The following is a 56,709-nucleotide window of genomic DNA, read 5'->3' as shown; positions in this document are numbered from 1 at the left end:
TCCAGAAGATCGCCAGCAGAAGCAGCACCAACAACACCAATCCCGATACGACAAGGCTATTCATACGCGCACATCCCGCTCACCAGAGCCAGCTAGTTTCACAATACAAAACAGGGGCATCACTCTACCACGCAGCTGCGGGCGCAGGCAGTGCAGAAATGGCGTCAGCCCCCTCTTCGCCGCGCTTTTTCGCCATTTTTGCTGCCGGCGGGGCTTCATATGGCCTGTGACAGCAGGCACAATGCTGGAGAAACCCAATTCCAAGGAGAGCAGGATGCAAAAGCAATTGGTCGTGACCGTGATCGGCGCAGACAAGCCCGGTATCGTCGAGAGTCTGGCGGACGTCATCAGCCACCAGCAGGGCAACTGGCTGGCCAGCTCCATGAGCGAGCTGGCGGGACAGTTTGCCGGCATCCTGCACGTGAGCGTGCCTGACGAGCACTACCGCAGCCTGTGCGAGGCGCTGGCGATGCTGCCCGGCCTCACCGTCAGCTTCGCCGAAGGCCAGCTCAGCCAGGAGCCGGAGCGGCAGGTGATGGTCAGCGTCACCGGCAACGACCGGGCCGGCATCGTCCACGAGGTGGCCAGCATCTTGCGCCAGCTCAACGTCAACGTGGCCGACCTCACCACCGGCTGCGAGCCCGCCCCCCATTCCGGCGCCCCGCTCTTCTACGCCCACGCCCTGGTGGCGCTGCCGCCCCGGCTCGAACTGGGGGATCTCATCAGTGCGCTGGAGTCCCTCTCCGACGATCTGGTGGTCGACATCGACCAGGCCTTCATCGACTGAGCGGATGGTCATCAATCTGTCATATTTCCACGCCATAACTGCCGCGCAGACGCGACCTGACCACAGAGGCATCACATGAGCACCGACAAGCAGTATGAAGAGAAGGAGCTGAGTTGGCTCTCATTCAATGAACGGGTGTTGCAAGAGGCGATGGACAAGACGGTCCCGCTCATCGAGCGGGTCCGTTTTCTGGGGATCTTCTCCTCCAACCAGGACGAGTTCTTCAAGGTACGGGTGTCGGACGTCAAGCGCCGCATCCTGATCAACGAGGTGCACGGCGGCGACGACGAGGCCAAGGTGTTGCTGCGGGCCATCCAGCAGAAGGTGATGGCGCTCGGCGAGGCGTTCGACAACACCTACAAGGAGCTGCTGATCGCGCTGGCCCGCCACAACATCTTTCTGGTCAACGAGAACCAGCTCTCCGAATCCATCCAGCAGTGGCTGCGGGTCTTCTTCAAGGAGAAGGTGCTGCGCCACATCATCCCGATCCTGCTCAACAAGGAGGTCAACCCGGTCAAATTCCTGAAAGACGAGTACACCTACCTGGCCATCGAGATGAAGAAGAACGGCCAGGTGATCCAGTACGCCCTGGTGGAGGTGCCGACCGACGATCTGCCCCGCTTCTTCCAGCTGCCGCCGGAGGGCACCCGCCGCAAGAAGCAGATCATCATCCTGGACAACGTCATCCGCTTCTGTCTGGACGAGATCTTCAAGGGCTTCTTCGATTACGACGAGATTGCCGCCTACGCGGTCAAGCTGACCCGGGATGCCGAGTATGACCTCTCCGACCAGCTCGACCTCAGCCTGGTGGACAAGATGAGTGATGGCTTGAAACAGCGCCTCACCGCCATGCCGGTGCGCTTCGTCTACGAGCGGGAGATGCCGGCGGCCATGATAAGCTTCTTGAAGCTCAAGCTGCAGATCAGCTCCTACGACGCCATCATGCCGGGCGGGCGCTACCACAACTTCAAGGATTTCATCGGCTTCCCCAACGTGGGTCGGGACTATCTGGAGAACCCCAAGCTGCCGGCGCTCGATTGCCGCGACTTCGACGGTTTCGTCAACGCCTTCGACGCCATCACCAAGCAGGACATACTGCTCTACTACCCGTACCACAAGTTCCACCACTTCACCGAGCTGGTGCGCCAGGCGGCCTTCGATCCGGCGGTGAGCGCCATTCGCATCAATATCTACCGGGTGGCCAAGAAGTCGCGCATCATCCACTCCCTGATCGATGCCGCCAACAACGGCAAGAAGGTGACCGTGGTGGTAGAGCTGCGCGCCCGCTTCGACGAGGCGGCCAACATCGACTGGGCCAATATCCTGACCAATGCGGGGGTCAAGGTGGTGTTCGGGGTGCCAAGCCTCAAGATCCACTCCAAGCTCTGCCTCATCACCCGCCACGAACATGGCGAAGCGGTGCGCTATGCCCACATCGGCACCGGCAACTTCAACGAGAAGACCGCCAAGATCTACACCGACTTCTCCCTGCTGACCCGCCACCCGGACATCACCGCCGAGGTGGAGAGCGTGTTCGAATACATCGAGTACCCCTACCGGCGCTACAAGTTCAACCACCTGCTGGTCTCCCCCATCAACAGCCGGCGCCAGCTCTATCGGCTCATCGACAACGAGCTCACCAACGCCAAGGCGGGGCAGCCAAGCGGCATCACCCTCAAGATCAACAACCTGGTGGACAGGGATCTCATCAACCGGCTCTACGCCGCCGGCCAGGCCGGGGTGCCCATCCAGATGATCATCCGCGGCATGTGCGCCCTGCGCCCCGGGGTGCCGGGTCTTAGCGACAACATCCGGGTCATCAGCATCATCGACCGCTTCCTCGAACATCCGCGGGTGATGGTGTTCCACAACCGGGGCAACCCCCAGCTCTATATCTCCAGCGCCGACTGGATGAGCCGCAACATTGACGGTCGCATCGAGGTGGGCACCCCCATCTACGACGAGCGCCTCAAGCAGCGCATCCTGGATATTCTCGAGCTACAACTGAGTGACACCTGCAAGGCACGGGTCATCGATGCCGACCAGAAGAACGAATACGTGAAGCGGGGCAACCGCCGCAAAATTCGCTCCCAGGTCGCGATTTACGACTACCTCAAACGCATAGAGTCAAACAATGGACAATAGCCTGTACGCCGCCGTCGATCTCGGCTCGAACAGCTTTCACATGGTGATCGCCCATCTCAGCGAGGGGCGCTTTCGCATCGTCGATCGCATCAAGGAGCGGGTGCGTCTGGCCGAAGGGATGGATGCCCACAAGCGGATGAGCCCGGAGGCGATGGCCCGCGGCCTCGCCTGCCTGTCGATCTTTGCCGAGCGGCTCACCAACATCAATCCGGATCAGATCCGCATCGCCGGCACCTACACGTTGCGCCGCGCCAGCAATGCCCGCGAGTTTGTGAGCGAGGCGGCCAAGGTGCTCAACCACCCCATCGAGATCATCAGCGGCCAGGAGGAGGCGCGTCTCATCTATCAGGGGGTCGCCCATACCCAGCACATCGAGGGACAGGTGCTGGTAGTGGACATCGGCGGCGGCAGCACCGAGCTCATCATCGGCGAGGGGTTCGAACACAAGGCGCTCACCAGCCGCAAGATGGGCTGCGTCAGCTTCACCCAGAGCTTCTTTGCCAACGGCAAGCTCGGCGAAAAAGCCTTCAACGGCGCCGTGCTGGAGGCCCAGCACCAGCTCGCCCCCATCATCAACCAGTACCGCAAGCTGGGCTGGCAGAGCTGCCTCGGCAGTTCGGGCTCGATCCGCACCGTGCGCGATGTCCTGCAGGGTGAGGGCTGGACCGACGGCAGCATCACGCTCGCCGGGCTGGAGCAGCTCAAACGGGAGATGCTGGCCCACAAGCGGGTCGGCGATCTCAAACTGGCCGGCCTCACCGAAGAGCGCCAGGAGGTGTTTGCCGCCGCGGTCGCCATCCTGATCGGGCTCTTCACCTCCCTGCCCATCGAACGGATGGAGTACTCCGACGGAGCCCTGCGCGAAGGCTTGCTGTATGAGTTCGAGGAGCGGCTGCAGCACCACGACATTCGCGAGCGCACCGCCCAGGCCCTCGGCACCCACTACCGGCTGGACCGAAAGCAAGCCGCCCGGGTGGAACAGAGCGTGCTGACCCTGTTTGATGCCCTGCAGGTGCCATGGCAACTGCCGGTAGAGCCCTATCGCGCCATCCTCGGCTGGGCGGCGCGGCTGCACGAGATTGGCCTTGCCATCAACTACAGCGGCATCCACCGCCACTCCGCCTATATCCTGCAGCACACCGATCTGCCCGGCTTCAACCAGGACGATCAGGCCCTGCTGGCGGCCCTGGTGCGCTTCCAGCGCAAGGGGCTCAAACTCTCCGAGCTACCCGCCCTGCCCAACCACGACGAGCAGACGGTGCTGCGCTGCATCCGCATCCTGCGCCTCGCGGTGGCCGCCCACCACAGGCGTCAGGACAACCTGCTGCCCGAGTGGAAGGTCGCGGCGCAAGGCGATCAGCTGGTGGTGACCTTGCCGCTCGACTGGTGCGAGGAGAACAAATTGCTGATGCAGAATCTGGAGAAGGAGCACCGCTATTGCCAGGAGCAGGGCTGGCCGCTGCTGTTCCAGCTCGGCTGAGCGCGGGCGACGGATGCAAAAAAGGCAGCCCATGGGCTGCCTTTTGCGTTTTCTCAGATGGCGACTTACTGCAGCTCGGGCAGCAACAGCTTGGCGATCTCGAAGTAGATGATGAGACCGGTGCCGTCCACCAGGGTGGCGATGAAGGGGGCAGACACCACCGCCGGGTCGATGCGGAAACGACGCAGCACCATGGGGATCACAGAGGCGACGGTGGCGCTCCACAGCACGATGGCGATGATGGTCAGAGTCACTACCATGCCGATCTGGGGACCAACCCCCAGGCTCCAGGCCCGCACCCAGGCCGCCAGGGCAATGGCCGCCGAGATGAGCAGACCGGTGGAGATCTCTTTTTTCAGCACGGTGCCGAGGTTGCGCAGGCTCACCTCCCCGACCGCCATGGCACGCACGATCGTGGTGGTGATCTGGGTGCCGCTGTTGCCGCCGGTGCCGATCAGGAGCGGAATGAAGAAGGCCAGCGCGATGGCGGCTTCCAACTGCTCTTCAAAGGCCCGCAGCACGGTACCTGTATAGGCTTCGGCCACGAACAGGATCAGCAGCCAGCCTACCCGCTTGCGCCACAGCTGCCAGGGAGTTGCCTGCAGATAGGGGGTATCGAGCGGCGAGGAGCCCCCCTGCATCTCGGCATCCTCGGTGGATTCGAGCTCCAGGATGTCGGCGGCATCGTCCACGTGGAAGATACCCACCAGCTTGCCCTGATCCTCGACCGGCAAGGTCGAGAGGTCGCGATCGATCAGCAGGCGAGCGGCCAGCTCCTGATCCGCCCGAGCGTTGATGCGCACCACCTCCCGGTCCATCAGCTCGCTCACCGGCAGTTGCGGGTCGGCAATCAGCAGGGATTTGAGCGAGATGCTGCCGAGCAGGCGTTTGTCGTTGTTGACCACATAGAGGTTCTGGAACAGCTGGGCGTTGTCCCAGGCATCGTGGATCAGCTGCTTGGCACTGCCCACCGTCTCCTGATCGCCGATGGCCAGAAACTCGTGGCGCATGTTGGCGCCCACCGATTCGGTCGGCCAGTCGAGCAGGGAGTAGAAGGTGGACTGTACCTGCTCCGGGAAGCGGGCAAGCAGCATGGTGCGATCACTGCTTCCCAACCGGCGCAGAATGGCCAGCATGTCGCGACGGGGCATGGCCCCCTGCAACAGGCTGACGATGCTGACATGCAGTCGCATCAGCAGCCGGCCGGCACACTCCGCCGACAGCGAGCCGAGCAGTGCAGCCCCCTCGTTGATGGGCAGGGTATCGAAGATGCAGTTGAGCTCTTCCGGACGCAGGGTCAGCAGTTGATCGGCGCGCTGCACCGGGTCCAGATTGTGCTCCAGCCAGCCCTGCAGGGCGGCCAGATCGAGCAGTTGGTGACGATTGAGTAGTGTCTGTGTTTTCTTCATCACAAATGACCTCATGTGATTTCAGGCAAGACCGAGCGCGAACGGTGATCCGTCGCCGTCTGAAAGAAAACAGCAATTTGATTGACGAGTAATAGGCAGGAAATGACGCCGTTCGGCGTGTCATCATCCCCACGTACCAGCTTTAGCACTGCATAACGTATCCGGCATGCCGGAAGCCACTTGGGTTTACACCTTAATCCGATGAAAACTGTCCTGATCTTGGGCGTCTCTGGACGTCGTGAGATCAGTGGCCTGTGTTTATACAGGAGCCTCGCCTAACGAGATGCTGCAAATAGTCGCACAACCCTCTGTTGTGCGGGCAGCATGATTATCGAACGCTCAATAGGAGTCAACCCGGGGCAAGGGGCTAAATGGCCCATGGCAACAGCTTGTTACAATTGGTTGGCAAGGGGAGTTGAATGAGGATAAAAAAGCGGAAAAAAGGGACTGGAACGGCAACCATCGCTTGCGGCCAGCCAGGGCCGCAAGCGATGAAAAAAGCTCAGCGGATGTAGTCGAACAGGGTCAACTTGCTGATCTTGCTGAAGGAGAGCTGGGTGGCGCTCAGGGCTGCATCCTCTTTCGACAGGGTGGCGATCACCTCATAGAGATCCGCTTCGGAGACCTTGGCCCTCGCCTGCTGGTTGAGGGTACTCAAGCCCTCGTTCGAACCCATCACCTGCTCCAGCCCGTTCATGCGCCCGCCGATCTCCCCCAGCCCCTGATCCACGTTCAGACGGGCATTCTTCATGTGGGCGGTGGCATCCGCCACCTTCAGCTGGAAGGTATCCGGCGTGATGTTGGGATCCCGCAGCGCCGTGATGAAATCGGACATGCCATCCAGGATGTTGTTGTTCTGGGGCGGATCCAGCACGAAGTTCTGCGCCGCGCCCCCCGCCGGCAGCGACAGGGTCAGCTCCAGCCCGTTGAAGGGGATCTTGTTGCCCGCCACATAGTCGCCGCTTTGCAGCAGGGTACCGCCGCCATCCCGGATCTCGTAGGTATCCGGCGTGCCGGCGATGGTGTTCACCGTGTACTGGTTGCTGGCGAGCGAAGGGTCGTAATTGTTGCGGTAAAAACTGTCGAAGTGGCCCTGATCGGCCACCCCGACCTGAATATTGGCGCTCCCCGCACTGCTGGTACGACGGGTCGGCACGATTTCGAACAGGTTGAAGCCCGAATCGTTGGCGGCAATCTGCACCGTCGGTGACACCTGGATCTTGCGCTGGCCAGTATCCCCCTGAAAGATGTAGTTGCCGCTGGCATCCTGAATGAAGGGCTGGGTCTTGCTCTGATTGCCGCCGAAGATATATTCGCCCTGGGAGTTCTTGCTGTTCATCAGGTCGAACATCTGCTTTTGCAGCCCCTCCAGCTCGCTGGCAATAGCCTGGCGATCCTCGTACCCCACCGCCGAGTCGTTCGCCTTCTGGATCAGGGTCTGGGCACTGGTCATGGCGGTGTTGAGGGCGGTCAGCACCGTCTCCTCGTGGCCCAGGCTGTTTTCCAGCAGGCTGCCGTTGACCCCGTACTGCTTGAAGAGATCGATCTCCTTGGTCAACGCCAGCTTCTGGCTCATGCCGGAAGGGTCCTCCCCCGCCGACTTGAACTTCTCCCCCGTCATCAGCTGCTCGTAGGCCGTACTCAGCCGCTCGTTGGCACTGTTCAGCGAGGAGATGTTGCGGTCATAGACCATGTTGGTGGTGATACGCATCGGGTTACCTCACTGATGACAGCAGGGTGTCGAAGATGGTCTTGGCAGTGCTGACGATCTGGGCGGAGGCGGCATAGGACTGCTGATAGCGGATCAGGTTGGCCGCCTCCTCCTCCAGACTGACGCCGGAGACACTCTCGAAAATCCCCCTGCTCTGGGTCAATTTCGTTTCATCGGCCTTGAGCTGGCTCTTGGCCTGGCTGGTGGTGTTGCCCACCCCGGTCACCAGGCTGGAGTAGGCCTCGTTGAAGGTCATCTTGTCGTTGCTGGTACCGGCGTTGCTGCTCTTGCGCACCAGATCCTTGTTCTGCAGTTCGGCCAGCGCCAGGCCGTTGGCATTGTCGGCAAAGCCGTCGGTGTTGTAGCTCAGGGTGAAGCTGTCATTGGCTTCCACCTTGCCGGTGATGCTGAACTCATAACCCGGGGTCTGGGTCGGAGTGGCATACACCTTGGGGCCACCGAGCGGATTCTCTAGGGCCGCCATCAGGTTCTGCCCCTTGCTGGCGGCGGGGGCAACCCCGATCAGGGTGGTACCGTCCGCGGCATAGACCTGATAGTTGCCGCTGCCATCTATCTTCACCACCTGAGGTGAGGCCGGATCCAGGCTGTTGGTGCCAAAGCCGGAACCGGCGCCGGTATTGGTGATGCCAGTGAGCTTGATCTCGCCCGAACCGAAGTTGTTCTTGCCTTTATCCGCCTTGAGCGGCGACGCCAGCGCCAGATCTTCGGCCCGGGTCACCAGCTGGTCCAGCCCGGCTGCCGCCCGCTTGGTGGGTTGCAGCAAGATCTTATCCCCCGCCGCCGGCGTGCCGGAGAGATCGAACTGGATGCCGTGCCCCGCCACCTGCACGGTGGCGGGTGGCGTGGTGCCGGTGGCCAGCGAGGTGCGGTTGCCATCCTTGTCCACCGAAAACACCTCGTAGCCGGTGGCACTGCTGAACTGCACCTCGTAGTCGAAGGTGGTCACTTCCGTCCCCTTGCCGGGCACGAAGCTCACCTTGGCGGTAGCGTTTCCGGTATTCTGGCTGTAGGGCAGGCCATCGCTCGTGCCGAGAGAGAAGAGATCCCCCCCCAGCTCGTTGTCCAGATCCATCCCCAACCGGTTTTGCTGGTTCATGGCATCCGCCATGGCGGCCGCCAGCTGACCCAGCTCGCGCTTGGCCGGCTCCAGATCGTTGCGGGCAGAGAAGAGCCCCCCTATCCCGCCGCCTATGTCCTTGTCATTGAGGGCGACCTTGTTGGGATCCATGACCAGCTGCAACTCGGACTCACGGGCATCGGGATTGCCCGGCACCACATTGAGCTGGGCAACGCTGCCGTTGAGCACCAGGGAGTGGCCGGTGCTCATGTTGACCAGCATGCTGCCGTTGTCCTGCGGCACGGTGCGGATCTCCATCTTCTCGGAGAGCTGGCGAATGGCCTCGTCCCGCTGATCGAACAGCATCAGGTTCTCTTCCGGCGTGCCCTGGGTGCGAATGATAGCCTGGTTCAGATCGTTGATGCTGTTGATCAGGCTGTTCACTCGCTTGGCTTCGTCACCGATGGTGGTGTTGATGGTGTCGGTCTGCTTGTCCAGCTGGGCCGACAGGGTATGAAAGCGGTTCACCATGCCACTCAGCCCGCTCAGGGTGGTCTTGCGGCCCGAGATGTCGGCGGGTGCTTCGTTGGCGGTATGGAATCCTTCGAAATAGGAGCTGATGGCGGCACCGACGCTGTTGCTGGTGTCCCCCAGCAGGGTGTCGGTGTTGGCGAGTTGCTGATAACGGGTGGAAGAGGCATAGAAGGCCGAGGTATCGCGTCTGACCTCCCCTTGGGCATAGGCGTTGATGACCCGCTCGGTCAGCATGTCTCCGGTGCCGAGTCCGTTGGCATTGGTATAGATCAGGGTACGTTCACGCACATAGCCCTGGCTATTGACGTTGACGATGTTGTTACTGGTGGTCTGCAGCAGCCGCTGCTGGGCCATCACACCCGAGGTACCAATTCCAAGCAGATCGCTTGCCATGACTTACAGCTCCATTTCTGTCGTGTTGGTCGCGGAGTAGCCGGCAATGGCGTCACTGCGCAATACCTGTTTCAGTTTCCTGGCATAGTGCGGGTCGGTGGCGTATCCGGCCTGTTGCAAGGCTTCGAAATAGCGATCCGGACTGTCCACCTTGGCCAGTGCCCCCTTGTAGCGGGAGCCCGATGTCAGGAAATCGACATAGTCGTTGAAGCTCTCTTCGAACGACTCGTAAGAGCGAAACGCGGCCTTCTGGCGCGATGCCACTCCTTTCTCGTATTCCAGGGTGCTGACCACCGTCTTGGGCCCTTCCCAGCGCGGGTCAGCCTTGATGCCGAACAGGTTGTGGGTCACCTGCCCCTCCCCGTTCTTGATCACCCGTTTGCCCCAGCCACTTTCCAGCGCGGCCTGCGCCACCAGCACCGCCGGGCTCAACCCCAGCTTGGCGGCCGCCTTCTTGGCCAGCGGCATCAGCCGGTCGACAAACTCTTCAGGGGAGTCGAACACCTGTGCGGTATCGTCCAGCGCCTTGTGACTGCGCATGCCGTGTGCCTCTGCCGCCGGCCCCATGGGCGGTACGGTTCGGTGGGTACGATGCAGCGCTGTCTGAGGCTGGGCATCCCCTTGCATCTCTTTCTCAGCAAAATCTTTGCCAACTTTTGAGGCAGAGATGAGATCGTTGGCGGCGGAGGTGGGCGGCTGATAGGGTTTGTAGACCCGCTCGGTGCGCTGGGGCATCTTGAGCACCCGCCCGTCGTGATGGGTAAAGGTCTCCGGCGAGAGCTGCTTGGCCACCATGGCGGCCAGGCCTATCCCCCCCTTGCTCGACATGTCGGCGACCCGCTGCTCATCCAGCATCCCTTCGTAGAACTGGGTGTAGCTGCTGTTGAAAGGGCTGTCCTGGGTCAGTACCTGGTTGGCCTGGCGCATGCTCTGGAACAGGGTCTGGGTAAAAATGGACTCGAACTGGCGGGAGGCGGCCATCAGCGCATCCGCTTTCCCCTCCTTGCTCTGGCTCAACTGGCGCAGGCGATCCAGGTTCTGGATGTCCTGTACCATGCCCAGATTCACGCCGCCGTTGTTATCTAACTCTGCCATTTTGCTTACCTCATTGCCGCCCGTGGCAACCCCTTGCCGCTTGTTGATTACAGTATGACCAGCTGGCCTTCGATGGCGCCAGCCTGCTGCAGCGCCTCCAGGATAGCCATCAGGTCGCCGGGTGCCACCCCGACCTGGTTCACCGCCCGCACCAGATCATCCAGGGTCGCCCCGGTATCCAGCTTGAACATGCGCCCCTGCTCCTGCTGCACATTGATGGTGGAGTTGTTGGTCACCGCCGTCTGGCCACCCGAGAGCGGATTGGGCTGGGACACCTGCTGATTCTCCGCGATGGTGACCGTCAAGCCGCCATGGCTGATGGCCGCCGGCTTGAGCCGCACCTGGCTGCCGATGACGATGGTGCCGGTACGGGAGTTGACGATGATCTTGGCCGCCTCGGTGGCCGGATCCACCTCCAGGTTCTCGATGGTGGCGAGATAGGAGACCCGCTGGCCCGGATCCCGCGGTGCATAGACCTTGACCGAGGTGGCATCGAGCGCCTGCGCGGTGTTGGGGCCGACCAGATCATTGACCACGTCGGCCAGCCGGCGCGCCGTGGTGAAGTCGGGACGATTCAGGTTGAAGGTGATGGTATCCCCCTGGCTGAAGGAGTTCGGAACCTCCCGCTCCACGGTGGCCCCGTTGGCGATGCGGCCGACGGTGGGCGTATTGACCACCACCTTGGAGCCGTCAGCCCCCTCGGCCCCCAGCCCGCCAACCACCAGGCTGCCCTGCGCTACGGCATAGACCCGGCCATCCAGCCCTTTCAGGAAGCTTTGCAGCAGGGTGCCGCCGCGCAGGCTCTTGGCCTCACCGATGGCCGATACGGTCACATCTATGGTCTGCCCCGGTTTGGAAAAAGGGGGCAGATCGGCATGGATGGCCACCGGCGCCACGTCCTTGATCTTGGGCTTGATGTTGTCCGGCACCTTGATGCCGAAGTTGTTCAGCATGGTGCGAAACGTCTGCTCGGTGAAGGCGTTGCTCTTCTCACCCGTGCCGGGCAGACCCACCACCAGGCCGTAGCCGATCAGCTGGTTGCTGCGCACCCCTTCCACCGAGCTGATGTCCTTGATCCGGGAGGCATGAGCCATCCCCAGGGGCAACAGGCAGCAAAACAGGGCAACAAGACGGAGCGACTTCATAACACCTCCTAGAGCGGCCACCAGGGACCATTGAAAAAGCTGGTGAGCCACCCCTGTTCCTGGCTGTTGGCCAGATCGCCGGTACCACCGTAATGGATGCGGGCATTGGCCACCTTCTGGGAGGAGACGCTGTTGTCCGTGGTCACGTCCTCGGGGCGGATCATGCCGGTGATCCGGATATATTCATTGCCGTTGTTGAGCATGATCCACTTCTCGCCGCGCACCAGCAGGTTGCCGTTGGGCAGTACCTTGGCCACGCTGACGGAGATGTTGCCCTGCAGGCTGTTGCTCTGATCCGCCTTGGCCTGTCCCTTGAAAGCGCCATTCTGGCCAAGGGAGGCAGACAGATCATAGGGGCCTGCCGTTACCGGCACACCACCCAGCATCGCCGTGTTCATCGTCAGCTTGTTGTCCTTGCCGCTCTGGGTATTGGCCTTCTTGGAGGCGGAGGTGGACTCGGCCAGCTCGATGGTGATGATGTCACCCACCTTGTGCGCCTTGATGTCCGAGTAGATGCCGTTGACCTGATCGGGCTGGAAAATCGCCCCGGTCGGTCTGACCGAGACCGGCTCCGACTCCCCGTAAACGGGGGCAAACTCGGGATCATCAGGCTTGGGGGTATTGGGGGTGCTGCTGCAGCCCCCCAACACCATCAGTCCCAGCATCCATATGGCTTTCATGGTGCGCCTCCTACTTATGTGCGCTGGATCAGGAAGGACATCATGCCGTCCACCGCCGAGAGAACCTTGGAGTTCATCTCGTACACCCGCTGGGCCTGGATCAGGTTGACCAGCTCTTCGGTCACGTTGACGTTGGAGGTCTCCAGCATCCCCTGCTTGATCACCCCAAGCCCGTCCGTGCCGGCCACCCCCTGAATCGGGGCACCGCTGGACTGGGTCTCGACGAACATGTTCTCCCCCATCGGCTGCAAGCCGGAGGCATTGACGAAGTCGCTGGTATTGATCTGGCCGATGACCTGGGAGGCGCCATCCCCCTTGAGCTGTACCGAGACCTGCCCATCTTCCCCTATGGTGACGCTCTGGGCGTTTTCGGGGATCTGGATTTCCGGCTGCAACGGATAGCCGTTGCCCGGCGTGACTATGGTCCCTTCATCGTTGAGGGTGAACTGGCCGTTGCGGGTATAGGCGGCGCTGCCGTCCGGCAGCTGGATCTCGAAGTAGCCGCGGCCGCTTATCATCAGATCCAGCGAGTTGTCGGTGGTCTGCACGTTGCCCTGGCTGTGGTTCTTCTGAGTGGCCACCACCTTGGCACCCGCCCCCAGCATCAGGCCGGAGGGAAGCTCGGTGTCGGCCGACGAGCGACCGCCCGGCTGATTGATGTTTTGATAGAGCAGATCCTCGAAGATGGCCCGGGATTTTTTGTAACCCACGGTGCTGGCGTTCGCCAGGTTGTTCGAGGTAACCGAGATATTGGTCTGCTGTGCATCCAACCCGGTCTTGCTGATCCAGAGTGCAGGGTTCATGTAAAACTCCTTGGTTAGCTGATACGCAGCAGCTGGGTTTGGGCCTCGTCATTCTCTTCCGCGGTCTTCATGATTTTGACCTGGGTTTCGAACTGACGTTGCAAGCGAATAAGGTTGGTCATTTCATCAACCACGTTGACGTTGCTCCCCTCGAGGGAGCCGGCGATGAGGCCCACATTGGCCGACGCAGCTTCATTCTGGCCATCCTTGCGACGGAACAGGCCATCCTGCCCCTTCTCCACCGCATCGGCCGCCGGGTTGACCAGCTTGATGCGCTGGTACTCCTCCGGCAGGTTGGGGGCGGCCCCCTCCGGCCGGCCGCTGATGGTGCCGTCCCGGTTGATTTCGATTTTCTCCATCGGCAGCGGCAGCACGATGGGCTGACCGCCGTCGTCCACCACGTTCAGGCCGGTGGAGGTCTGCAGATTGCCGGTGGCACTGAGCTGCAGGTTGCCCATGCGGGTATAGGCTTCACCGCCCTTGGGATCCTGCACCGCAATCCAGCCCGGACCGTCGACGGCAACGTCAAGATCCCGACCCGTGGTCATCAGCATGCCGTGCTGCAGGTTCTGTCCCGGCCGCTCCGCCATGGCGAACACCCGGGTGGGCAGCCCTTCGCCAAACGCCTGCATGCTGCGCGCCTGCTCGAAGTCAGACTTGAAGCCGGTGGTGTTGGCGTTGGCCAGGTTGTTGCTTCGAACAGCCAGGCTGTTCATGCTCTCCTTGGCCCCGGACATGGCGATGTATAGCAGGTGATCCATGGGATCCTCCGTCAAACTGATGACTCTGACAGAGGAACTGCAATTTGAATGCCAATCCCCATCAAGCTTGTCAGTTACCGCCGCAATCACCCGCAACAACAGGCAATAAAAAGGGGCGCCGAAGCGCCCCCTGTCGTGCATGCAACCAGACTTAACGGATCTGCAGTATGGTCTGCTGCAGGGAGCTGTTCACTTCCAGCGAACGGGAGTTGGCCTGGAAGTTGCGCTGCGCCGTGATGAGGTTGACCAGCTGGGAGGTCAAATCCACGTTGGATTGCTCCAGCGCAGAGGATTTGATGCTGCCCAGGGTGCCCGAATTGGGGGTGCCTGGCAGCGCATCGCCAGAGAGCAGAGACTGGCGCCAGGAGGTATCGCCAACCTGGGTCAATCCTTGCGAATTGGCGAACTTGGCAAGTGCCACCATGGCAACCTTCAAAGTAGTCGCATTGCTGTAGGTCGCCGACACAATGCCGTCCGGCGTGATCTCCACCTTGGTCAGATTACCGACAGTGGCGCCATCCTGGGTCAGCTTGGTGACGTTGAAAGGCGAGCTGTATTGCGTCACGTCACCGAGACGGATCTCCAGTGTCTGGGTGGGATCGGCACCGTTGGTGATAATCCCGGCCGCAGTACCAAGCGTGACGGTTTTGATCGGATCTGCCGGAACGGTCAGCGCTGTATCCAGTTTGCCGCCGGAGGTAAAGGTCATCTGGACGCCGGTGGGGACGCCTGCGGCCGGGCTGGGTGAACCACCAGCGATGTCGATGGGCTTGTCCCCCTCATACATGTACATGCTCCAGGTACCTGGGGTCAGCGGCGTTCCCGGGGCAGCCGGATCCTCGTGGCGGACAAAATACTTGGTGATCACATGGGGGGCCCCCAGCGAATCATATATCGTCACGGAAGTTGAGTGGGCAAAGGTGGCGGAGTTGGTGTGATCAAACGCGGCGGGTGACGTCGGTTTGGTTTTCGACTCGATACTCAGGTTGAAACTGGCCTCCACCAGCTCGGTCATTTTGGGCTCGCCCGCCCGATCCGGAATTTGAATCGGCTTGGTGGCGTTGATGCTGACCGCCTTGGGTGTCCCATCCGTGTTGATTTCATAACCTTGCAGATAGTTGCCCTGATTGTTGACCATATAGCTGTTTTCATTCAGCTTGAAGGCACCAGCCCGGGTAAAGGTACGGTCCAGGTTGGTCAGACCGTCCGACGTCACGAAGAAGCCGTTGCCCTGGATGGACAAATCAAGGGCGTTGTTGGTGAATTGCAGCGCCCCCTGATGGAACTGCTGCGCCACCGCCCCCGTTGCCACACCGTTGCCGACCTGGGTCTTGGCATTGACGAAGATGGAGTTGGCGTAAACGTCCGCAAACTCGGCACGAGACTCTTTAAAGCCCGTGGTATTGACGTTGGCAATGTTGTTGGCGGTAACGTTCAGATCTTTTTGTGCCGCGTTGACACCGCTCAAGGCATTGTTAAATGACATATCCAGCTCCTTAGATCGATGCTGTTGGCGTGGTGGTTGATGGTGTTTTCACCGTACCTGCAATCTGCAAGATACTGTTCAAGCTTGTTGTACCGAGGCCTTTCAAATTGAGCTGGGTCGGATTGCTTGCCGAACCCAGGATCACGCTGTCGACCTTGCCGTAGGCAAAGATCGGCACACTCTCCGACTTCCCGTCCACGGTACCGTTGGCCTTGAGGGTGTATTTGCCCTCTTTGGCCGGGTTTCCGTTCTTGTCCTTGCCATCCCATACAATCTCGACGTTGCCCTTCTGGTCACCTTCCAGCGGAAACTCCTTGATGACCTGTCCGCTCTCGTCTTCGATGGTGATCTTGACGTTGGAATACTTGTTTTCTGTGCCCACTGCGACCACACCCGGCAAAGAACCATCTTTTTCCAGGTAGCCGACGTTGCTCTGCAGCAAGACGTTTTGCCCCACTAGTGCCGACGCCTGCAGCGCCTGGCTGGAGGTCATCAAGGTATTGAGGCTGCCAATCTGGTTCGACAGGCTGCTGATCCCCTGGGACGTCGACATGGACGTCATCTGGGAAAGCATCTGGGCGTTGTCCACCGGTTTGAACGGATCCTGATAGGAGAGCTGCATGGTCAGCAGCTTCAGGAACGACTCCTGATCCAGCTCCTTCTTCGGAGTGGTGGTCGTGCCCGTGGTCTGGGTGGAGGTATAGCCAATACCGTTCACACCACTGGTTGTATCTGCCATTTATGCGTCCCCCTGTCAGGACTTGCCGAGGTTGAGCGTCTGCTGCAGCATCTTCTTGGCAGAATCGGCCACCTGCACGTTGGTTTGATAGCTACGCGAGGCGTTGATCATGTCCGCCATCTCTTCCACCATGTTGACGTTTGGCTTGAAGATGAAGCCATCCTTGTCTGCCATGGGGTGGTTGGGGTTGTACTCCTTGAGCAGAGGGGCATCGCTCTCGACAATGCCCTTCACTTCAACCCCGGCCGACGCCTGCTTGTCCGACATGGCCTGATCCAGCTGGGCGGCAAAGATTGGCCGCCTGGCATGGTAAGTTTTTTCCACGCTGGAGCTCACGCTGTCGGCGTTGGCCATGTTGCTGGCTACCGTGTTGAGTCGAACAGACTGTGCACTCATGGCCGAGCCTGCAATGTCAAAGACCTTGAACAAACTCATCACTGTTCTCCTTTCAAGGCCTTCAGCAGGCCACTGATCTTGCTGTTCATAAATTCAAGGGAGGTCTGGTATTCAAGGCTGTTGCGCAAGAACTCGCTACGCTCCTGCTGCACGTCCACCGTGTTGCCATCACCGGTATCCGGCTGCAGGGGATTGCGGTACTGCGTCACGCCGGGCGCATCCATCTGCAAGGCAAAGTGCTTCTCGCTGGTCGTGGCAAGGCCGAAGCCCTGATGTTGCTGGGCCTCTTCCAATGCTTGCGAGAAGTTGATGTCTCTGGCCTTGAAGCCAGGGGTATCCGCGTTGGCAATGTTGCTGGACAACACCTCGGCACGCTTGGAGCGAACGCTCAGCGTGTATTGATGGATACCAAATGCCTTGTCGAATGAAATTGCCATAGCACACCTCCTGCTTGAGAAATTATTAGCAAGAGGTGTGCCAAAGAGGGATTTAAGCGGGGATCATTTAACCTTGTAGACGATGCCGGGGTTGCAGCGGATCATCTCGAACCTGTCGGTCAAACCGGCCAGCGACTCGGAAGCCCCCAACATCAGGTAGCCGCCGGGATTGAGGCTGGCTGCAAACTGGTTGAGGATCTTGGACTTCACTTCCGGGGCAAAGTAGATGAGTACGTTGCGACAGAAGATGATATCAAACTTGCCAAGCAGGCTGTAGCTCTCCAGCAGGTTCAAGGGCCGGAAAGTGGTCAATTTTCTGACACGCTCCACCACCCGCATCTTGTTGTCGCCATAGGGTTCGAAGAACAGCTTCTTGCGCTCGGGCGACAAACCACGGGCCAGTGCCAGGCTGTCGTATACCCCCTCCTTGCACTGATTGAGCATGGTGGTCGAGATGTCCGTTCCCACGATCTGGACGCCACCTGGCAAGGTGCCGGGCTTCTTCATCTGCTGTTCCAGCGCCGTCATGGCGATAGAATAGGGCTCCTGTCCGGAGGAAGAGGCCGCAGACCAGATCTTGATGGGCCGACCGCTCTTGCCCAGTTCGGGAAAGATCTTGTCGGTCAGCAGCTGGAAGGGATAGGTATCGCGAAACCAAAGGGTCTCGTTGGTGGTCATGGCATCAACCACTGCCATTTTCAGGTCACGCTCACGCACACTCATCGCTCGAGTAACCAGATCAGACAGACTCTCAATACCAAACTGAGTCATCAAGGGTGAAAGCCGACTCTTGACCAGATACTGTTTGTTGTCACCCAGCACGATTCCGCTCTGTACCGCCAGAAAATTGCTGAATTGTTTGTATAAGTCGTCCGAAAGTGTCTTCATGCAGTTTGTTCTTCTTGATTAGAGTGCGCCTTGTACGGCCTTGGCCAATTCATCCGGCTGGAATTTGGCAATGAAATTGTTCGCACCAACTTTCTGCACCATGGCCTGATTGAACACCCCACTGAGGGATGTGTGCAGAATAACATGTAAGTCCTTGAGATTGGGATTGTTGCGGATCTCTGCCGTGAAAGTATATCCATCCATCTCCGGCATCTCGATGTCCGAAATCACCAGGGCGATCTGATCCTTGATGGGACCGTTTTTGGACATCTCCAGCAACATGTTGAGCGCTTCGCGTCCATCCTTGGCCAGCACGCACTGTACCCCGATGGCTTCGAGGGCGCGCTGCACCTGCTTGCGGGCCACGGAAGAGTCATCGGCCACCAGCACCGGACGTCCCAGGGTCGGGTGTTCTACGCTGGCCTCCACCAGTTCCTGACTCACTTCGGTCGACACCGGCGAAATCTCGTTGAGGATGCGCTCCACGTCCAGGATCTCGACCAGCTCCCCATCCACCTCGGTGACGGCCGTCATGTAGTTGATGCGCCCCGCCCCTTTCGGCGGGGGCAGAATGGACTCCCAGTTCATGTTGATGATGCGCTCCACCGAGTGCACCAGAAAACCCTGAATGGAGCGGTTGTATTCAGAAATGATGATGAAACACTTGGTCAGATCCTCGATAGGACGCTTGCCCATCGCCATGCTCAGATCGATGACGGAGATCGTCTGGCCACGAATGTGGGCCACCCCGCGAATGCAGGAGTTTAACTTGGGCATGACGGTCAAGGGAGGACACTGCAACACTTCACGAACCTTGAATACGTTGATGCCAAATCTTTGACGTCCGTTGAGACGAAACAACAACAATTCCAGCCGGTTTTGCCCCACCAGCTGGGTACGTTGGTTGACCGAGTCCAGGATACTGGCCATAAACACTCCCTAAAAACGCTTGGCATTAATCATGCATGCGTGTTGGCTTGCGTCAGACTGTCGATGTCACTACGAACGAATTCTGAAGCAAGCATAGTTAAATATGGTGATATACGTGAACAACTTATCGGCCTGCGAGCGAAAATGATTAGTAGACTTTTCCTCACCTTACTGCTGTTTTGCGGCATTTCTCACGCCACGGCATCCGAGGTGACCAGTTACTTGCAAGAAAAGGCGCAGGAATTTGTGCTCGGCCAGCTCGATGTCCCCCTCGACGCCCAGGCACAGGTGCAGGCCGCTTCCATCGATGAACGTCTGCCCCTGAGTCGCTGCGAAGAGCATCTGTCCATCACCCTGCCCGCCAAGATGGAGATCCGCCGCAATACCACCGTCTACCTCAAATGTGAGGAGGAGAAACCCTGGGATCTCTACCTGCCGGTGCGGATCAGCATACAGAAGCCGTATGTGACCGTCTCCACGCCGGTGGCCAAGGGCGACATCCTCAGCGAGAGCGTGCTGACACAGGCCTACCAGGATCAGACCCTGATCCGCGGCGACTATCTCAGCGATACCACGGCCCTCATCGGCGTTCGCAGCAAGCGGGAACTCAAGCCGGGCCAGCCCATCCGGCTCAGCCAGGTCTGCGTCGTCTGCAAGGGTGACCAGGTGACCCTCAGCGCAGAAAATAGCAGCATGCAAATCAAAACCATGGCCCGAGCCTTGCAAGATGGCAGCTTCGGAGACATGATCAGGCTCGTCAATATCCGGTCAGGCAAAACGGTGCAGGGAAAAGTCAACGCAGTTGGCTCCGTGGTGGTCACCTTCTGAGTATTTTCGGATCACTTTTTTTCTAAAGTTATGACGGCAGCCACCGATAAACAGGTAAGCGAACAGCAAAGCAGGCGAAGGTAAACACTATGGCTATTAACAATATCAACAACTTGGCGAACAATCGGTTGCAAAATACCGGTAGCAGCCAGGGTGCCAGCACCAAACCAGCGACCTCGTCCTCCGACAACCGTGCGGCGGCCGTCAAGACCGACTCCGTCTCTCTGACCAGCGAGGCGCAGCAATTGCAACAGATGCAGAAGAACCTCAACTCAGCCTCCACCGGCAATGAAAGCCGGGTCGAGAGCCTGAAGAAAGCCGTGGCCAATGGTGAATATCGGGTCGACAGCGAAGCTGTGGCCAAGAAGATGTTCAGTTTTGAATCCAACCTCGACAAGTTGCTGGGATGATGGATTTACCTTCGCTGCTGCACACCCAAGACGACTACCTCTCCCAGATGCAGGGCTTGCTGGAGGAGGAGTTCAACCTGCTCAAGCAGCACCAGGCACTGGCGCTGCCCGAGCTGGCAGAGCGCAAGCAGAAGCTGCTTGCCGATATTGAAGAGCTGGACAAGGCCATGGCCCTGCTGCCCGACCTGAAACAGCAACTGAATGCCTATCCCGAGCAGATGCGGGTACTGCGTGAGAAACTCGATGCCTGCCAAGAACAGAACGATCTGAACGGGCGCCTGCTCGAGCTCAGCATCGTCTCCAACCGCCGGCTGGCCAGCTACCTGAGCAAGGTGCGGGATCGCAACTCCCTGACCTATGACGCCAAGGGCAATACCCGCTCCGGTACCCGCTCCATCGGCATCAAGGCCTGATCTCCCCCGTTACGACGACAGGCTGCCCCGCAGCACAACCATCCCCCCTTCTCTTTTTTACAGCGCCAGCTGCAACAGCACTTCGCTGTCCGCACAGGCGTGAATGCCAAGCAACCCATCCTCGTAGCGGCCATAACTTGCCGCCAGGTTGCCGCGTGGAAAACAGATGGATCCCGGGTTCATCAACACCAGCTCCCCTTCCCGCTGCAGCACGGGCAGATGGGTGTGGCCGCTGATGAACAGACTGCCGGCAGGCAGCGGCACCGCTGCAGGCTGATAGAGATGGCCATGACTGACGAACCAGCGCCGGCCGTCCACCAGCAGCTGGTTGTAAGGGGCGGTGATGGGGAAATCCAGCAGCATCTGATCCACTTCCGAATCACAGTTGCCACGCACCGCCATGATGCGGGAGGCCAGCCCGTTGAGCCGCTCGGCCACGGCCGCGGGAGCATAGCCAGGCGGCACCGGGTTGCGCGGGCCGTGATTGAGCAGATCGCCGAGCAGCAGATAGTGATCCGGCTGCCAGGGGGCGAGCTGGTCGAGCACCTGCTCCAGCGCGCTCAGGCTGCCGTGCAGGTCGGAAAGAATGGCAATCTTCATGGCAAGCTCCTTACTGCTGGCTGAAGTAGAGATCCTTGGTGGCGATCGCCCCCTTCAGGTTCTGCACCGGCAGGCCGCGCAGGGTGGGATCCACCAGTCGCATCTGGTTGTAGTGATAGACGGGGATGGCCGGCATCTCGTCCATCAGCAACTGCTCGGCCTGGTGGTAGATCCCGCTTCTGGCATTGCCATCCAGGGTATCGGCCGCCTGTTGCAGCAGGCCGTCGAAGGCCGGGTTGCAGTAACCGCTCTCGTTCTGGGGATCCTGGCAGCGGAAGCTGTTGAGCATGGCAGAGGGCTCCACGTAATCTCCGAACAGGAAGGAGCGGGCCAGCATGAAATCGCCGCTGTCTTTGGCCACCTGATAGGCGTTCCATTCCATGTTGTTGAGCGTCACTTCGACCCCCAGCGGCTTCCACATAGATGCGACGGCCAGCGCCAGCTTCTTGTGATTCTCAGAGGTGTTGTAGGTGAGCGTCAGCTTGAGAGGATGCTGACTGTCATAGCCCGCCTGGGCCAGCAGCGCCGCCGCCCTGGCCAGCCGGGTCTGCTGATCCTGCAGGGCCAGGGGGGAACTCAGCGCCTCATAGCCCGGCATGCCGGGCAGCAGCGACCAGGCGGGTTGCTCGCCCTGCCCGCTGACCTTCTCGGTCAACAGATGACGATCGATGGTCATGGCCAGTGCCTGGCGCACCCGCACGTCCTGCAGTTCAGGGCGGCGCAGGTTGAAGGTGTAGAGGTAGGTGCCCAGCAGCGGCAGACCCCAGATCCGCTCGGGGGTTGCCTCTCTGGTTTTCTGGTAATACTCCAGCGCCACCTTGTTGGTGAGCTGGATCTCTCCCGCCTCGTAGCGCAGCCGTTCGGCATGCTGGGAGGCGAGCGGCAGATAGGTCACCCGCTGGATCCGGGTGTGCGCATCATCCCAGTACTGCACGTTGCGCTCCGCCTCGATGCGCTCGTTCGGTACCCAGTTCACCAGCTTGTAGGCACCGTTGCTGACCAGCTTGCCGGGCTGGGTCCACTGCTTGCCGAACTGGCTGATGGCTTTCTCGTTGACCGGTACGAAGGGGCGTTGGCTTATCAGTTGCAGGAAGTAGGGAACCGGCCGCTCCAGCGTCACTTTCAGGATCTGCTCGCTCTCGGCTTCCACCCCCAGGGTGTTGAGATCGAGCGCGCCGGCGTAGATGGACTGGGCATTGTTGATGCCGGTTGCCAGCAGCAGGCCGGCAGAGGGGGAAGCCTGGGCGGGGTCCAGCAGACGGCGCCAGGCATAGACGAAATCGGCGGCGGTGAGCGGCTCACCGTTGGACCACTTGAGCTGCGGGCGCAGGAAGAAACGCCAGACCAGCCCGTCTGCACTGGTCTCCCAGCGCTGGGCCTGGGCCGGCACGATCCGGCCCTGACCATCCTCGCTCACCAGCCCTTCAAACAGGTCCACCAGCACCACTTCACCGGGGAAGCCGGAGCGGATCTGGGCCGGGTCGAGGGATTCGGGCTCGGCGCCATTGCCCTTGACCAGTGTCTGGCGATCCGACAACGCGGGATCCTGGGATACCGTGGTCGCCTGCAGCGGCGGGGTCAGCAGCAGCCCCAGCAGCAAGGGGGAGAGCCAGCGTGGTGCCGGCCGGCGTACTAAGCGGTAAACCATGACATAAACCTCGTTCAATGCACTTATTTCAGGAAAGGGGGAAGGCCGGCGGCGCGCCTGGATACGAATGCATGATGCCGCGCTTGTTATCCCCGAAGACGCCTCGTATTGTATCGGGCTTGCCCAAGAGATGGAGTCTCTCGGGCTATTTTTTTCAGGAGTTTTTATGGGGTATGAGTGGCTGGCGCTGGCAGCGGCCAGTTTATGGGCAGTGGCGGCCCTGATTTCCGTCAAACCGGCTCGTCATCTGGGGCCATTTGCCTACAGCCGCTGGCGGATGTGCCTGGTCAGCCTGATGCTCGGCAGCATGAGTCTCTTGACCGGCGGCTGGCATACCCTCTCGGGCAGCGCCCTCCCCCTGCTGGCCATCTCCGGCCTCATCGGCATCTTCATCGGCGATACCGCCCTCTACGCCTGCATGAACCGGCTGGGCCCCCGTCGCAGCGGTCTGCTGTTTTCTTGCCATGCGCTGTTCTCCGCGCTGCTCGGGCTCTGGCTGTTCAACGAGCAGTTGACCGGTTCCCGGCTGGCTGGCGCCATGCTGGTGTTTGTCGGCGTCATGCTGGCCATTCTGTTTGGTCGACGCAGCAGCGGCAGCGAATGGGAAAAAATACGGGGCAGCCTGGCAGCCGGGGTCGCGCTGGGGCTGACCGCCGCCCTCTGCCAGAGCCTGGGCGCCATCATCGCCAAACCGGTGATGATGGGCGGCGACGTCGATGCGGTGAGCGCCTCCGGCGTCAGGATGGGCAGCGCTCTGCTGGCTCACTGCGCCCTGCGCATGACCGGGCTGCCACTGAGCAAGCCGCTGCATCCCATCAACCGTCGCATCTTCGGCATGATAGCCCTCAACGGATTCCTCGCCATGGCGCTCGGCATGACGCTGATCCTGGTGGCCCTGAAACAGGGGGATGTGGGCATGGTGGCCATCCTCTCCTCCACCACCCCCGTCATCTTGCTGCCACTGCTGTGGTGGCACTCGGGTGAGCGGCCGTCCGCCGCCGCCTGGGCCGGCACCCTGCTGGCCACCCTGGGGACAGTGCTGGTGCTGGGAGCCAGCGGCCACTGACTCCTGGCGATCAGAAGCGGGCGATTTCGTCGACGGTCAGCTCGCGATATTCGCCCGGCGCCAGATCGTCGTCCAGCACCAGATCGCCCACCCGCTCCCGGTGCAGCCCCACCACCTTGTTGCCGATGGCGGCAAACATCCGCTTCACCTGATGGTACTTGCCCTCGTGGATGGTGAGGCGCGCCTCGCACTCCCCCAGGATCTCCAGCTGGGCCGGCCGGGTCTTCTCGGTTTCGCTGCGCAGCAGCACCCCTTCGGCAAACAGCGCAATGGCATCCGGGCTCACCGGATCGGCCAGCCAGACGTGATAGGTCTTGGCGCACTCGTGACGGGGAGAGGTGATGCGATGGGACCACTGTCCGTCATCGGTCACCAGTACCAGACCTGTGGTATCGAGATCGAGCCGCCCCACCACGTGCAGCTTGCCCATAGCCGGCTCGTCCATCAGGAAGAAGACGGTGGGGTGATCCGGATCCTCGTTGGAGCAGACATACCCTTCCGGCTTGTGCAGCATGAAGTAGCGGTTGCGCTGATCCAGAGTCAGGGTGACGCCGTCGAACTCGATCTGGCTCTGCTCGTTGATGTGGAAGGCGGGCTGCTTGACCACGATGCCGTCCACCATCACCTCTCCCTGCCGGATCAGTTTGCCCGCCAGCGAGCGGGTCAAGTCGGAACAATCGCAAAGAAATTTATCGAGCCGCATGCACAACCTCAGAGTCCATCAAGAAAGGGGCGTCATTATATCGGCCGGGGCCGACAACTCCAGCACTAAGCGCCAAGGCCGGCCAGCATGTCGCCATGACGAACCCGGGCGCCGGTGTTAGACTGCCAACAGAGGGCCTAACGTCACGCATAATAATAATGTCAGGAAGCCGTATGAAGTCGCACACTCCTCATCCCGTTATCCCCGTCAACCAGCTGCAACCCGGCATGTACGTGATCGCCATTACCAGCCAGACCGGCGGCATGGAGATTGCCCAGATGGGGCTGGTGACCACCCGTCAGCAGATCAACGATCTGGTCAGGCGCGGCGTACTCACGGTGCGGGTCGATCTCGCCCGCAGCAAGCTGCCCGGCATCGAGCAGGTCATCTCCCCCCAACCCGCCGTCTCTGCGACCAGCTCACAACGTCCCTCCGGCAGTGGCAACGGCGAGGGGCGCGAGCTGAAGATCCGCCGGCTTTATCAGGAGGCTCGCGAGTTGCAGGGCAAGTTCATCCGCCACCTCAAGGCGGGGGAGCCCATCGACATCACGCCGCTGGCGGCAGTGGCCGAGGAGATGGTGGACACCATGTTCACCCACGGCGACGCCATGCTCTGTCTGGCCCGCATTCGCGCCAAGGATGCCTACCTGATGGAACACTCCATGAACGTCGCCATCCTGCTGGCGAACTTCGGCCGCTATCTGGACCTGGATCGCAGCGTGCTCAAGGAGCTGACCCTGGGCGGCCTGCTGCACGACGTGGGCAAGATCATGACCCCGGACGAGGTGCTCAACAAACCGGGCAAGCTCACCGACGAGGAGTTTGTGGTCATGCGCCAGCACGTGGTGCACAGCTACGAGATCCTGAGCAACACCCCCGGTATCACCGCCACCATGCTGGAGGTGGCCGCCAACCATCACGAGCGGCTCGACGGCACCGGTTACCCGCAGCGGCTCAAGGGCGAGCAGCTCTCGCTCTATACCCGCATGAGCGGCATCGTCGATGTCTATGACGCGGTCACTGCGGATCGGGTTTACAAGCAGGGGATGCAGCCGACCCAGGCCTTTCGCATTCTGCTCAAGGGGATCAACCACCACTTCGATGCCGAACTGGTCACCAAGTTCATCAAGTGCATGGGGGTCTATCCGGTAGGGACGCTGGTGCAGCTCTCCAACCAGCGGCTGGCCATCGTCATGCAGCGCAATCCTCATGAGCCGCTCAAACCGGTGGTGAAGGTGATCTATCACGGAACCCAGCGCCACTACCTCGAGGTGCAGTGGCTGGATCTTGCCAAGAACGGGGTGCAGGAGACCATCGAGAGTACGGTCGATCCCAAGGAGTTCGGCATCAACCTCGCCAACTTCGTCTAGTTGGCGTCCCCTTCCCGCGACCGCTCGACGCAGTGCTGGATGAGGAACTCCTCATCCAGCGGCGACAGATCGAAGCGGATGCAGGCCTCTTCGATGGCCCGGATGTCGTGTTGATGGTGCTCGCTGAGCCAGCGCACGGCGCGGCGCAGATCTTCACCGTGGGGCAGCAGGGTATGGTCGCTCATGGGGCACCTCCGGTCAGCCATCGATACCGGCCCGTCACAGCGGGCCCTCTCTTCTAGCTTAGCCCGCCTGCCGCCCCTTCATCATCCTGCCTTCAAACAGGCTCAGGCAAACGCCCGCTGCCAATCCTGATCAAACTTCGCCAGCGCCGCGTCCACCGCCGGCACCCGCAGCAGCTGTTCGGCCACGTCGAGCGGCAATGTGATGGACTGGCAACCCGCCAGCAGGCAGTCGAGGGCCTGGCGCGGGGTGCGGAAGGAGGCTGCCAGCACCTTGCTGTTCGGCGCGTGCAGCGCCAGCAGCTGTTGCAGCTCCTGCACGGTGGCGATGCCATCGCCCCCCTGGGCATCCAGCCGGTTGACGTAGGGCGCCACGTATTCGGCCCCCGCCACCGCCGCCAGCCAGCCCTGCAGCGGGGTATAGACCGCCGTGCCCAGGGTCGGCACCCCGTTGGCCGTCAGGGTCTTGATGGCCGCCAGCCCCTCTTCACATACCGGGATCTTGATCACCAGGTCCCGGTCCAGCTCACGCAGGGCAAATGCCTCGCGCACCATCTCGGTCTCGGTTTTGGCCATCACCTGGGCAAACAGCCGCGCCTTGGGCCCCAGCGCCTCCCGCAGGGCTGGCAGCAGCTCGGCCAGCGGCATGCCACCGGCAGCGGTAATGGACGGGTTGGTGGTGACGCCGGCCAGCGGCAGGATCCGTGACCAGCGGCGCACCGCAGCCACATCGGCAGTATCGAGATAAAGCTCCATCTCTGACTCCTTAAGGGGATGTGCAATCTGTCGCCATTCTAGCGACATAACATCCGCGCATTGTTTGATCAAAACCAAATCAACTTTCGAACGAAAGAAAATAGAATGCAAAAACAAAAGGAGGCGGTATGATTTTCGACCTGCAACGCTATTCAACCCACGATGGCCCCGGCATTCGCACCCTGGTGTTTCTCAAGGGGTGCTCGCTGGCCTGTCGCTGGTGTCAAAACCCGGAAAGCCGCTCTCCCAAGCCGGACATACTACTCGACCGGCGCCAATGCATCGAGGGATGCCGGCTCTGCAGCGACGCCTGCCCGGCAATCTTGCGTGACAGCCAGGGTGTCCAGCTCACCCGCTCATCCCTCGGCAATCAGGATGTGGAACGGCTGCGCGGCCTCTGCCCCAGCGAAGCGCTGCAGGTGTGCGGCCGGGAGGAGAGCCTGGACACCCTGATGGCCACCATCCTGCGAGATCGCCCCTTCTTCGAGCGCAGTGGCGGCGGGGTCACCCTCTCCGGCGGCGAGCCCTTCATGCAGCCCGCATTTGCCGCCAACCTGCTGGCCCGCTGCAAGGTCGAGGGGCTGCATACCGCGATGGAAAGTTGCCTGCACGTGCCCTGGCACCAGATTGAACCCAGCCTCCCCCACCTCGACCTGCTGCTGGCGGATCTCAAACATGTGGATGAGGAGCGCTTCTTCGACTGGACCCGCGGCAAGGTCGCCCTGCCCCTGGCCAACCTCAAGCGGCTGGCCGAGCGCGGCGTGGCCATGCAGATCCGGGTGCCGCTCATCCCCGGCTTCAATGCCGACCGCGCCTCCATCGAGGCCATCACCCAGGCCGCCGCCAGCCTCGGCACCGTACAGGAGATCCACTTTCTCCCCTACCACACCCTGGGCGCGGGCAAGTACGCCCTGCTCGACCAACCCTATCAGGCCCCCCTCCAGCCACTCGATGACCCGGCACTGCTCGCCTTTGCCCATGAGTGTGCCCGTGCGCAGGGGCTGACCCCGCTCACCCGGGGCTAGACAGACCCCATGACATCAGCCATTCGCTGCCCAATGACCAGAGGATAAGACCATGACCCAGCTCGACCTCACCACCCTGCCCCCGCGGATCCGCGCCCACAAGGAGAGCCTGATCCACATCGTCCAGCCGCCGATCTGCACCGAGCGGGCCCGCCACTATACAGAGGCCTATCAGGCCCACCTGGCAAGACCACTGCCGGTGCGCCGTGCTCTCGCGCTGGCCCATCACCTTAAGGAGCGCACCATCTGGATCAAGCACGACGAGCTCATCGTCGGCAACCAGGCGAGTCAGGTGCGGGCAGCGCCGCTCTTTCCCGAATACACGGTGGGCTGGATCGAGAAGGAGATCGACGAGCTGGCGGATCGCCCCGGCGCCGGCTTTGCGGTGAGCGAGGCGGACAAGTTGGCCATCCACGCCCTCACCCCCTTCTGGCGCGGCCAGACGGTGCAGGATCGCTGCTACGGCCTCTTTACCGACGAACAGAAGGGGCTGCTGGAGAGCGGCATCATCAAGGCCGAGGGCAACATGACCTCGGGGGATGCCCACCTCGCGGTCAACTACGAGCAGCTGCTTGCCCTCGGTCTCGACGGCCTCAAGGCCAGGGTGGCCGAGCGGCGTGGTCGGCTCGATCTGGCGGACTGGGCCGATCTGCAGTGCGAGCAGTTCCTGCAGGCCGTCGCCATCACTTTCGATGCCGTCAGCCAGCATATCGAGCGCCACGCCGCACTGGCCCGTGAACTGGCGCAGCAGGAGCCGCGCCCCGAGCGCCGAAGTGAACTTGAGACCATCGCCCTCAACTGCGCCCACATCGCCCACCGGCCACCCGAGACCTTCTGGCAGGCGCTGCAGCTCTGCTACTTCATCCAGCTCATCCTGCAGATCGAGTCCAACGGCCACTCGGTGTCGTTTGGCCGGATGGACCAGTACCTCTACCCCTGGTATCGCCGCGAGGTGGAATTGTCGGAATCCCTGCCGCGCACCCGCGCCATCGAGCTGCTGCAAGGGTGCTGGCTCAAGCTGCTGGAGGTGAACAAGATCCGCTCCGGCACCCACTCCAAGGCCTCCGCCGGCAGCCCGCTCTATCAAAACGTCACCATCGGCGGCCAAAATTGGCGCAATGGCAAGGCCCACGACGCAGTCAACGGCCTCTCCTACGCGATTCTGGAGTCCTGCGGCCAACTGCGCTCGACCCAGCCCAACCTCTCGGTGCGCTACCACGCCGGCATGAGCGAGGATTTCCTCGACGCCTGCATCCAGGTGATCCGCTGCGGCTTCGGCATGCCCGCCTTCAACAACGACGAGGTGGTGATCCCCGAGTTCATCAAGCTCGGGGTGAGCGAGGAGGATGCCCACCACTACGCCGCCATCGGCTGCATCGAGACCGCAGTGCCCGGCAAGTGGGGCTATCGCTGCACCGGCATGAGCTTCATCAACTTCGCCCGTATCCTGCTGGCGGCGCTCGATGGCGGCCACGATGCCACCACCGGCAAGGTCTTCCTGCCCCAGCCCCAGTCACTGCGGGACGGCACCTTCAGCCACTTCGAAGAGGTGATGGCCCGCTGGGACGAGCAGGTGCGCTACTTCACCCGCAAGTCCATCGAGATCGACTGCGTGGTCGACAGTGTGCTGGAAGCTCAGGCCCACGACATCCTCTGCAGCGCCCTAGTGGATGACTGCATCGAGCGCGGCAAAACCATCAAGCAGGGGGGCGCCGTCTATGACTGGGTCTCCGGCCTGCAGGTAGGGATCGCCAACCTGGGCAACAGCCTGGCAGCGTTGAAGAAACTGGTGTTCGAGCAGGGGGTGGTGGATCAGCGTGAGTTGGCCGAGGCGCTCGAGCAGGATTTTGCCGGATTGCAGGGCGAGCAGCTGCGCCAGCGCCTCACCAATGCAGCCCCCAAATATGGCAACGATCTGGACGAGGTCGACCTGCTGCTGGTGCAGGCCTACCAGAGCTACATCGACGAGCTCAAGGGGCTGCACAACACCCGCTTCGGTCGTGGCCCCATCGGCGGCACCTACTATGCGGGCACCTCCTCCATCTCGGCCAACGTGCCGTTCGGTGCGGCCACCATGGCCACCCCGGATGGCCGCCACGCCCACACCCCGCTGGCGGAAGGGGCCAGCCCAGCGTCGGGCTCGGATCGCCTCGGCCCCACGGCGGTGTTCAACTCCCTCGGCAAGCTGCCCACCCCGGCCATCCTCGGCGGCGTGCTGCTCAACCAGAAGCTGAGCCCGGCCAGCCTAGAGAGCGAGCGGGACAAGGCCAAGCTGATGAGCCTGCTGCGCACCTTCTTCGAGGTGCACAAGGGGTGGCACGTGCAGTACAACATCGTCTCGCGCGAGACGCTGCTGGCGGCCAAGGCCCATCCCGACCAGTATCGGGATCTGGTGGTGCGGGTGGCGGGTTATTCGGCCTTCTTCACCGCCTTATCCCCCGATGCGCAAGATGATATCATCGCCCGCACCGAGCACTGTCTCTGACAGGCTCCACCAGGGGCAACTGTGCCCCATTATGACCGGCAAGCCACCCGTGCGGTGGCTTGCCGCTATCCACTGCCAGCCAGCGAGGTCCCATGAACCCACGCCACCAACTGATCCTCACCCTGGTCCATCAGGCCCGCAAGATGAGCGTGAGCGAGCTCTCCCAACGTACCGGGGTCTCGGAGGTGACGGTGCGCAACGACCTGACCGCGCTGGAGAAGCAAGGACTGCTCAAACGGGTGCACGGCTCGGCCATGGCGCTGGAGAGCGACGACCCCGACGCCCGGATGAACATCAACTACCTGCTCAAGGAGCGCCTCGCCGAGCGCGCCGCCCAGCTGGTGGAGGATGGCGAGACGGTCTTTATCGAGGGAGGCAGTGCCAACGCCCTGCTGGCCCGTCATCTGGCCCTGCACAAGCGGGTCACCATCATCACCATCAGCAGCTACATCGCCCACCTGCTGCGCGACACCCAGGCCCAGGTGGTGCTGCTCGGCGGCCTGTTCCAGCATCAGAGCGAGAGCGTGGTGGGGCCGCTGACCCGGCTGTGCATCGAGCAGGTGCACTTCTCCAAGGCCTTCATCGGGGTGGACGGCTTTCATCCCGAGGTGGGCTTCACCGGCCGCGACATGATGCGGGCCGACGTGGTCAACAGCGTGCTGGCCAAGGGGGTGACCAATGTGGTCATCACCGACAGCAGCAAGTTCGGCGCCATCCACCCAAGTCCGCTCGGCACGCCAGGGCAGATCGGCGTGCTGGTCACCGACGACGCCCTGCCCGTCACCATGCGATCCACCCTGACTGCGCGCGGCATCACAGTGCACTGCGTCGCCGCCTGAGTAGTACCTTGCCGCCTGTTGCGGGATTGCTCCCCCGCCTGGCCGCTTGACGGCGCCCACCCAGACGAGGGTATGCTCGTCCTCTTTTGGGCACCGCCTGGCAAGGGCCACTCTTTCAAGGACGTGACATGCACACCAAGGACAAGTTTCTGGCCGCTCTGGTCATCCTCTGCTGGGGGCTCAACTTCGTCGCCATCAAGTGGGGGCTGGAGGGGATCCCGCCGCTGCTGCTGGGGGCACTGCGCTTCGTCGGAGTGGTCTTTCCCGCCATCCTGCTGGTCCCCAGACCCGCCATGCCCTGGCGCTGGCTGCTGGCCTACGGCGGTGCCATCAGCCTCGGCCAGTTCTCCTTTCTGTTCTGCGCCATGAAGTTCGGCATGCCGGCGGGCATGGCCTCGCTGGTGCTGCAATCCCAGGTGGTGTTCACCCTGCTGTTCGCCATGATCTGGCTGGGGGAGCGCTGGCAACCCCACCACTGGGTGGCCCTGCCGCTGGCGGGGGCCGGGCTCTACCTCATCGCCACCCATGGCGAGGGCAATCTCACCCTGCTCGGCTTCGTGCTGACCCTCTGCGCCGCCGCCTGCTGGGGCCTTGGCAATGTCATCAATCGCCAGATCGGCCTGCGTTACAAGACCTCTCTGCCAAGCCTGGTCGCCTGGGGCGGGCTGGTGCCCATCCTCCCCTTCTTCGCCCTCTCCTGGCTATTCGAGGGACCCGAGCTGATGGCCAGCAGCCTGCTCAACATCAGCTGGCAGGGGATCCTGTGCGTGCTCTATCTCTCCTTTGTCGCCACCTGGCTCGGCTACGGCCTGTGGGGGCGGCTGCTGATGCGCTACCCGGTGGCGCAGGTGGCCCCCCTCTCCCTGCTGGTGCCCTGCGTCGGCATGGTGGCAGCGGCCCTGTTACTGGACGAGCACCCCACCCCCTTGCAGTGGCTGGGTTCTGCCCTGGTGCTGCTGGGGTTCGTGGTGCATCTGCTGGGCGGGCGGCTGCGCTGGTTCAAATCGCAGACCGCCGCCTGACGCTTATTTACCCGTCGCCATTGACCGGGGCGGAGAAACTTTTCATGATGAGCCAGCCCCCAACGGGGCTCGCGTCATCAACACATGGCCTGCAGGACGCAGCCATCAGGAGAGCAAGGACATGCCATCGACAGTCACCGCCGGCCCCCGGATCATCCCGCGCCTTCTGCGCACCAGTGCCATCACCCTGACCCTCTGCCTGAGCCACTACGGCTGGAGCGCCACCCTGCCGGCTGACCTCAAATGGGAGAGCAACAACATGGATCCGGTGTTCGCGGATCCGGCCGCCAAGCGGGGCGGCACCTTTCGCGGCTTCATGACCAGTTTTCCGCTGACCCTGCGGGTGTACGGTCCGGACTCCAACGGCGGCTTCGCCGGCTATGTGCGGGAGACCAACCTGCCGCTCTTGAGTACCCACCCCGTCACCGGCAATCCCATGCCCATGCTGGCCAACGAATGGGCCTTTGGGCCCGACCACAAGACCCTCTATCTGCGCATCAACCCCAAGGCGCGCTGGTCTGATGGCCAACCGGTCACCGCCGATGACTGGCTGTTCACCCTCAAGCTGCTGCGCAGCAAGGAGATCAACGACCCCTGGTACAACAACTACTACAGCACCCAGATAAGCGACGTCACCAAGTTTGATGACCACACCCTGGCCATCTCCAGCGGCAGTGCCAAGAGTCGCCAGGATCTGCTGGAATCCCTCCCCTTCACCCCGGCCCCCAGCCACGCCATCAAGATCACCGCCGACTGGGTCAAGGCGTACAACTGGAAGGTACTGCCGGTGACCGGCCCCTACCAGCTTGGCGAGGTGAAGAAGGGCAAGTCGGTCACCTTCGAACGGGTCAAGGATTGGTGGGGCAATGACGAGCGCTACTTCCAGCACCGTTTCAACCCGGACCGGATCGAGCTCAAGGTGCTCAGGGATCAGAACATCGCCTGGCAACATTTCCTGCGCGGCGAGCTGGATACCTTCCCGCTGGTCATGCCCAACTGGTGGCACGACAAGACCAGGACGCCGGAGTTCGAGCAGGGTTATATCGAGCGACTTTGGTTCTACAACCAGACCCCCCAGTCCCCCATGGGGCTCTATCTCAACACCGCCGATCCGCTGCTGCGCGACGTCAATGTGCGGCTCGGCATCCAGCATGCCCTCAACCTCGACAAGATGCTCACCACCCTGCTGCGGGGGGACTACCAACGCCTCACTAGTTACGGCTCAGGCCAGGGGGAGTTCACCAACACGGGGCTCAAGGCCCGCCCGTTTGACCCCGAGCTGGCACGCCAGTACTTCGCCAAGGCCGGTTTCACCAAGCCAGGCCCCGACGGCACCCTGCAAAACGACAAGGGCCAGCCGCTGACCCTGAGCATCACCTACACCACGGCGGAGCACGCCCAGCGCCTCACCCTGCTGCGCGAAGAGGCCAAGAAGGCGGGGCTCAACCTCGAGCTCAACCTGATGGATGCCTCGGCCGGCTTCAAGTCGATGCTGGAGAAGAAACACCAGAGCGCCTGGATGGGCTGGAGCACCAGCCGCTATCCCGCCTACTGGGAATATTTCCACAAGGTCAACGCCAACAAGCCGCAGACCAACAACATCATGAACATAAATGACGACGCCATCACAGCCCTGGTGGAGCAGTACGACAAGGAGTTCGACTTCGCCAAAAAGGCGGCGCTGTCGCGCCAGATCCAGCAGCGACTCTATGAACTGGCCAGCTTCGTGCCCGCCTATCAGGTGCCCTACACCCGGGAGGGGGCCTGGCGCTGGATAAAACTGCCCAAGTTGCCGGCGACGCCCAAGAGCGAACTGCTCTACTGGCCGCTGGACGGCAGCAACAGTGGCTACAGCTACGGCGGCCTGCTCTGGATTGATGAAGAGACCAAGGCGCAGACCCGGGCCGCCATCAAGGCTGGCCAGCCCTTCCCGCCCGTCACCCTGGTTGACACCACCTATCAGCAAAAATAGGGCAACCCGCTTCTCTGCCAGGGTGTGCCAAGGCCATCAACAAAAAGACCCCGCACAGTGGCGGGGTCTTTTTTGCAACCTGGGTTGCTGCTGAGGCAGGAGGCGCTTAGCCGCGCTTGGCCTGCTTCTGGGCGATGGCGTCGGCTACGTCGGCCGGCTCCAGCACGATACCTTCCTGATCCGGCGTCGGGAAGACGGCCACGCACAGCTCATCCTGCTCCATGCCGTCAATCCAGCGCTCCAGCCACACCTTGAGGGTGATGGACTGCGGCTTGCAGTCGGCCCACTCCCCTTCGGCCCACGCCTTGGCGTACTCCGGGTGCGGCCATACCGGGATGCAGTCTTCATCGTCGGTGGTCAGCATCATGACGCCGTGCTCGTCGGTCAGAACGAACAGCTCTTCGTGCTCGACCAGCTTGCTGATGAAGTGATCAAAGCGGTAGTCCGCGTTCAGTTGCAGCGCTGCATTGCGCTCGGTGTCGCTCAGTTCATAGCTCATCGGTCAAGTCTCTTGTGCAATAAAGGGCGCCATGTTCACATCTTGCCGGCGCCTTGTCCAGTATGAGAGATCGGTCACCGATTTTTGAACCGGTTCACCCGAGCTCAGGAGTCACCAGGTCGATCTCCGCCATCTCGCCAAGGCGCTGGCGCAGCCAGTATGCCGCCTCCACTTCGACGAAACAGAGCTGCTCCCGACCGGCCTTCGCCCCCGCCAGGATCTGTGCAAGACGAGCCTGCTGCGCGCTGTCCCAGGCATCGGCCAGCTTGCCGCCATGAGCCTCTTCCACCACCTCGCGGCGCAGCTCGAACAGATTGTCGGTGATCGGGCTGTTGATCTTGGCCGGGCTGTGCCAGTACATCTGCAGGTTGTCCATCATCTCGCTGTCGTAGTTGGCCAGCGCGTCCAGCTCAGGCGTCGCCCCCTCTTCACCGGTCGCGAAGTCGCACCAGGCTGCCGTCAGCGGCGCCAGGCTCTGCGCGGTTGCGCCCTTGCCATGCTGACGCAGGGCGGCGACATCAGCCCCCTTGCAGGCGGGTAGCCAGAGATCCCCTTCATGTTGTTCGAGCAGCGGCAACAGCAGGGAGGCCGGGTAGACGGAAAAACGGGAACCCAGGGTGTGCAGCAGGGATACCAGTGTGATCTTGACCATGGAATGCGCCTTGAACCGGGGGCCGACAGACAATATCGGCCAGATAGACAAAGGAAGCCCTATCCTATCATGTTTGACGCTGCAAAGCCGGACTCAAACAATTCTCAATTTATTCACCAGATGACGGCCAAAAAAGCAGCGTTCGAGCACGCCAGGGAGAGAGAAAGCCCAATAGTTTGAGCCAGCGCCCACTAAAGTGGATCCGGGAGTGCTAGTTTGCATACATCTTTAGCGTAAGGAGTGCATTCATGATCGGGATCGACCAGGTTTCCAGCGAGTTTGTAAACGATTTGAAAATACTGGCATGCTTTGATCCGGCCAACATGAGCCTGGGGATCAAGTTGCGCAGCGACATGTCCGACGAACTCTGCCAGGCGGCAGTTCGCCTGCACCAGCAGGGACTCATCAGCGCGGAAGATGGCGGCTATCTGACGCCCTTTGGCATGACCATGGTGGAACACCTGCAGCACCTTCTGGTGGCACTCAAACCGCTTTGACCTCCTTGGGAGCCCACAGCGAAAAGTTGAGCAGCTCCCAGCGTTTCCCTTGACGCAACAGACAGGCAAACAGCAAAGGACCTTCGGGTCCTTTTATCTTGCCATCGACCATCCACTCCCCCGCCCGTTGCGGCAACGGCTGCGCCCTGATCTCGTCCGGGTGCCTGCCAGCACCCACCCGCACCTGCACAAACTGCTGGCACACGGCCATGGCCCCTTTCTCAACGAGGTTCGGCCCCTGTTTATCGGTGGAGGCTATCAGAGTGGCGGCGAGCAGAAGGGATGGCAGCATAGTCGGCACAACATGCAGAAGTAGAAGGTCACGCCTCCCACCGACGGACGGTGAAAAGCGCCCATAAACAAAAAGCCGTGGAACCCAAAGGCACCACGGCTTTCTTAAATTCTGTAAGAATTACAGAGCAGTTACGTTCTCAGCCTGCGGGCCTTTTTGACCTTGGGTCACGGAGAACTGTACGCGCTGACCTTCAGCCAGGGTACGGAAGCCGTTACCTTGGATGGCGCTGAAGTGAACGAAAACGTCCGGGCCGTTTTCTTGCTGGATGAAGCCAAAACCTTTGGTTTCGTTGAAAAACTTAACGGTACCGGTGATCATGTTAGACATATCTTTAAACCTGTATTCAAAATAATTACTTATGCTTTTCAGCGGATAAAGCTCAAAAAACGGGATTAACTTATGAACAACAGGAAAAGATGTAAAACATCATATTCATTGACATAACTATCGCCCTTTCAAGCTGGTTGAGATTATACGTGGCTTTGGGGATTACGCAAACAATTTGTGCCCTGCCACGGCAGGGCACAAACGTTACAGCGTAGGTGCTTCCAGTGCTTGAACCAGGGCTTTGAGGAAGCGTGCCGCCTCGCCGCCGGTGCAGGCTCTGTGGTCGAATGTCATCGACAGTGGCAGCGCTCTGACCGGGCGCGCCTCCCCATGAATGAACACCACCTTCTCGAACAACTTGCCCGCGCCAATGATGGCCACCTGGGGCGGCGTCACGATCGGGCTGGCATAGCGGCCCGCGATGGCGCCGAAGTTGGTGAGGGTGATGGTCGCCCCCTGCAGCATCTCGCGCGGTACGGCGCGCGCCTTCACGTCGGCGATCATGCGATCCAGCCCCTGGCGCAGATCAGCCCCTTCCCGCTCGGCCACGTTCTCCATTACCGGCACGTAGAGCCCATGCTTGGAATCCACCGCAATAGCCACGTTGACCTCCCTGAACAGCCGTCTTGACAGGGTGTCGCCGTCAAACCAGGCATTCATGGAGGGCTCGGCCCGACAAGCCACGCCGATAGCCTTGATGAGACGCACCGTGACGTCTTCATCGGGACGCCAGTGGCGCAAGTCCACCTCGTCGGTGATGCTGACCGGTACCACCGTCTGGTGCGAGAGCTCCATCGCCTTGGCCATGGCCCGGCGCGAGCCCTTGAGGAACTCGTTGCCGCTGCTCTGCTGGGCCTCGAACGCCTGCTGCACGTCCTGCTCGGTGACCATGCCGGCACTGCCGCTGCCCTTGATCCGCTCGATGTCGAGCCCCAGTTTCTGGGCCAGCAGGCGCACCGCCGGCATGGCCTGCACCAGGGCGCCGCCGGGGGCGATGGCGCCCACCACGAAGTGATCCTCGATATGCTGCTGATGGGCGTTGACCTTGCCGACCACGGTGCCGTCATCCTCGCCGCCTTCGAACTCCACCAGCGGTGCACCTATGTGCAGAATGTCCCCCTCGGCACCACACAGCCTGGCAATGACCCCCGCTACCGGCGAAGGAACATCCACCAGCGCCTTGGCCGTCTCTACTGACAACAACACCTGGTCGACACTCACTGTATCGCCGGCGCTGACCTTCCATTCGACGATCTCGGCTTCGGCCAAGCCTTCACCCAGATCCGGTAATTTGAAAAATTTCATAGCCACTGGTTCTCCATCAGCTGATGAGCCGCATCGGCAATGTCCTGCTCGGTGATGAGGTAATACTCTTCGTTGCGGTAGTAGGGGACGGCGGCGTCCACCCCGGTGAGCCGTCTGGGCGGTGCCTTGAGGGAGGTGAGCGCCTCCTCGGTGACCCGTGCCACGATTTCGGCGCCGACTCCGAAGCTGCCGCACGCCTCGTGCACCACCAAGAGGCGACCGGTCTTGCGCACCGATGCCAGTATGCTCTCCATGTCCAGCGGCTTGATGGTGGCCAGATCCAGCACCTCGCACTGAATGTCCTGTTCCGCCAGCAGGTTCGCTGCCCGCATCACCTCCTGGATGCAGGCCCCCCAGGCGACGACCGTGAGGTCGCGGCCGGGACGCAGGGTGAAGCAGACATCCAGCGGCAGGCCGATGCCGTCATCCACCACGTCGGACTTCATGGAGCGATAGATGCGATCGGGCTCGAAGAACATCACGGGATCCGGGTCACGGATAGCCGACAGCAGCAAGCCATATGCCCGCTTCGGGCTGGAGGGGATCACCACCCGCAGCCCGGGAATGTGGGCAAACAGGGCTTCCACGCTCTCGCTGTGGTGCTCGGGGGAGTGAATGCCGGCGCCGTAGGGGGAACGGTAGACGATGGGGCAGGTGATGCGGCCCCGGGTGCGATTGCGCATCCGCGCCGCCTGGCAGATGATCTGCTCCATGCCCGGGAAGATGAACCCCTGAAACTGGAATTCGGCCACGGGTTTGAGCCCCTGAGTGGCCATGCCGACCGCCACCCCGGCGATCAGCCCCTCGGCCAGCGGCGTGTCGATCACCCGCTTGAAGCCGAACTTGTCGCGCAGGCCCACGGTGGCGCGAAACACCCCGCCGTTGACCCCCACATCCTCGCCGAGCACCACCACATCCGGGTCCCGCTCCATCTCGTGATGCAACGCCAGATTGACGGCCTCGAGCAACGTCATATCACTCATGCTTCCTCCCCGCTGTGCTGCTGCATGCCCTTGGCGATGATGCGCTGGCGCTGCGTGCGGTAATCCTTCGGCAACTCGGCAAACTGATAGTCGAGCAGGGTTTCCGGGGCCTGCGCCGCGGTTCCTTCATAGACGGCCACGGCGCGCTCGACCTCGCGGGCCGCCTCGGCCAGCAGTGCCTGCTCCTGCTGCTCGTCCCACCAGCCCTGTTCAAACATGAACTGACGCAGCCGCTTGACCGGCTCCTTGGCCCAGGCGGCTTCCACCTCGGCCGCTTCCCGATAGCGGGTCGCATCGTCGGCCGTGGTGTGATCCCCCAGCCGATAGCTGACCGCTTCGATCAGGGTCGGCCCCTTGCCGCTACGGGCACGTTCGACGGCGCTGCGGGTGGCCTCATAAACGGCGACCACGTCGTTGCCATCCACCTGGATGCTGCGCACACCGGCCCCTATGCCCTTCTGGGCCAGGGTGGGGGCGCTCGACTGCAGCTTGCGCGGCACCGAGATGGCCCACTGGTTGTTGTTGATGATCATCACCATGGGCAGGTGCCATACGCCGGCACAGTTGAGCCCCTCCAGGAAGTCCCCCTTGGAGGTGCCACCATCGCCGATGGTCACCACGGCGACCCTGGGTTGATTGCGCAGTTTGAAGGCCGCGGCGATGCCGGCGGCATGGGTGATCTGGGTGGCGATGGGCACGCAGATGGGCAGATCCTCGGAGAGTTCGCCATCCGCCTTGTAAAAGACGCTGCCACGCTCGTCCCCGCCCCAGTACTGCAGGTTTTTCTCCATGGGCACGCCCCGCACATAGAGGGTGGGCATGTCCCGGTAGTAGGGCACGTAGACATCCTGCGGCTGCATGGCGAGCCCGACGCCTATTCCGACCGCTTCGGCCCCCAGATGGGAGGGAAACGTGCCGAGCTTGCCGGTTCGCTGCAGCGCGATCGCTTTCTTGTCATAACTGCGCACCATCACCATGTTTCGGTAGAAGGTGTGCAGCATCGCCTTGTCCAGCCAGGTCGGTAGTGTGGCGACCGGGCGCCCTTCCTCATCGAGGTAACGAAGGAAAGGGATGTCGACATGGGTCATAACTGGCTCCTTGCCGTTGTCAACGTCACCACCATGAGGTGACCCTTTGAATGTAAATAGATTGTTAACCAAAGGGCAATGAGATTTAGCCAGGTAAGACCAGTAGAAACTTCTTTAATTTCAGAAAGAAGCTGGATTTTTCGGCTGAAAGAAAACGAAACAGGGAGCCACGTCGGGCTCCCTGTCAGGGCGGAGCGGGAGCTCCTGGGGCTCCCGCTCCGAGCTGCACGGCCGGCAAGGCCGGCGGCAGCCTGAGATTGTCATCAGGGGTAGCGCCGGGTTACTCCCACAGCCGGGTCGGCACCACCAGCAACACGGTGCGCTGGCCGATAGCCACGTTGGCGTTGGGGAACACCACCGCCTCCCGCGGTTTCTCTACCATGTAGCGCAGTTCGCCATCCTCGGCCAGCACGAAACCCTGGGGAAATTCGGTGAAATTGTCCACATCGCTGGCAAACAGGAAACGAAACTGCTCCGAGCGTTTGTTGATCACCCGATCGATGGCAAAGATGGTGAAGTCATCCGCTCGCCAGGGCTCCAGCTCCACCTCATCCCGGGTCACCAGATCCTGCAGCGCCTGCCGGGTTTCGATGAAACGGGTCATGTCGTTCTCGCCGAACGGGCGCACCTTGCCCAACTCCACCGTGAAGGCGTGAGCGCCATGGTGATGGGAGCTGTAATAGCTGAAGGTGGTGGTGGGGCCGCTGGAGAGCAGAATGGTGCGCACGCCGCAGGCACCGAGAAACTGTACCTGCTCCTTGCAGTGAGGCCGCTCGTGGGGGAAGGGGTAGACGGCAAACTTCTCATGGCGCGAACCGCGAATGGCGGTGTGCAAGTCGTAGTGGTAGCGGGGTCTGGCCGGATCGGCGAAGAAGCGGCTCACATACTGCTCGAGGCGCATGGCGCGGATCCGCTCCTGGTTGCACAGCCCCTCCCCCTTGCTGTGGGCACCGGAGAAGAGCCGGTTCATGTTCTCCTCCACTTCCCGCACGCCCAGGTTCATGGCCGCCGGGTTGCCGAACAGGAACAGTACCCGGTGACGGGCCCTGAGCTCGCCGCAGAGCAGGCGGCTCAGCAACTGGTTGCAGATCTCGATGGGGGCCGTCTCGTTGCCGTGGATGCCGCAGGAGAGCACGATATCCTTGCGCCCACCCGGTTGATCACCGGCCCCGGAGGCGGGCTCGAGGCAGAGCACGCCGGTATCCCAGACACTCACCCTGTCGCCATTGGCCAACGCATAGGAAAAGGGCTCAAGCTGCCACTCGTGGCGGCGGGTCAGGGCCAAAAAGTCATGCTGGGGAATCATCCATCTCACCCTTTTGTCAGGAACGCTATGGGCGGATTATACGCAAGGCGCTTCGGCTTAAAATCAATTTTTAAACAAATTCAAACAGTAATGTTACAAGTTTGAGCGGGAGCAGGATCGGGGCGTGGGAAACAGAGAGAGGTCGGCACAGAGCCGCGAGGGAAGAACTGGGGTAAGGCGATCAGCGTGAAGCAGCTGATGAACAGGGCAATCCATCAACCCGTGACGGCGGAGGTCTGCGACCGTGGATCAGCAAAAAAACGAGGCATCCTTGCCCGGCAGATCAACCGCGCCAGAACGGCTTGGTGGTCTCTTGATAACGATCGGCTTCGTTCAGACCGATGTCCTTGAGCAGGTATTCGGGCAGCTCGGAGAGCTGGCGACGGCTGCGGCTACGTTCCAGCCAGGTCAGTACGGTCATTTTGACGCGGGCAACCAGATTCAGTTGGCTGGAATGCTGGTAACCGGCGGCGGTATAAGTCATGTTGGCCATGATATGGCTCCTCTGTAGGGTGTCTGCGCGGGTGCAAATTTGTTGCGCAAAGCTTAGTCAGGGGGTATGGCCGACTCAATTGACGAATTTTGATAGCAGACATTAGTAAAACTAATGGTTGATGTCCGTGGTGAGATAAACATAAGATACTGATTATAAAAGACTAACAAACCTTTTCTGGGCCTGATGAAAGGCTGCAGCATATTCTCCTGCATGGCTCCCTTCTAACTATGCAGTTTCCTCTGCTGGCTATGCACTCCCGTCCTTGGCAAAAAGCAGGGTCAACCGGCTGTTTACATTCAATTGTTAATGAAGAGATCTTTCATTGATCTTCAATTAACACATTGATACACCACAGTTACCTTCCAGTGACCCATCGCCTTGCCCGCCTCTCGCTCCCACTTGGCACGCATACACAGGGCTGATATGGTTATTTATACAGTACCTTTACCGCCTTGCCGTTTCCCGCCCCAAGGGCCGGCAAGGGCGACACAGGATATGCCGATGGAGACATTCACCCCCACCGCCGCCTTGCGCCAACAGATGGAGCGGCTCGAAGAGGCGCTGGCCAGACTGGCGGATCAATTGACGCAGCTGGAGCTGCTGGAAGCCCACGTCTATCCCCTGCCCGCCGTCGCGCAGGGAGAGGAGCACGAGCCCATCGACACCATCACTGTGGGCTACCTCGATGGTGAAGAGGCGCTGGCCGCCACCCTGGCCGCCTATCGGGATCACAGTGCCCGCGCCGGCTGCTCCACCAAGGCCACCCATCGCCTGCCGGGCTGGCTGCGCTTGCCCGCCGCCAGCGCCCCGCTACTGCGACCGCTGATCGACGAGATCAATGAGTGCAAGCTCACCTTCAAGGCCCTGGTACAGCAGGCGGGCAGCCGGGACGAGAAGTTCGAGCTGGTGCACAGGGCGCTGCCCGGGGTCATCACCCTGCAGGTCTATCGCAAACTGACCCTGCTGGAGGGTGACCTGCATTCGCTGGGCTTTACCTGGGCCGACAAGCAGAGCATCAACCGCCTCAGCCGCGAGCAGGTGCTGGAGATGCTGGAGCGCAGCCGCCGCTATGTCCCGGCGCTGTCGGACAACGAGGAGTGGAGCAAGATGGTGGATCAGGAGGTCTACGATATCCGCCGCCTGCCGGCGGATGCAGAGCTTCGGATCCGCCGCCCGGTCAAGACCCACCCCATGATCAACCTGCTCTGGCTGGATCGAGAACCTCGCAAGCAGCAGATCAAGGCAAGCCTGCCACTGCTGCTCTGCTCGGACAGCCAGCCGGCCGTCACCCATCTGGGCCACTACCCGCCCAAGCTGCGCCAGGCCAGGCGGGATCGCAAGATTGGCGGCGAGCCCGTCATAGAGCGGCTCCACCTCTACCTCTATCAGGGCTAAGGGGCCCTTGCCCACCAGGCACAACCCACTCACCTCACAACCCGTATCACCCAACAACAAGGGGGAGCATCACAGGATGCCCCCCCTTGTTTCTTGCGCCGTGTCAGACCTTCGTCAGCTCATCAGCAGGGCCCGCAGGCTCTCCACATCCAGCCCGCGCACTTCCGACTGGCCGCTCAGCAGGCCATCGGCCAGCGCCCGCTTCTCGTCGTGCAGGGCGACAATTTTCTCCTCCACCGTCTGCTCGCACACCAGGCGATAGACGGTCACCGGCTGGGTCTGCCCCATGCGGTGGGCCCGGTCGCTCGCCTGATCCTCCACCGCCGGGTTCCACCAGGGGTCGAGGTGCAACACGGTATCGGCCTGGGTGAGGTTGAGCCCTGTGCCCCCCGCCTTGAGGCTGATGAGAAACAGCGGCACCGCTTCGTGGCGAAAGCGCAGGATGGAATCCTGCCGCGCCTTGGCCGAGCAGCCACCATCCAGATAGCAATAATCCCACTGCCGCTGCTCGATGCGGGTGCGCAGCAGGCTCAGCAGATCGACGAACTGGCTGAACACCAGCACCCGATGACCGCCGTCGATGGCCTCCTCCAGCAGCGCCATCGCCTCGTCCAGCTTGCTGCTGGCCTCGGCCCACTCCGGCATCACCAGCTGGGGCGAGCAGCAGAGCCGGCGCAGCCGGGTCAGGCCGCTCAGCACGTGCATCAGGGCGCGGCCATCGGCACTTTGCACCTGCTGCACCACTTCGCGCCGGGTCGCCTCGTAGAGCTGGCGCTCCGCCGGGGAGAGGCTGATGTGGTGGATGATCTCGGTCTTGTCCGGCAGCTCGGTCAGTACCTGGTGCTTGAGCCGGCGCAGGATGAAGGGGCTGATCACCGCCCGCAGCAGCGCCATGTGCTGAGGATCCTTGACCGCTTTGCCAAAGCGGCGCTTGAACTCGCCGAGGCTACCCAGCAGCCCCGGGTTGATGAAGGTGAACAGGCTCCACAGCTCCCCCAGATGGTTCTCGATGGGGGTGCCGGAGAGGGCGAGCCGAAAATCACCGTCGAGCTGGAACAGCAGCTTGGCCCGCTGGGTACCGGCGTTTTTGATCTGCTGTGCCTCATCCAGCACCATGCTGGACCAGCGCCGCGACTTGAGCGCCTCCGCCAGGCTGCCGAGCATGCCGTAGTTGAGCAGGATGATCTGCCCCGCCCTGGCCTCGCGCACCATCCCCTCCCGCTCGGCGGGGTTGTCGAACACCACCACCTCCAGCTCGGGGGCGAAGCGGGCCACCTCCTCCTGCCAGTTGGTGACCACTGACTTGGGTACCACCACCAGGGCCGGCCCCAGATGCTGGCGCATGCGCAGCACGATGAGGGCCTGCAATGTCTTGCCCAGCCCCATGTCATCGGCCAGACAGGCACCGAAACCGTGATGGGCCAGGGTCGCCAGCCAGCGCACCCCCTCCTTCTGATAGTCCCGCAGCGGCCCCATCAACTCGTCCGGGCACGCCACCTCCTGTTGCCACTCCTGCTGAAGGTTCTGCCAGGCGGCATCCCCCTCGGTGGTGATGACGGAGAGCAGCCGGGTGAGCGGATAGGCCAGCTTGTTGTTGATGCGCTGCTCGTCATCCAGCATGGCCCCCAGCATGGTGAGCCGCTCCACCAGCTTGTCGCTCAGCATCAGGCTGGTCTTCTCGTCGAGCTGGACGGTGCGCTGGCCCGGCGTCAGCTGGCGCAGGATCAGGCGCAAATCGAGGATCTGGTGCTCATCGAGGGAGAGGGCCCCCTCCACCTGGAACCAGTCCTGACGCCGCTCGATACGCAGGCTCAGCGCCGCCTCATCGAGGCTCTTCAAACGCGCGCTGTCCTGATGCCAGTGAATGACCACGCCGGCATCCACCAGCTCCGGCAAGGCGTTGACCAGCGCCAGTGCCTGCTCCCCTTCGAGCCGCCATTCGCTGCCCGGCAGCTCGATGGGCAGCTGGTTGCGCAGCAGCTGGGCCTCGCCCCGCTCGGCCGCCAGATCCCGCTGCCAATAGTGATAATCCTTGATCCCCTGGCGCACGATGGTCTCTCCCTTGCCAAGGGGCAGCGGCGGCAGCTCCTCGAAGCGGGTTACCAGCCTGACCGCCAGCTGGCCATCCTGCCAGTCGAGCTGCACCGAGGCCACACCGGGCCAGGGCGTCAGCTCGGCGTTGCCGTGCAGCCCCGCCACCTGGCTGTGCCAGGGCAGATCCGGGATGGCATCCAGGGTGCGTTGCAACTCAGACAGTCCCTCGGCCGGCAGGTCTGGAATGGCCTCCAGCGCCGGCAGGCGATCCTGCAGGGCCTGGGGGGTGAGGATGAGCTGCCACAGATCCTGCGCCAGCGGCAGTATATGTGCCCCTCGTGCGGCTGCAGCCGGGCTCAACACGGCCCCCATGCCCTGCTCGGTGGCCACGATCTGCAGCAGTGGCGCCGTGATGGCGAGCTGCAGCTTCTGCCCTCTGGCATTGAACAAACGGGAGTGGTTGGCCAGCGGCGCCCACACCTCGCGCGGCAGCCGCCCCATGTTGCGCGGCAGGGTACGCACCAGCGCCCAGTCCTCTTCGTCGAGCAGGGCGGCGTACTGGGTGGAGAGCAGGGCAGGATCGACCCGGCGACCGGCGGTCCACTCCCCCTTGGTGCTCTGTTTCTGGATCTTGCACTCGAGCTCGGGCCCTTCGGCGTGAAGCAGCCAGACCAGCCGCTCCTGCGGTTTGCGCACGCCGCTGGAGCGGCCCAGTCCCTGCAGCCAGTTGAGCCAGCTGGCCGAGGCGGGAGCCTTCTCCTCATCTTCAGACGCACTCCCCTGCTCATCCGGCCCGGCGGCCCGCAACTGCTGCAGCGGGGCGCGTTCTGCCCCCTGCCCCAGCAGCAGGCGCAGCAGATCCTGGCAGAAGGCCATCAAGCGGTGACGGGGCGCGGCCTCCAGCACGTGGGAGAGATCCCACTTGTGCAGGATGGCCACCTGGGGACTCTGCTCGCCGTGCCGGGCCAGCGCACAGAGATCGAGCCAGAGGTAACCCCAATGGAGCTCCTCCAGCGGCAGTTGCAGGGTGTCGAACAGCCCGACCGCCTGGCCGTGGCGCTCCCCTGCCCACTGTCCCAGCAGATCGGCCAGCAGGGGGAACTGATTGGCCAAAGTGCGCAACCACTTCTTGCGCTGCTCGCTGGCCAGCACGGGATCCGCCTGCTGCAACCAGCCCAGCCAGAGCAGGGCACTGAAGGTGGCAGGCCACTGGCCCGCGCCCGTCACGCCCGCTGACACCTGCCAGGCCCCCAGCGCAGCCAGCAGGCGCTCGGCCAGCGGCTGCTCGTCTTCCTGCTCCGCCAACTGCTGCAGGGCGGGCCAGTGAGTGGTCGCTTCCCCGCTCGACTCACCGCAGAGCCATTGCCACTCGGCGGCAAAGCCCTCGGTCAGACCGGACAGCTCGGGCGCACAGTGCTGGGCAAGCGGGGTGAGCGGCCACTGCGGTTGTGGCTCTGCATCGAGCAGGGTCTGCAGGGCGAAGTGCTGCATCAGCAACCGCTGCCACTGCGGGCTCGAGCCGGCCAGCAGCAGCTGGGCGTCGGGCAGATCGAGCAGACTCAGCAGGTCGGCCGCCAGATAGTAAGCGGGTACTTGCCCGGCCTCCCCCAGACAGAGCTCGCGCACCAGCGCCTGGGCCATCTCCTGACCGGTGACCGACGGCACCCGTGCCCAGTTCGGCATGGGGCAGTCGCCGCGGCGTACCGCCAGGATGAGTGCCAGCGTCCCCTCCGCCGTCAGGCTCCACTGCTGCTCCCCGCGCTGGCGAACCAGCCCCTGCTGCTGCAACTGACCGAGCCGATCCGGCAGGGCCTGTCCAGATGGCAGTTGTTCTTGCAAATAGCGGGTACTGGCGGTGCGCTGCAACTGCAGCTCGCCAAGCAGGGCATAACAATCTGAAGAGAGAGTGGACGCAGACATCGAGACTCACGGGCCGGTGCAAAAGCGGAATTTTAACGGGAAAGCGACTGCGGCTCGACCCTTAAGCGCGAAATAACGCAAAAAAGCTGGCGCCTGCTGGTCGGGCCGACCATGACGACGGGACGCAGACAACCCGTCATTGCCGCCCCCGCAGCCCTGACGGGGAAACACAGACATAAAAAAAGGCGCCGTAGCGCCTCTTGGAAAAGATCTTGTTCTGACGTCAGCCTTCCAGCCGGGCCAGACGCTCGGCCAGCGCCTGCAGCTGCGCCTTGAGGCTCTCGACTTCTTCCTCCAGCGCCGTCAGTCGATCCGCCGCGGGCGAGGCATAGTTGCCGGCGGGGGTCGCCTCGGCCAACGCCTGCAGATCCACCTCGCCGCTGAACAGGTGGGCGTAACGGGACTCTCGCTTGCCCGGCTCGCGCGGCAGCTTGACCACATAGGGGCCACGCTCGATGAGGGTCGCCAGCACCGCATCCACCTCGGTCACGTCATCGAAGCTGCACAGCCGGTTGGTGCGTGAGCGCAGTTCACCCGGCGTCTGCGGGCCGCGCAGCAGCAGCTCGCAGATAATGCCGAGCTCCTGGGCGGTGAACTTCAGCTCGCCAAACTCGGTGTTGCAGAAGCGGTGTTGGTAACGGGGCACCCGGGCGTTGAAACCGGCGGTATTGACCACCAGCCGCTTGCGGATCAGCTCATCCACCACGGCCCGGATGTCGAGCTCGGACAGCTCGAGCACCGGCTCGCGGTTGCTCTTCTGGTTGCAGGCGTTGACCAGCGCATTGAGAGAGAGGGGGTATTGATCCGGGGTGCAGATCTCTTTTTCGATCAGACAGCCGATCACGCGGGCCTCCAACGGGCCAAGCACTAACTCCATTTCATACTCCCTACTAAGCAAGACGTTGAGGCCACTATCTTAGCCATGGCGCCTCTGCCGTCCAGCAGTGGCCGCCATTTTTGCGAGGCGATGGGGCAGTTGATGAAACATCGCGCAATCGCCCCGCCACCGTCAGGAGGATGGCTTGCGCTCCAGCGCCGTGGCCACGGATTTGGCGGCCGTGCCGGTCAGCAAGGGATCTGCCGGATAGAGTGCCAGCGCTTCGCTGCGCAGGGCCCGCGCCTCCTCCTTGCGTCCCAGTGCATCCAGCGCGATCACCATGTTGGCGTAGATATTGGCCCTCGGCGTGTGGCGCACGAAGGCTTGCCCCCACTCTAGATAGGCCTCCAGCTCCGCCTTGTTGTTGCTCTGGAGGCCCACCGTCAGCCGCACCGAATTGACGTCAAACTCCACCCGGGTCAACCAGGCCATGGGATTGATGACATCCAGCAGCAGGGTCGGCTCCTTGTAGCCGCCGCGCTCGTACTTGGTCACCACCCAGGCGGTGTGCAGCGCCGTCAACATGAAGGGCACCACCAGCAGGGGGATGGCAATGGCCGCGAAACGCAATAACAGCCAGGGGCGGTAGACATGCTCGCGCCAGCTGGCGCATCCCGCCTCAAGCAGCCCCTCCTCCACTTCCGCGTCCAGCACATACACCAGCATCAGCAAGGCCCACCAGAGCGCGATGGCGTGGTAGAGCGGGTATTCGGTCTGGGTATGCAGCAGGATCGGGGTCACCAGTGCCAGCAGGGCTGTGCCCTTGCGCCAGCCGGCCCGGCTCGCCCGCCACAGCAGGGCAACGCCCATCAACAGCATGCCCAGCATGGGGGCTATCCCCCCCTCTACCGCCCAGTAGAGGAACTCGTTGTGGGGGTGATCGAGGTTGTATTCGATCTGCACCATGGCCGGGTTCAACGCCTTGTCGGCCATGTAGTGATGGAGGAAGGTGGTTTCAAAGCTGCCATAGCCCCAGCCCACCCAGGGAGACTGGGCAATCAGCTGGGCGGCATAAGGCCAGTAGATGGAGCGCATGCCGCCCGACTGATAGACCTCCAGCCCACGCCTGAGGCCGTCAATCCAGTATTGGGAGGCAACCCCCAGCAAAATGCCGAGCGCGACCAGCGCCAGTACCCTGGCCAGCAGACGATGACGACACAGATCGGGCACCAGCAGGAGCAGCGCCAGCAAGCCCCCCAACTGCCCCACCCGAGATTGCAGCACCACCAACAGCAGGCTGGCAGCCAGGATCACCCCGTAGCGCAACCCACTCAGCCAGACATGGGGATTGCCACGCAGCTCCAGCCAGCTGGCCAGCACAAGTCCGGTCGCCATGAAACTGGCCATCACATTGGGTTGCTGAAAGATGCCGTAGGGGCGGTTGGCATGGGTGTCATAGCCGATCCAGTTGCCCGGCACCAGCAGGTAGTACTGCACCAGGCCCAGCAGCGCCTCGATGGCCACCGCCCCCAGCAGCAGATAGAGCAGCCGATCACGGGATACCCGCACCAACTGCCACTGATAGAGACAGAACAGAAACAGCAGACCGGCGAACAGCCCCAGCAAACGGGGAATGGCATAGTCTTTCAGTTCAAAGCCGGGATAGGCCATAGGCAGCAGCAACAACAATCCCCCGAGCCAGAGCCAGCCCTGCAACGAGGAGAACACCAGCCGCTGCTGCAAGGTCACTCGGCACAGCCCCAACCCGATGACCAGACTGGCGAAGATCCAGCCCCAGGCGTTGAACGGCAGATAGAGCCCAGCCCCACCGGGGTTGTGCATGAAAAAATGCATGCCCAGCAGCCAGTACAAGACGAATAACCCACAACAAGTTCTCTGGGTCAGATCAGGAAAGCGCACCATGAAACCTCTTCCATGCACCAAAGCAAAAAAAGCCGCGATAGCAGAACACTATCACGGCTTGTTGTCTTTACGAATGAGGGCAATAGCCTTTGTTACAGCGGCAAACGCTCCGTCAGATCATAGAGCGATTGACTACAATTGAGCATCTGGCCTCCATCCCTTGTCAGCGGAACCCAACCAATGGTGCCCTTGGATGTAGTCGGACGAATCAGCATCAGATCGAAAGGTATGGTCACATAGATACCTTTGGTAAAGCTGCCCTCACCATATTCATCTGCCGACACATCTGTCAGAGTTGCATAGGCCCCCATGACAATGCCTGAGTCGAATCGCTTCGAAAAATCGAATGTCGCGCCGACATCTCCAGCCAGGTAGCGACCAACAGCAACCTTCGCGGTGACACCTTCCAAGAAAGGCAATTGCCAATAGCCAGTCACATGACCGGTAACCACATCGTAGTCGGCCATCTTGAGGGTATTATTCCAGTCTCGTTGTTTCACCCAGTTGCCGTCTACCCCTAATGCCCATGACTGCCCGAAAGGCCGATACAATAGCTCACCGCCAGCACCGGCATACATCATCTCAAGGTACCCGCCATAAACCTGGCCATACCAATCCTGGCTGAATTGATCCAGATGAGTCAGCTGCAGGTTATTCAACAAAATATTGGATGAATCGACATACTCTCGGATCCACGTTCTGACACGGGGCAACTTGTCCGCATCTGCCGGAGGAGTCTTGTAGTTAAACTCATCAAAGTTATTGGTCACGTTGAAAAACAGTGTGCCTTGCAGCCAGTTCTTATCGGAAAGACGTAGCTCACTGTTGGCATTGACGCCGACTTGATACATGTAAAATGACTCGGGTCCACCAAAAGACTGGGTCAGGCTTGGGTCAAATGAATAAGAAAAACGCTCGGCATCAGACTGATAACGTACATCTCCCATCAGTGGTTCCGGTGCTTGCTTATGGCTTTTGACCGACGTCTCATCCCCCAAAATCGGAGGCATATTGGCCTCTCGCACGGAGTCGAGGTCAATTACTGTCTCTTGCAGTGTAAGATTGCGCTGACGTTCAATTACTTTCAACTCCGTCACTGAAGCAGGTAATTGATTGGCCGCAATCACTGCCGTACGTTCAAGCGTTTCTTGAGGGTCTCTGTATTTATATTGTTGACCTGACAGAGACACAGTGTTTTGATGCTGAGTGATTGTGGACTCTTGCCAACCCGCATTTCGGTCAAATTGATCCGCCATTGCAGCCCAGTCGACGGCAGTATCCTCAGCTGGCACCCTGTTTTCCATATAGACAGGACGAGGCTCATCCAAATGGTTCTGCCGCAAATCATTGAAGTTGGTCCGCAATGTCACCCCCCACATCAGAGTATTTCCTCTCTGATAGCTAAGATGAGTATCCATATAATCGAATACACGATAGACCACACCAACATTGATCGGAGATGACTGAGTTACCTTTCCCGAAAACTCATTACTATAGTCGTTACCATCATATTCAAGTTTCAGTCTCAGTGGCTGCCATGGCGTTTGGTATTCCACCCCACCAAACAGAGCCGAGTTTCCATGAAACATATTCCCTGTTTCAAATTTACCACCACCACCGGAATAAGAACCATCACGCCCACACCAGTCGTCTTTCCAACGGCAGAATGGGTTGGTGATATTTCCACTTTCGCCCATATTGCCCCACCCCATTCCTAGAGTGAAGTCGAAAGGGCCGTAACGTTTACTGGCAACAACATACTCACTGTCAAATAACCCGGTCCCCATCAAGTCTCGAAATCCGAGTGATACTGTGGGTAGCCAGGTAGATTCTTGCATCAAACGAAACTTGAAATCGATGCCTTTATCTTTGTAAGTTTGATCACCACTAAAACCAGGTGAAGAACTATATAGTCTGGTTCTTACATCAGTATAACGCAGGGTTGCTTCAAACCATTCAAAAGGCTGTACAGAAACAGACCAACGACGATATTGTTCATTGTCAAAATAGTTGGCGCTGAACTCACCCTCTTTTGCCATTCTGGCAGTAGGCATTTGCAGCAGGCCAACGCCCCCAAAATCACTTTGTGAGGGGCCCAGTGGCTCAAAGATATCCGCATTGGCGTTGGCTGCATGACATACCAACAGGGCAATCAAGGAAACTCTTGGGTACATCATTTTGGCATCCGGTTAGCAAACAATGTCAGAATTCGTTCATTCAAGTTTTGATACTGCTTGGGAAGTACGTCAGGCGAGAATCCCACGAAAAGTGTTGCCCCCGGCATCGCTTCAACATGTCGTTCATTCCAAATCGCAACAGGAAACCAATCATATTTTCCACTGGGGGATACAAGATATACCCCGGCAGGATCTCCCCCTTCCAATATATCTTTTCTTTTCCAATACTCACGCAATCCAGCACCAGGCAGGAGAGGAACGTCACCGATTTGTTTTACCAAACCGGCGATCTGTACCTCAGGATGGCGAGGGGCAAGATACAACTGATAATGGCCTTTCAATATATGAGCATCAACACCAGAACGCGCTTGATTTACATCAGGGTCTACAGACACATCAAAGCGGCCGGTTAACTCAAGCTGCTGCAATTGCTGCAACAATTGCAGAGTAGAAGATGCCAGCGATGGCTCTCCCATGTCAGACCATATTTTGGATAATACGGTCAAGTCAGCCAATAATACTTGACGCTGATGCTCGAGCTCTTGCTGACGTGCCGGCGTTGATATTTGTCCGACCGGCCAATAAGGGTCATATGACAAGATAGCAGGATCTCTCAGCGCACTGCTTAGCGTTATCTGCTTGGCATAATGAAGGTCTTTTACTGGCTGACCTTTCCACCATATGGATATAGTCGCATCAGCCCACGCAGGGTTAGTTACTAAAATAGAGATGAGAAATATATTTATAATTTTCATGATGAGTAGGGCTTGAGAAAAGTCATTTCAATGACAGGAAGGGAAGGGCCTAATTGTTGCTTGAGTTTGCGAACTTGGCCGGAATGCTCATCAATCCAAAAATAATTATTCCATTGCACCTCACTGGGAGACGCAGTCACAGACTCTTCTATAATAGTTGTTGTATATGGTTTATCAATCACTTCTAACACTTCATTACCAACGTGACGGTAATGCATACTCAAGGGATAACCACTGGTATATTTTTGTGACCACTCGGCCACACTGTACCACACCATGGATGGCAGTTTATCCAGACGTGCAATTCTTAAGGGATCTTGATCCAGATGTCCGAGATAACGTAAATCATTCGGCAAGCCAATTGTTTTGACCAAGCGGCCATGTTCTGTGATGAACATCACCCCATCAGCACTCATCCATGACAAGCGATCGCCATTGACATAAGCCAATACAACCAAAGCTTGTGGCAGATCGCCGACTTTGATGTAGGCGCTTGCATAAGGAAGCTGTCTGAGTTGCGTAGACGTCAGCACAATCTCATTTTCTTTATGAAAGACATAACCCAGGGTTTCTATTGTCTGATTCGTTGAGGTACTACAACCAGTCAGCAACAACATGCCCGCCCAGGCTAGTACTCGTGGGGGCAGAAAAGAACGGTACGATATCACGCGCGAATAACCATCCATGAAAAGAGAATAAAAGATAAGGCTGCTCGGTTAGAGCAGCCTTATTGGACTTATTTGGTCGAAGTGGTTGTGCTGGTGTTGTTGTTGCGGCTATTGGATTCAGATACAGCTACAGCGGTTACCAGTGCGGCAGCCGCACCGACAGCAACAGCAGTAGTGGTGACACCTGCAGCCGCTGCGGCTGCACCAGTACCGGCAGCACCACCGGCAGCACCACCGGCAGCACCCTCTACAACTACAGCTTCCTCTGCAGCCATCACATTAGCGGAAACAGCCAGCAAAGCAGCCAGAGCAAATGCAGTCTTCTTCATACTATCTTCCTTTTTGTTGATACATCTAAACCTTATCACTGAGACATCAATTTTCTCAGACACCCGTAGTATTACCCAAACGAAACATCAATTAAACCACGATTACTGTGCGGTGTCTCTTAAGACCCAGATGTGCTCCAAGAAAAGTCAGGCTTTCGTCTTGTCGCCATAACTGTATTGATAATACCCATAATTTCCATAGTAACTGCTCGCTTTCTTCTCGACGGCATTGAGCAATATACCCTTGATCGAGACACCATTTTGCTCAAAACGACGAATAGCCACTTCCACCTCTTTGACCGCCGTCTTGGCGAAGCGGGCAACCAGCAAAGATGCCCCGACATGCTGGCCAACAATGGCGGCATCGGTGACCGCCAGGATGGGAGGGGAGTCAACGATGACAAAATCGTAGTGCTCGCTCGCCCAATCCAGCAGCGCTTTGAAACGCGGATGCATCAGCAGTTCTGAAGGATTGGGTGGTACAGCGCCACGGCAGACAAAATCAAGGCCGTCAAACCCGGTCTGACTCACTACCTGCGTCAAATCGGTCTGACCCGCCAGATAGGAGCTCAAGCCACTCCCCATCTCCTGGCCCATCACCTTCTGCATATAGCCTTTGCGCAAGTCGGCATCGATAACCAGCACCTTCTTGCCGCCCAGAGCCAACGTGGCAGCGAAGTTAGTCGATACGAAGGTTTTGCCAAGACCCGGGCCGGGGCCCGAGATCATCACTATGTTGTTTTTGGCTTCCATCATGGCGAAGTGGAGGCTGGTTCGCAGACTACGTAGCGACTCCATAGCCAAGTCAGCAGGGTTACGTGCGGCCAATAGCGCTTCATTAAGCGGCATAGCATGACGACGTTTTTTCTGTTGCTGCTCGATCGTGGCCTGCTCGCTGGAATAGGGAATAGTGGCATAAACAGAAAGCCCCATCTCCTCCAGCTGCTCCGGACTCTCCACGCCTCGGTGGAAGGCGGCACGCACCAGGATCAACCCCACTGACAACATGCCACCCAGCAGGGTCGCCAGAACAACGATCAACGGTTTCTTCGGCTTGACCGCTTTCGTCTCAACGGCGGCATCATCGATGATCCGCACATTGCCGATGGTACCCGCCTTCATGATATTGAGCTCCTGCTGCTTGTTGAGCAGCTGGACGAAGATCTCCTGACCGACCTGCACATCACGGGTCAGACGCAAAATCTCCTGCTGGGTTTTTGGCAGACGCTTGATCGACTTGTTGATCGCATTTTTGGTATTCATCAAGGTCTGGCGCTTTTCCATCAGAGCGATGTAAGCGGGGTGCTGGCGAGTATAGAGCTGCTGCAACTCGGCCTCCCGGAAAGTCAACTCATTGAGCTGCTTCTCGAGGCCTACCATGGTATCCAGTGCGGCCTTGGCTTCCAGCGACAGATCGACCGACTCATTCTGCTGACGATACAGATTCAATTGCTCTTCAGAACGATTCAGATCCTCTTTGACCTGAGGCAGATGGGTTTGCAAAAAGTCCAGGCTCTTCTGGGCCTCTTCGGTCTTGCGCACCACATTTTGTTGCAGATAGTTCTGGCTGATGTTGTCAAGCACAGCACGAATACGGCCCTTGTCTTCCCCTTCCAACGCCAGGGAGATGATCCCGGTGTTTTTACCCTTTTCGCTGACCTGAAGATCACGCTGCAACTCGGCGATCACATCCAGCGCCGGTTGTTTGACCAGCGTGAAGACCTGCCCCTCATCGGCAGCCACATCAGACAACAGCAAGGCGACACCATCTTTCTCAAGCAGCTCTCCAACCCGCCCTTCCAGCACCCGCCCCTCAACCTCCAGGGTAAAGTGCTTGTCTGCGTCGACAGTCAGCGTTAGCGGTGTTCCCAACAATTCAGGCGCCACTTCAAAGCGGCTCACAGCCATCTTGGGATAGGGATGTCCCATCAGTCGTGACATACCACGACCAATCAGCGGGAAGAAATCAGGGGTTACAACGGTATCGAGATGAAGCTCTTGCACCGTGCGGCCGAGGACCATACGAGAAGTCAGCAACTCAATCTCGGCGGCAGCATCGGGTTGCTCACCGCCCAATACATCGGCCATATCCCCAAGCAGTGCAGCACCACTGGCTTTTTTCTCCACCTGCAGCAAGGCGTTTGCCTTGAAAACAGGGGTCGCCAGCAGGGCATACGCAACACCAAGCACCATAAACAGCGCGGTGATCGTTACAATCCACCAACGCCCATCGATCAGATAGCCCAACAGGCGTCCCAGATCGATCTCGTCATTCTCCACCGCAGCACTGCTCTGCCGGGATGAAACAGAAGAAGTCGTCATTCAACACAATCCATTTTTATTGTCAGATACCACATGCACACAATCAGTGATGGTGGGTGTCGTTACAGTTTTTTTGCCCAACCATCGGCGCTACGCACCAATAGCTGGTAAACATGTTCGTAAGCTTCCCGGCTCAGACGATAGGGATCGGGCACTTCGCTCTCCCCCTGCCAGTGGCCAAACAGCATGGTTTTGCCACGTGCCCCAGGGTCAATGGCCGTCACGGCAGAGATATGCCCTTTCTCCATCACCAGGATCAAATCGGCATCCTGGCAGAGTTCACGGGTCAGTTGGCGCGCCGAGTGCCCATCAAGAGAGAGCCCATTCTGCTGTGCCACCTCGCTCGCGACCTTGTCGGCCGGCTTGTCAACCAAGGCACTGACCCCGGCAGAACTCACCTGACGGCCGGGCAAACGCTCGCGAAGCAATCGTTCACCGGTTGGGGAGCGGCAAATATTGCCCACACACACCACAAGAATTTTTTCAAACATATCGCTGTCGCTCTTCTAAATAAAATCTGCAGCCACCGGCCCCCAATACCTGCATTTCTCCGAAAGGAGATAGGCAGGTAAAGAAAATCGCCCCCGCCTCCCTTCCCCATTCATTACCGTATGAAGATAACAAACAACGCGAATTCAACTTCGAAGTGCGACACTCGCCTATGCCGCCTGACGGTACTCTTCGAATACCTTGACAGGCTGCCTG

The 56,709-nt window shown here is 60.5% G+C and carries 53 protein-coding genes and 1 riboswitch (1 of these 54 only partly in view); of the genes, 15 read left to right on the top strand and 38 right to left on the bottom strand.

Annotated features, from left to right (window positions below):
• Positions 1–64 carry the 5' portion of a DUF2726 domain-containing protein gene (locus PG897_RS15390; RefSeq protein ID WP_041203635.1) on the bottom strand. The gene continues 806 nt to the left of window position 1, outside the view, so the window shows 64 of its 870 coding nt (coding positions 1–64); its start codon is at positions 62–64; its stop codon lies off the left edge, out of view.
• 210 nt (positions 65–274) lie between these two features.
• On the opposite strand from PG897_RS15390, the gene PG897_RS15385 reads away from it, so the two are divergent.
• From PG897_RS15385 to ppx, 3 genes are all read left to right on the top strand, one after another.
• Positions 275–787: a glycine cleavage system protein R gene (locus PG897_RS15385; protein ID WP_005302753.1), complete on the top strand. Its 513-nt coding sequence runs from the start codon at positions 275–277 to the stop codon at positions 785–787.
• A gap of 75 nt (positions 788–862) precedes the next feature.
• Entirely contained in the window at positions 863–2,932 is a 2,070-nt protein-coding gene (gene ppk1, locus PG897_RS15380) for a polyphosphate kinase 1 (RefSeq protein WP_005302754.1), read from the top strand.
• On the top strand, positions 2,922–4,412 hold the full coding sequence (gene ppx, locus PG897_RS15375; protein ID WP_139397919.1) for an exopolyphosphatase: 1,491 nt from the start codon (positions 2,922–2,924) through the stop codon (positions 4,410–4,412). The genes ppk1 and ppx overlap by 11 nt, the downstream gene beginning before the upstream one ends.
• Positions 4,413–4,477: 65 nt before the next feature.
• Here the strand turns inward: ppx and mgtE are convergent, their stop codons facing one another.
• The 14 genes from mgtE to PG897_RS15305 all read right to left on the bottom strand — a co-directional run bounded on the left by mgtE (position 4,478) and on the right by PG897_RS15305 (position 18,897).
• Positions 4,478–5,821: a magnesium transporter gene (gene mgtE, locus PG897_RS15370; RefSeq protein WP_005302756.1), complete on the bottom strand. Its 1,344-nt coding sequence runs from the start codon at positions 5,819–5,821 to the stop codon at positions 4,478–4,480.
• Between the two features lie 120 nt (positions 5,822–5,941).
• A riboswitch (M-box (ykoK) riboswitch) is annotated at positions 5,942–6,111 on the bottom strand.
• Positions 6,112–6,323: 212 nt separating this feature from the next.
• A complete protein-coding gene (flgL, locus tag PG897_RS15365) occupies positions 6,324–7,532 on the bottom strand; it encodes a flagellar hook-associated protein FlgL (protein ID WP_017782329.1) in 1,209 nt (402 codons plus the stop codon).
• 4 nt (positions 7,533–7,536) lie between these two features.
• Positions 7,537–9,537 carry a FlgK family flagellar hook-associated protein gene (locus PG897_RS15360; RefSeq protein WP_201883812.1) on the bottom strand — a complete coding sequence of 667 codons (2,001 nt, stop codon included), beginning with the start codon at positions 9,535–9,537 and terminating at the stop codon, positions 7,537–7,539.
• A 3-nt stretch (positions 9,538–9,540) separates the two neighbouring features.
• Entirely contained in the window at positions 9,541–10,632 is a 1,092-nt protein-coding gene (gene flgJ / locus PG897_RS15355; RefSeq protein WP_201883810.1) for a flagellar assembly peptidoglycan hydrolase FlgJ, read from the bottom strand.
• A gap of 47 nt (positions 10,633–10,679) precedes the next feature.
• Complete coding sequence (locus PG897_RS15350; RefSeq protein WP_010633466.1) at positions 10,680–11,777, bottom strand: flagellar basal body P-ring protein FlgI; 1,098 nt, start codon at positions 11,775–11,777, stop codon at positions 10,680–10,682.
• Between the two features lie 8 nt (positions 11,778–11,785).
• The gene (gene flgH / locus PG897_RS15345) at positions 11,786–12,457 is read right to left on the bottom strand and encodes a flagellar basal body L-ring protein FlgH (RefSeq protein ID WP_005302761.1); all 672 of its coding nucleotides are present in this window, start codon (positions 12,455–12,457) and stop codon (positions 11,786–11,788) included.
• A 14-nt stretch (positions 12,458–12,471) separates the two neighbouring features.
• A complete protein-coding gene (gene flgG, locus PG897_RS15340) occupies positions 12,472–13,260 on the bottom strand; it encodes a flagellar basal-body rod protein FlgG (RefSeq protein WP_005302762.1) in 789 nt (262 codons plus the stop codon).
• A gap of 14 nt (positions 13,261–13,274) precedes the next feature.
• The gene (flgF, locus tag PG897_RS15335; RefSeq protein ID WP_005302763.1) at positions 13,275–14,021 is read right to left on the bottom strand and encodes a flagellar basal-body rod protein FlgF; all 747 of its coding nucleotides are present in this window, start codon (positions 14,019–14,021) and stop codon (positions 13,275–13,277) included.
• A gap of 151 nt (positions 14,022–14,172) precedes the next feature.
• Complete coding sequence (flgE, locus tag PG897_RS15330) at positions 14,173–15,507, bottom strand: flagellar hook protein FlgE (RefSeq protein WP_005302764.1); 1,335 nt, start codon at positions 15,505–15,507, stop codon at positions 14,173–14,175.
• A gap of 10 nt (positions 15,508–15,517) precedes the next feature.
• Positions 15,518–16,246 carry a flagellar hook assembly protein FlgD gene (locus PG897_RS15325; RefSeq protein ID WP_005302765.1) on the bottom strand — a complete coding sequence of 243 codons (729 nt, stop codon included), beginning with the start codon at positions 16,244–16,246 and terminating at the stop codon, positions 15,518–15,520.
• 15 nt (positions 16,247–16,261) lie between these two features.
• Positions 16,262–16,681, bottom strand: coding sequence for a flagellar basal body rod protein FlgC (flgC, locus tag PG897_RS15320; RefSeq protein ID WP_005302766.1), 420 nt, complete (start codon positions 16,679–16,681; stop codon positions 16,262–16,264).
• On the bottom strand, positions 16,681–17,079 hold the full coding sequence (gene flgB / locus PG897_RS15315) for a flagellar basal body rod protein FlgB (RefSeq protein ID WP_005302767.1): 399 nt from the start codon (positions 17,077–17,079) through the stop codon (positions 16,681–16,683). Before flgB ends, flgC begins: the two co-directional genes overlap by 1 nt.
• Before the next feature lie 63 nt (positions 17,080–17,142).
• Positions 17,143–17,967, bottom strand: a complete 825-nt coding sequence (locus tag PG897_RS15310; protein ID WP_095592404.1) for a CheR family methyltransferase — start codon at positions 17,965–17,967, stop codon at positions 17,143–17,145.
• Between the two features lie 18 nt (positions 17,968–17,985).
• A complete protein-coding gene (locus PG897_RS15305; RefSeq protein WP_005302769.1) occupies positions 17,986–18,897 on the bottom strand; it encodes a chemotaxis protein CheV in 912 nt (303 codons plus the stop codon).
• 222 nt (positions 18,898–19,119) lie between these two features.
• Between PG897_RS15305 and flgA the strand changes: the two genes are divergently transcribed.
• From flgA to PG897_RS15290, 3 genes are all read left to right on the top strand, one after another.
• Positions 19,120–19,725, top strand: a complete 606-nt coding sequence (gene flgA / locus PG897_RS15300; protein WP_010633464.1) for a flagellar basal body P-ring formation chaperone FlgA — start codon at positions 19,120–19,122, stop codon at positions 19,723–19,725.
• An 89-nt stretch (positions 19,726–19,814) separates the two neighbouring features.
• Positions 19,815–20,135 carry a flagellar biosynthesis anti-sigma factor FlgM gene (flgM, locus tag PG897_RS15295; protein WP_005302771.1) on the top strand — a complete coding sequence of 107 codons (321 nt, stop codon included), beginning with the start codon at positions 19,815–19,817 and terminating at the stop codon, positions 20,133–20,135.
• Positions 20,132–20,548 (top strand): flagella synthesis protein FlgN, encoded by a 417-nt coding sequence (locus tag PG897_RS15290; protein ID WP_270829191.1) that lies wholly within the window; start codon positions 20,132–20,134, stop codon positions 20,546–20,548. Before flgM ends, PG897_RS15290 begins: the two co-directional genes overlap by 4 nt.
• Positions 20,549–20,605: 57 nt before the next feature.
• On the opposite strand, the gene yfcE is transcribed toward PG897_RS15290, so the two are convergent.
• Together yfcE and PG897_RS15280 are read right to left on the bottom strand one after the other, a co-directional pair.
• Positions 20,606–21,148: a phosphodiesterase gene (yfcE, locus tag PG897_RS15285; protein WP_010633462.1), complete on the bottom strand. Its 543-nt coding sequence runs from the start codon at positions 21,146–21,148 to the stop codon at positions 20,606–20,608.
• A 10-nt stretch (positions 21,149–21,158) separates the two neighbouring features.
• A complete protein-coding gene (locus PG897_RS15280) occupies positions 21,159–22,796 on the bottom strand; it encodes a peptide ABC transporter substrate-binding protein (protein WP_270829190.1) in 1,638 nt (545 codons plus the stop codon).
• 166 nt (positions 22,797–22,962) lie between these two features.
• On the opposite strand from PG897_RS15280, the gene PG897_RS15275 reads away from it, so the two are divergent.
• Positions 22,963–23,862, top strand: a complete 900-nt coding sequence (locus PG897_RS15275) for a DMT family transporter (protein ID WP_017786258.1) — start codon at positions 22,963–22,965, stop codon at positions 23,860–23,862.
• Positions 23,863–23,872: 10 nt separating this feature from the next.
• Here PG897_RS15275 and rsuA read toward each other — a convergent pair whose 3' ends face one another.
• On the bottom strand, positions 23,873–24,565 hold the full coding sequence (gene rsuA, locus PG897_RS15270; protein WP_010633459.1) for a 16S rRNA pseudouridine(516) synthase RsuA: 693 nt from the start codon (positions 24,563–24,565) through the stop codon (positions 23,873–23,875).
• 173 nt (positions 24,566–24,738) lie between these two features.
• On the opposite strand from rsuA, the gene PG897_RS15265 reads away from it, so the two are divergent.
• The gene (locus PG897_RS15265) at positions 24,739–25,935 is read left to right on the top strand and encodes an HD-GYP domain-containing protein (RefSeq protein ID WP_005302778.1); all 1,197 of its coding nucleotides are present in this window, start codon (positions 24,739–24,741) and stop codon (positions 25,933–25,935) included.
• On the opposite strand, the gene PG897_RS15260 is transcribed toward PG897_RS15265, so the two are convergent.
• Positions 25,932–26,120 carry a hypothetical protein gene (locus PG897_RS15260; protein ID WP_201883806.1) on the bottom strand — a complete coding sequence of 63 codons (189 nt, stop codon included), beginning with the start codon at positions 26,118–26,120 and terminating at the stop codon, positions 25,932–25,934. The genes PG897_RS15265 and PG897_RS15260 overlap by 4 nt on opposite strands.
• A gap of 102 nt (positions 26,121–26,222) precedes the next feature.
• On the bottom strand, positions 26,223–26,873 hold the full coding sequence (fsa, locus tag PG897_RS15255; RefSeq protein ID WP_017765632.1) for a fructose-6-phosphate aldolase: 651 nt from the start codon (positions 26,871–26,873) through the stop codon (positions 26,223–26,225).
• Between the two features lie 128 nt (positions 26,874–27,001).
• Here fsa and PG897_RS15250 point away from each other — a divergent pair, with 128 nt between their 5' ends.
• The 5 genes from PG897_RS15250 to PG897_RS15230 all read left to right on the top strand — a co-directional run bounded on the left by PG897_RS15250 (position 27,002) and on the right by PG897_RS15230 (position 34,216).
• Complete coding sequence (locus PG897_RS15250; RefSeq protein WP_201883805.1) at positions 27,002–27,898, top strand: glycyl-radical enzyme activating protein; 897 nt, start codon at positions 27,002–27,004, stop codon at positions 27,896–27,898.
• 52 nt (positions 27,899–27,950) lie between these two features.
• Positions 27,951–30,383 (top strand): formate C-acetyltransferase/glycerol dehydratase family glycyl radical enzyme, encoded by a 2,433-nt coding sequence (locus PG897_RS15245; protein WP_201883803.1) that lies wholly within the window; start codon positions 27,951–27,953, stop codon positions 30,381–30,383.
• 92 nt (positions 30,384–30,475) lie between these two features.
• Positions 30,476–31,222 carry a DeoR/GlpR family DNA-binding transcription regulator gene (locus PG897_RS15240; protein WP_117402942.1) on the top strand — a complete coding sequence of 249 codons (747 nt, stop codon included), beginning with the start codon at positions 30,476–30,478 and terminating at the stop codon, positions 31,220–31,222.
• Positions 31,223–31,350: 128 nt separating this feature from the next.
• Complete coding sequence (locus PG897_RS15235; RefSeq protein WP_005302790.1) at positions 31,351–32,244, top strand: EamA family transporter; 894 nt, start codon at positions 31,351–31,353, stop codon at positions 32,242–32,244.
• A gap of 121 nt (positions 32,245–32,365) precedes the next feature.
• Complete coding sequence (locus PG897_RS15230) at positions 32,366–34,216, top strand: extracellular solute-binding protein (protein WP_270829189.1); 1,851 nt, start codon at positions 32,366–32,368, stop codon at positions 34,214–34,216.
• A gap of 106 nt (positions 34,217–34,322) precedes the next feature.
• Here the strand turns inward: PG897_RS15230 and PG897_RS15225 are convergent, their stop codons facing one another.
• Positions 34,323–34,715 (bottom strand): DUF2750 domain-containing protein, encoded by a 393-nt coding sequence (locus PG897_RS15225; protein WP_005302792.1) that lies wholly within the window; start codon positions 34,713–34,715, stop codon positions 34,323–34,325.
• Between the two features lie 94 nt (positions 34,716–34,809).
• Complete coding sequence (locus PG897_RS15220) at positions 34,810–35,367, bottom strand: hypothetical protein (protein ID WP_201883799.1); 558 nt, start codon at positions 35,365–35,367, stop codon at positions 34,810–34,812.
• Positions 35,368–35,615: 248 nt separating this feature from the next.
• Here PG897_RS15220 and PG897_RS15215 point away from each other — a divergent pair, with 248 nt between their 5' ends.
• Positions 35,616–35,864 (top strand): TIGR02647 family protein, encoded by a 249-nt coding sequence (locus PG897_RS15215; RefSeq protein WP_005302794.1) that lies wholly within the window; start codon positions 35,616–35,618, stop codon positions 35,862–35,864.
• Here PG897_RS15215 and PG897_RS15210 read toward each other — a convergent pair.
• From PG897_RS15210 to PG897_RS15180, 7 genes are all read right to left on the bottom strand, one after another.
• The gene (locus PG897_RS15210; protein ID WP_201883797.1) at positions 35,851–36,156 is read right to left on the bottom strand and encodes a hypothetical protein; all 306 of its coding nucleotides are present in this window, start codon (positions 36,154–36,156) and stop codon (positions 35,851–35,853) included. The two genes, PG897_RS15215 and PG897_RS15210, sit on opposite strands and share 14 nt — an antisense overlap.
• 120 nt (positions 36,157–36,276) lie before the next feature.
• On the bottom strand, positions 36,277–36,486 hold the full coding sequence (locus PG897_RS15205; RefSeq protein WP_005302803.1) for a cold-shock protein: 210 nt from the start codon (positions 36,484–36,486) through the stop codon (positions 36,277–36,279).
• Between the two features lie 204 nt (positions 36,487–36,690).
• Positions 36,691–37,791, bottom strand: coding sequence for a dihydrolipoamide acetyltransferase family protein (locus PG897_RS15200; protein ID WP_017778578.1), 1,101 nt, complete (start codon positions 37,789–37,791; stop codon positions 36,691–36,693).
• The gene (locus tag PG897_RS15195; protein WP_005302805.1) at positions 37,788–38,774 is read right to left on the bottom strand and encodes an alpha-ketoacid dehydrogenase subunit beta; all 987 of its coding nucleotides are present in this window, start codon (positions 38,772–38,774) and stop codon (positions 37,788–37,790) included. The genes PG897_RS15200 and PG897_RS15195 overlap by 4 nt, the downstream gene beginning before the upstream one ends.
• On the bottom strand, positions 38,771–39,862 hold the full coding sequence (gene pdhA, locus PG897_RS15190; protein ID WP_017782312.1) for a pyruvate dehydrogenase (acetyl-transferring) E1 component subunit alpha: 1,092 nt from the start codon (positions 39,860–39,862) through the stop codon (positions 38,771–38,773). Before pdhA ends, PG897_RS15195 begins: the two co-directional genes overlap by 4 nt.
• A gap of 280 nt (positions 39,863–40,142) precedes the next feature.
• Positions 40,143–41,168: a succinylglutamate desuccinylase gene (gene astE / locus PG897_RS15185; RefSeq protein ID WP_270829188.1), complete on the bottom strand. Its 1,026-nt coding sequence runs from the start codon at positions 41,166–41,168 to the stop codon at positions 40,143–40,145.
• Between the two features lie 283 nt (positions 41,169–41,451).
• On the bottom strand, positions 41,452–41,661 hold the full coding sequence (locus tag PG897_RS15180) for a DUF1127 domain-containing protein (protein ID WP_005302810.1): 210 nt from the start codon (positions 41,659–41,661) through the stop codon (positions 41,452–41,454).
• A gap of 504 nt (positions 41,662–42,165) precedes the next feature.
• On the opposite strand from PG897_RS15180, the gene PG897_RS15175 reads away from it, so the two are divergent.
• Positions 42,166–43,059 (top strand): DNA replication terminus site-binding protein, encoded by an 894-nt coding sequence (locus PG897_RS15175; RefSeq protein WP_010633447.1) that lies wholly within the window; start codon positions 42,166–42,168, stop codon positions 43,057–43,059.
• A gap of 114 nt (positions 43,060–43,173) precedes the next feature.
• On the opposite strand, the gene PG897_RS15170 is transcribed toward PG897_RS15175, so the two are convergent.
• The 9 genes from PG897_RS15170 to PG897_RS15130 all read right to left on the bottom strand — a co-directional run bounded on the left by PG897_RS15170 (position 43,174) and on the right by PG897_RS15130 (position 56,495).
• Positions 43,174–47,013: a DEAD/DEAH box helicase gene (locus tag PG897_RS15170; protein ID WP_270829187.1), complete on the bottom strand. Its 3,840-nt coding sequence runs from the start codon at positions 47,011–47,013 to the stop codon at positions 43,174–43,176.
• A gap of 223 nt (positions 47,014–47,236) precedes the next feature.
• Complete coding sequence (locus PG897_RS15165) at positions 47,237–47,890, bottom strand: YceH family protein (RefSeq protein ID WP_270829186.1); 654 nt, start codon at positions 47,888–47,890, stop codon at positions 47,237–47,239.
• A 132-nt stretch (positions 47,891–48,022) separates the two neighbouring features.
• Positions 48,023–49,753 (bottom strand): PglL family O-oligosaccharyltransferase, encoded by a 1,731-nt coding sequence (locus PG897_RS15160; protein WP_270829185.1) that lies wholly within the window; start codon positions 49,751–49,753, stop codon positions 48,023–48,025.
• A gap of 92 nt (positions 49,754–49,845) precedes the next feature.
• Positions 49,846–51,909: a YjbH domain-containing protein gene (locus tag PG897_RS15155; protein WP_270829184.1), complete on the bottom strand. Its 2,064-nt coding sequence runs from the start codon at positions 51,907–51,909 to the stop codon at positions 49,846–49,848.
• A 17-nt stretch (positions 51,910–51,926) separates the two neighbouring features.
• Positions 51,927–52,685 (bottom strand): capsule biosynthesis GfcC family protein, encoded by a 759-nt coding sequence (locus PG897_RS15150; RefSeq protein ID WP_270829183.1) that lies wholly within the window; start codon positions 52,683–52,685, stop codon positions 51,927–51,929.
• A complete protein-coding gene (locus PG897_RS15145; RefSeq protein WP_201889382.1) occupies positions 52,682–53,302 on the bottom strand; it encodes a YjbF family lipoprotein in 621 nt (206 codons plus the stop codon). Before PG897_RS15145 ends, PG897_RS15150 begins: the two co-directional genes overlap by 4 nt.
• A 119-nt stretch (positions 53,303–53,421) precedes the next feature.
• Positions 53,422–53,682, bottom strand: coding sequence for a hypothetical protein (locus PG897_RS15140; RefSeq protein ID WP_168756570.1), 261 nt, complete (start codon positions 53,680–53,682; stop codon positions 53,422–53,424).
• A gap of 147 nt (positions 53,683–53,829) precedes the next feature.
• Entirely contained in the window at positions 53,830–56,004 is a 2,175-nt protein-coding gene (locus tag PG897_RS15135) for a polysaccharide biosynthesis tyrosine autokinase (protein WP_270829182.1), read from the bottom strand.
• A gap of 62 nt (positions 56,005–56,066) precedes the next feature.
• Positions 56,067–56,495: an arsenate reductase/protein-tyrosine-phosphatase family protein gene (locus PG897_RS15130; protein WP_076361316.1), complete on the bottom strand. Its 429-nt coding sequence runs from the start codon at positions 56,493–56,495 to the stop codon at positions 56,067–56,069.
• Between the last annotated feature and the right edge of the window lie 214 nt (positions 56,496–56,709).

The organism is Aeromonas sp. QDB20 (assembly GCF_027707805.1).
Lineage (GTDB): Bacteria > Pseudomonadota > Gammaproteobacteria > Enterobacterales > Aeromonadaceae > Aeromonas > Aeromonas dhakensis.
This window is presented reverse-complemented; position numbering and strand designations above follow the sequence as displayed.

What these genes read in the sequence shown, in the direction of transcription:
- PG897_RS15220 (WP_201883799.1), bottom strand. Translation starts at nt 35,367, where the DNA reads ATGGTCAAGATCACACTGGTATCCCTGCTGCACACCCTGGGTTCCCGT.
- PG897_RS15160 (WP_270829185.1), bottom strand. Translation starts at nt 49,753, where the DNA reads ATGGTGCGCTTTCCTGATCTGACCCAGAGAACTTGTTGTGGGTTATTC.
- flgE (WP_005302764.1), bottom strand. Translation starts at nt 15,507, where the DNA reads ATGTCATTTAACAATGCCTTGAGCGGTGTCAACGCGGCACAAAAAGAT.
- PG897_RS15235 (WP_005302790.1), top strand. Translation starts at nt 31,351, where the DNA reads ATGCACACCAAGGACAAGTTTCTGGCCGCTCTGGTCATCCTCTGCTGG.
- PG897_RS15305 (WP_005302769.1), bottom strand. Translation starts at nt 18,897, where the DNA reads ATGGCCAGTATCCTGGACTCGGTCAACCAACGTACCCAGCTGGTGGGG.
- yfcE (WP_010633462.1), bottom strand. Translation starts at nt 21,148, where the DNA reads ATGAAGATTGCCATTCTTTCCGACCTGCACGGCAGCCTGAGCGCGCTG.
- PG897_RS15350 (WP_010633466.1), bottom strand. Translation starts at nt 11,777, where the DNA reads ATGAAGTCGCTCCGTCTTGTTGCCCTGTTTTGCTGCCTGTTGCCCCTG.
- flgL (WP_017782329.1), bottom strand. Translation starts at nt 7,532, where the DNA reads ATGCGTATCACCACCAACATGGTCTATGACCGCAACATCTCCTCGCTG.
- PG897_RS15170 (WP_270829187.1), bottom strand. Translation starts at nt 47,013, where the DNA reads ATGTCTGCGTCCACTCTCTCTTCAGATTGTTATGCCCTGCTTGGCGAG.
- PG897_RS15130 (WP_076361316.1), bottom strand. Translation starts at nt 56,495, where the DNA reads ATGTTTGAAAAAATTCTTGTGGTGTGTGTGGGCAATATTTGCCGCTCC.
- PG897_RS15265 (WP_005302778.1), top strand. Translation starts at nt 24,739, where the DNA reads ATGAAGTCGCACACTCCTCATCCCGTTATCCCCGTCAACCAGCTGCAA.
- PG897_RS15180 (WP_005302810.1), bottom strand. Translation starts at nt 41,661, where the DNA reads ATGGCCAACATGACTTATACCGCCGCCGGTTACCAGCATTCCAGCCAA.
- PG897_RS15260 (WP_201883806.1), bottom strand. Translation starts at nt 26,120, where the DNA reads ATGAGCGACCATACCCTGCTGCCCCACGGTGAAGATCTGCGCCGCGCC.
- flgC (WP_005302766.1), bottom strand. Translation starts at nt 16,681, where the DNA reads ATGAGTTTGTTCAAGGTCTTTGACATTGCAGGCTCGGCCATGAGTGCA.
- PG897_RS15135 (WP_270829182.1), bottom strand. Translation starts at nt 56,004, where the DNA reads ATGACGACTTCTTCTGTTTCATCCCGGCAGAGCAGTGCTGCGGTGGAG.
- PG897_RS15250 (WP_201883805.1), top strand. Translation starts at nt 27,002, where the DNA reads ATGATTTTCGACCTGCAACGCTATTCAACCCACGATGGCCCCGGCATT.
- PG897_RS15280 (WP_270829190.1), bottom strand. Translation starts at nt 22,796, where the DNA reads ATGGTTTACCGCTTAGTACGCCGGCCGGCACCACGCTGGCTCTCCCCC.
- PG897_RS15215 (WP_005302794.1), top strand. Translation starts at nt 35,616, where the DNA reads ATGATCGGGATCGACCAGGTTTCCAGCGAGTTTGTAAACGATTTGAAA.
- PG897_RS15150 (WP_270829183.1), bottom strand. Translation starts at nt 52,685, where the DNA reads ATGAAAATTATAAATATATTTCTCATCTCTATTTTAGTAACTAACCCT.
- PG897_RS15140 (WP_168756570.1), bottom strand. Translation starts at nt 53,682, where the DNA reads ATGAAGAAGACTGCATTTGCTCTGGCTGCTTTGCTGGCTGTTTCCGCT.
- PG897_RS15175 (WP_010633447.1), top strand. Translation starts at nt 42,166, where the DNA reads ATGGAGACATTCACCCCCACCGCCGCCTTGCGCCAACAGATGGAGCGG.
- PG897_RS15145 (WP_201889382.1), bottom strand. Translation starts at nt 53,302, where the DNA reads ATGTTGTTGCTGACTGGTTGTAGTACCTCAACGAATCAGACAATAGAA.
- flgH (WP_005302761.1), bottom strand. Translation starts at nt 12,457, where the DNA reads ATGAAAGCCATATGGATGCTGGGACTGATGGTGTTGGGGGGCTGCAGC.
- flgM (WP_005302771.1), top strand. Translation starts at nt 19,815, where the DNA reads ATGGCTATTAACAATATCAACAACTTGGCGAACAATCGGTTGCAAAAT.
- PG897_RS15200 (WP_017778578.1), bottom strand. Translation starts at nt 37,791, where the DNA reads ATGAAATTTTTCAAATTACCGGATCTGGGTGAAGGCTTGGCCGAAGCC.
- flgB (WP_005302767.1), bottom strand. Translation starts at nt 17,079, where the DNA reads ATGGCAATTTCATTCGACAAGGCATTTGGTATCCATCAATACACGCTG.
- PG897_RS15385 (WP_005302753.1), top strand. Translation starts at nt 275, where the DNA reads ATGCAAAAGCAATTGGTCGTGACCGTGATCGGCGCAGACAAGCCCGGT.
- PG897_RS15275 (WP_017786258.1), top strand. Translation starts at nt 22,963, where the DNA reads ATGGGGTATGAGTGGCTGGCGCTGGCAGCGGCCAGTTTATGGGCAGTG.
- flgF (WP_005302763.1), bottom strand. Translation starts at nt 14,021, where the DNA reads ATGGATCACCTGCTATACATCGCCATGTCCGGGGCCAAGGAGAGCATG.
- astE (WP_270829188.1), bottom strand. Translation starts at nt 41,168, where the DNA reads ATGATTCCCCAGCATGACTTTTTGGCCCTGACCCGCCGCCACGAGTGG.
- flgG (WP_005302762.1), bottom strand. Translation starts at nt 13,260, where the DNA reads ATGAACCCTGCACTCTGGATCAGCAAGACCGGGTTGGATGCACAGCAG.
- PG897_RS15310 (WP_095592404.1), bottom strand. Translation starts at nt 17,967, where the DNA reads ATGAAGACACTTTCGGACGACTTATACAAACAATTCAGCAATTTTCTG.
- ppk1 (WP_005302754.1), top strand. Translation starts at nt 863, where the DNA reads ATGAGCACCGACAAGCAGTATGAAGAGAAGGAGCTGAGTTGGCTCTCA.
- PG897_RS15360 (WP_201883812.1), bottom strand. Translation starts at nt 9,537, where the DNA reads ATGGCAAGCGATCTGCTTGGAATTGGTACCTCGGGTGTGATGGCCCAG.
- PG897_RS15290 (WP_270829191.1), top strand. Translation starts at nt 20,132, where the DNA reads ATGATGGATTTACCTTCGCTGCTGCACACCCAAGACGACTACCTCTCC.
- PG897_RS15240 (WP_117402942.1), top strand. Translation starts at nt 30,476, where the DNA reads ATGAACCCACGCCACCAACTGATCCTCACCCTGGTCCATCAGGCCCGC.
- ppx (WP_139397919.1), top strand. Translation starts at nt 2,922, where the DNA reads ATGGACAATAGCCTGTACGCCGCCGTCGATCTCGGCTCGAACAGCTTT.
- mgtE (WP_005302756.1), bottom strand. Translation starts at nt 5,821, where the DNA reads ATGAAGAAAACACAGACACTACTCAATCGTCACCAACTGCTCGATCTG.
- rsuA (WP_010633459.1), bottom strand. Translation starts at nt 24,565, where the DNA reads ATGCGGCTCGATAAATTTCTTTGCGATTGTTCCGACTTGACCCGCTCG.
- pdhA (WP_017782312.1), bottom strand. Translation starts at nt 39,862, where the DNA reads ATGACCCATGTCGACATCCCTTTCCTTCGTTACCTCGATGAGGAAGGG.
- PG897_RS15245 (WP_201883803.1), top strand. Translation starts at nt 27,951, where the DNA reads ATGACCCAGCTCGACCTCACCACCCTGCCCCCGCGGATCCGCGCCCAC.
- PG897_RS15205 (WP_005302803.1), bottom strand. Translation starts at nt 36,486, where the DNA reads ATGTCTAACATGATCACCGGTACCGTTAAGTTTTTCAACGAAACCAAA.
- PG897_RS15225 (WP_005302792.1), bottom strand. Translation starts at nt 34,715, where the DNA reads ATGAGCTATGAACTGAGCGACACCGAGCGCAATGCAGCGCTGCAACTG.
- PG897_RS15230 (WP_270829189.1), top strand. Translation starts at nt 32,366, where the DNA reads ATGCCATCGACAGTCACCGCCGGCCCCCGGATCATCCCGCGCCTTCTG.
- PG897_RS15325 (WP_005302765.1), bottom strand. Translation starts at nt 16,246, where the DNA reads ATGGCAGATACAACCAGTGGTGTGAACGGTATTGGCTATACCTCCACC.
- flgJ (WP_201883810.1), bottom strand. Translation starts at nt 10,632, where the DNA reads ATGGCAGAGTTAGATAACAACGGCGGCGTGAATCTGGGCATGGTACAG.
- PG897_RS15195 (WP_005302805.1), bottom strand. Translation starts at nt 38,774, where the DNA reads ATGAGTGATATGACGTTGCTCGAGGCCGTCAATCTGGCGTTGCATCAC.
- PG897_RS15165 (WP_270829186.1), bottom strand. Translation starts at nt 47,890, where the DNA reads ATGGAGTTAGTGCTTGGCCCGTTGGAGGCCCGCGTGATCGGCTGTCTG.
- fsa (WP_017765632.1), bottom strand. Translation starts at nt 26,873, where the DNA reads ATGGAGCTTTATCTCGATACTGCCGATGTGGCTGCGGTGCGCCGCTGG.
- PG897_RS15210 (WP_201883797.1), bottom strand. Translation starts at nt 36,156, where the DNA reads ATGCTGCCATCCCTTCTGCTCGCCGCCACTCTGATAGCCTCCACCGAT.